The 55970-nt window shown below is 58.0% G+C and carries 57 protein-coding genes, 1 tRNA gene and 1 pseudogene (1 of these 59 running past the window's edge); 34 read left to right on the top strand and 25 right to left on the bottom strand.

Annotated features, from left to right (window positions below):
- Both AEQ63_RS02970 and AEQ63_RS02965 read left to right on the top strand, forming a co-directional pair.
- Positions 1-369 carry the 3' portion of a hypothetical protein gene (locus AEQ63_RS02970; RefSeq protein WP_052512493.1) on the top strand. It extends 63 nt beyond the left edge of the window, so 369 of the gene's 432 nt are visible here — the last part of the coding sequence; its start codon lies off the left edge, out of view; its stop codon occupies positions 367-369.
- Positions 370-484: 115 nt separating this feature from the next.
- Complete coding sequence (locus tag AEQ63_RS02965; RefSeq protein WP_064361718.1) at positions 485-2113, top strand: methyl-accepting chemotaxis protein; 1629 nt, start codon at positions 485-487, stop codon at positions 2111-2113.
- A 37-nt stretch (positions 2114-2150) separates the two neighbouring features.
- Here AEQ63_RS02965 and AEQ63_RS02960 read toward each other — a convergent pair whose 3' ends face one another.
- The gene (locus AEQ63_RS02960; protein WP_064361717.1) at positions 2151-2732 is read right to left on the bottom strand and encodes a hypothetical protein; all 582 of its coding nucleotides are present in this window, start codon (positions 2730-2732) and stop codon (positions 2151-2153) included.
- Positions 2733-3057: 325 nt separating this feature from the next.
- Between AEQ63_RS02960 and AEQ63_RS02955 the strand changes: the two genes are divergently transcribed.
- A complete protein-coding gene (locus AEQ63_RS02955; RefSeq protein ID WP_064361716.1) occupies positions 3058-4014 on the top strand; it encodes a fimbrial protein in 957 nt (318 codons plus the stop codon).
- Here the strand turns inward: AEQ63_RS02955 and AEQ63_RS02950 are convergent.
- The 3 genes from AEQ63_RS02950 to ppk2 form a co-directional block, all read right to left on the bottom strand.
- Positions 4009-4368 (bottom strand): response regulator, encoded by a 360-nt coding sequence (locus AEQ63_RS02950; protein ID WP_064361715.1) that lies wholly within the window; start codon positions 4366-4368, stop codon positions 4009-4011. The two genes, AEQ63_RS02955 and AEQ63_RS02950, sit on opposite strands and share 6 nt — an antisense overlap.
- Before the next feature lie 23 nt (positions 4369-4391).
- On the bottom strand, positions 4392-5831 hold the full coding sequence (locus tag AEQ63_RS02945) for an ATPase domain-containing protein (protein WP_064361714.1): 1440 nt from the start codon (positions 5829-5831) through the stop codon (positions 4392-4394).
- A 249-nt stretch (positions 5832-6080) separates the two neighbouring features.
- Positions 6081-6998, bottom strand: coding sequence for a polyphosphate kinase 2 (gene ppk2, locus AEQ63_RS02940; RefSeq protein WP_042609805.1), 918 nt, complete (start codon positions 6996-6998; stop codon positions 6081-6083).
- 177 nt (positions 6999-7175) lie between these two features.
- Between ppk2 and pstS the strand changes: the two genes are divergently transcribed.
- The 6 genes from pstS (at position 7176) to AEQ63_RS02910 (ending at position 12428) form a co-directional block, all read left to right on the top strand.
- On the top strand, positions 7176-8207 hold the full coding sequence (pstS, locus tag AEQ63_RS02935; protein WP_064361713.1) for a phosphate ABC transporter substrate-binding protein PstS: 1032 nt from the start codon (positions 7176-7178) through the stop codon (positions 8205-8207).
- 74 nt (positions 8208-8281) lie between these two features.
- On the top strand, positions 8282-9247 hold the full coding sequence (pstC, locus tag AEQ63_RS02930; protein WP_064361712.1) for a phosphate ABC transporter permease subunit PstC: 966 nt from the start codon (positions 8282-8284) through the stop codon (positions 9245-9247).
- A complete protein-coding gene (gene pstA / locus AEQ63_RS02925; protein WP_064361711.1) occupies positions 9247-10158 on the top strand; it encodes a phosphate ABC transporter permease PstA in 912 nt (303 codons plus the stop codon). The genes pstC and pstA overlap by 1 nt, the downstream gene beginning before the upstream one ends.
- 75 nt (positions 10159-10233) lie before the next feature.
- Positions 10234-10995 carry a phosphate ABC transporter ATP-binding protein PstB gene (gene pstB, locus AEQ63_RS02920; protein ID WP_016774591.1) on the top strand — a complete coding sequence of 254 codons (762 nt, stop codon included), beginning with the start codon at positions 10234-10236 and terminating at the stop codon, positions 10993-10995.
- 93 nt (positions 10996-11088) lie between these two features.
- Positions 11089-11787, top strand: a complete 699-nt coding sequence (locus AEQ63_RS02915) for a hypothetical protein (protein WP_064361710.1) — start codon at positions 11089-11091, stop codon at positions 11785-11787.
- The gene (locus tag AEQ63_RS02910; protein WP_064361709.1) at positions 11787-12428 is read left to right on the top strand and encodes a hypothetical protein; all 642 of its coding nucleotides are present in this window, start codon (positions 11787-11789) and stop codon (positions 12426-12428) included. Before AEQ63_RS02915 ends, AEQ63_RS02910 begins: the two co-directional genes overlap by 1 nt.
- Positions 12429-12464: 36 nt before the next feature.
- Here AEQ63_RS02910 and AEQ63_RS27040 read toward each other — a convergent pair whose 3' ends face one another.
- The 4 genes from AEQ63_RS27040 to AEQ63_RS02895 form a co-directional block, all read right to left on the bottom strand.
- A complete protein-coding gene (locus tag AEQ63_RS27040) occupies positions 12465-12857 on the bottom strand; it encodes a RidA family protein (RefSeq protein WP_082367688.1) in 393 nt (130 codons plus the stop codon).
- 233 nt (positions 12858-13090) lie between these two features.
- Positions 13091-13744, bottom strand: coding sequence for a hypothetical protein (locus AEQ63_RS02905; RefSeq protein ID WP_064361708.1), 654 nt, complete (start codon positions 13742-13744; stop codon positions 13091-13093).
- 46 nt (positions 13745-13790) lie between these two features.
- Positions 13791-14123: a chorismate mutase gene (locus tag AEQ63_RS02900; protein ID WP_064361707.1), complete on the bottom strand. Its 333-nt coding sequence runs from the start codon at positions 14121-14123 to the stop codon at positions 13791-13793.
- Positions 14124-14157: 34 nt separating this feature from the next.
- Positions 14158-15009, bottom strand: coding sequence for an NAD(P)-dependent oxidoreductase (locus tag AEQ63_RS02895; RefSeq protein WP_064361706.1), 852 nt, complete (start codon positions 15007-15009; stop codon positions 14158-14160).
- 118 nt (positions 15010-15127) lie between these two features.
- On the opposite strand from AEQ63_RS02895, the gene AEQ63_RS02890 reads away from it, so the two are divergent.
- Positions 15128-15988, top strand: a complete 861-nt coding sequence (locus tag AEQ63_RS02890) for a LysR family transcriptional regulator (RefSeq protein WP_042609812.1) — start codon at positions 15128-15130, stop codon at positions 15986-15988.
- A 1-nt stretch (position 15989) separates the two neighbouring features.
- On the opposite strand, the gene AEQ63_RS02885 is transcribed toward AEQ63_RS02890, so the two are convergent.
- Complete coding sequence (locus AEQ63_RS02885; RefSeq protein WP_064361705.1) at positions 15990-17447, bottom strand: MFS transporter; 1458 nt, start codon at positions 17445-17447, stop codon at positions 15990-15992.
- Between the two features lie 222 nt (positions 17448-17669).
- Here AEQ63_RS02885 and AEQ63_RS02880 point away from each other — a divergent pair, with 222 nt between their 5' ends.
- Both AEQ63_RS02880 and AEQ63_RS02875 read left to right on the top strand, forming a co-directional pair.
- A complete protein-coding gene (locus AEQ63_RS02880) occupies positions 17670-18428 on the top strand; it encodes an SDR family oxidoreductase (RefSeq protein WP_064361704.1) in 759 nt (252 codons plus the stop codon).
- Positions 18429-18507: 79 nt separating this feature from the next.
- Positions 18508-19014: a nuclear transport factor 2 family protein gene (locus AEQ63_RS02875; protein WP_064361703.1), complete on the top strand. Its 507-nt coding sequence runs from the start codon at positions 18508-18510 to the stop codon at positions 19012-19014.
- Here the strand turns inward: AEQ63_RS02875 and AEQ63_RS02870 are convergent.
- Both AEQ63_RS02870 and AEQ63_RS02865 read right to left on the bottom strand, forming a co-directional pair.
- Positions 18986-20374 carry a heavy metal sensor histidine kinase gene (locus AEQ63_RS02870; RefSeq protein WP_064361702.1) on the bottom strand — a complete coding sequence of 463 codons (1389 nt, stop codon included), beginning with the start codon at positions 20372-20374 and terminating at the stop codon, positions 18986-18988. The genes AEQ63_RS02875 and AEQ63_RS02870 overlap by 29 nt on opposite strands.
- Positions 20347-21042, bottom strand: a complete 696-nt coding sequence (locus AEQ63_RS02865; RefSeq protein ID WP_064362038.1) for a heavy metal response regulator transcription factor — start codon at positions 21040-21042, stop codon at positions 20347-20349. The genes AEQ63_RS02870 and AEQ63_RS02865 overlap by 28 nt, the downstream gene beginning before the upstream one ends.
- A 215-nt stretch (positions 21043-21257) precedes the next feature.
- On the opposite strand from AEQ63_RS02865, the gene AEQ63_RS02860 reads away from it, so the two are divergent.
- The 3 genes from AEQ63_RS02860 (at position 21258) to AEQ63_RS02850 (ending at position 23325) form a co-directional block, all read left to right on the top strand.
- Positions 21258-21866: a hypothetical protein gene (locus AEQ63_RS02860; protein WP_064361701.1), complete on the top strand. Its 609-nt coding sequence runs from the start codon at positions 21258-21260 to the stop codon at positions 21864-21866.
- Positions 21867-21937: 71 nt separating this feature from the next.
- On the top strand, positions 21938-22558 hold the full coding sequence (locus AEQ63_RS02855) for a cytochrome b/b6 domain-containing protein (RefSeq protein WP_064361700.1): 621 nt from the start codon (positions 21938-21940) through the stop codon (positions 22556-22558).
- A complete protein-coding gene (locus tag AEQ63_RS02850) occupies positions 22555-23325 on the top strand; it encodes a molybdopterin-dependent oxidoreductase (RefSeq protein ID WP_064361699.1) in 771 nt (256 codons plus the stop codon). The genes AEQ63_RS02855 and AEQ63_RS02850 overlap by 4 nt, the downstream gene beginning before the upstream one ends.
- 919 nt (positions 23326-24244) lie before the next feature.
- Here the strand turns inward: AEQ63_RS02850 and AEQ63_RS02845 are convergent.
- Positions 24245-24637, bottom strand: coding sequence for a helix-turn-helix domain-containing protein (locus AEQ63_RS02845; RefSeq protein ID WP_042609818.1), 393 nt, complete (start codon positions 24635-24637; stop codon positions 24245-24247).
- A 215-nt stretch (positions 24638-24852) separates the two neighbouring features.
- Between AEQ63_RS02845 and AEQ63_RS02840 the strand changes: the two genes are divergently transcribed.
- Positions 24853-25314 (top strand): Rid family hydrolase, encoded by a 462-nt coding sequence (locus AEQ63_RS02840; protein ID WP_042609819.1) that lies wholly within the window; start codon positions 24853-24855, stop codon positions 25312-25314.
- Here the strand turns inward: AEQ63_RS02840 and AEQ63_RS02835 are convergent.
- Together AEQ63_RS02835 and AEQ63_RS02830 are read right to left on the bottom strand one after the other, a co-directional pair.
- Complete coding sequence (locus tag AEQ63_RS02835; protein ID WP_082367686.1) at positions 25311-26318, bottom strand: LysR family transcriptional regulator; 1008 nt, start codon at positions 26316-26318, stop codon at positions 25311-25313. The genes AEQ63_RS02840 and AEQ63_RS02835 overlap by 4 nt on opposite strands.
- Before the next feature lie 529 nt (positions 26319-26847).
- Positions 26848-27591 carry an SDR family NAD(P)-dependent oxidoreductase gene (locus tag AEQ63_RS02830; protein ID WP_064361698.1) on the bottom strand — a complete coding sequence of 248 codons (744 nt, stop codon included), beginning with the start codon at positions 27589-27591 and terminating at the stop codon, positions 26848-26850.
- 612 nt (positions 27592-28203) lie between these two features.
- Between AEQ63_RS02830 and AEQ63_RS02825 the strand changes: the two genes are divergently transcribed.
- Positions 28204-28683 (top strand): carboxymuconolactone decarboxylase family protein, encoded by a 480-nt coding sequence (locus tag AEQ63_RS02825; RefSeq protein WP_064361697.1) that lies wholly within the window; start codon positions 28204-28206, stop codon positions 28681-28683.
- On the opposite strand, the gene pdxR is transcribed toward AEQ63_RS02825, so the two are convergent.
- On the bottom strand, positions 28676-30112 hold the full coding sequence (gene pdxR, locus AEQ63_RS02820) for a MocR-like pyridoxine biosynthesis transcription factor PdxR (RefSeq protein WP_064361696.1): 1437 nt from the start codon (positions 30110-30112) through the stop codon (positions 28676-28678). The two genes, AEQ63_RS02825 and pdxR, sit on opposite strands and share 8 nt — an antisense overlap.
- Positions 30113-30201: 89 nt before the next feature.
- On the opposite strand from pdxR, the gene AEQ63_RS02815 reads away from it, so the two are divergent.
- From AEQ63_RS02815 to AEQ63_RS02805, 5 genes and pseudogenes are all read left to right on the top strand, one after another.
- Positions 30202-30684, top strand: coding sequence for a GNAT family N-acetyltransferase (locus AEQ63_RS02815; RefSeq protein WP_042609823.1), 483 nt, complete (start codon positions 30202-30204; stop codon positions 30682-30684).
- A 28-nt stretch (positions 30685-30712) separates the two neighbouring features.
- The gene (locus AEQ63_RS02810) at positions 30713-31387 is read left to right on the top strand and encodes an FMN-dependent NADH-azoreductase (RefSeq protein WP_042609824.1); all 675 of its coding nucleotides are present in this window, start codon (positions 30713-30715) and stop codon (positions 31385-31387) included.
- A 152-nt stretch (positions 31388-31539) separates the two neighbouring features.
- Positions 31540-31707, top strand: a complete 168-nt coding sequence (locus AEQ63_RS28895) for a hypothetical protein (RefSeq protein WP_155400930.1) — start codon at positions 31540-31542, stop codon at positions 31705-31707.
- Positions 31708-31718: 11 nt separating this feature from the next.
- Positions 31719-31892, top strand: a pseudogene (locus AEQ63_RS28890) (DUF2625 family protein); the annotation flags it as partial.
- 1139 nt (positions 31893-33031) lie between these two features.
- Positions 33032-33952: a LysR substrate-binding domain-containing protein gene (locus AEQ63_RS02805; protein WP_042609825.1), complete on the top strand. Its 921-nt coding sequence runs from the start codon at positions 33032-33034 to the stop codon at positions 33950-33952.
- Here AEQ63_RS02805 and AEQ63_RS02800 read toward each other — a convergent pair.
- Positions 33873-34466: a DinB family protein gene (locus AEQ63_RS02800; protein ID WP_064361695.1), complete on the bottom strand. Its 594-nt coding sequence runs from the start codon at positions 34464-34466 to the stop codon at positions 33873-33875. The two genes, AEQ63_RS02805 and AEQ63_RS02800, sit on opposite strands and share 80 nt — an antisense overlap.
- Before the next feature lie 485 nt (positions 34467-34951).
- Positions 34952-35039, bottom strand: a tRNA-Ser gene (locus AEQ63_RS02795).
- A 123-nt stretch (positions 35040-35162) separates the two neighbouring features.
- Between AEQ63_RS02795 and AEQ63_RS02790 the strand changes: the two genes are divergently transcribed.
- Positions 35163-35834, top strand: a complete 672-nt coding sequence (locus AEQ63_RS02790) for a Bax inhibitor-1/YccA family protein (protein ID WP_042609827.1) — start codon at positions 35163-35165, stop codon at positions 35832-35834.
- Between the two features lie 65 nt (positions 35835-35899).
- Here AEQ63_RS02790 and AEQ63_RS02785 read toward each other — a convergent pair whose 3' ends face one another.
- Both AEQ63_RS02785 and AEQ63_RS02780 read right to left on the bottom strand, forming a co-directional pair.
- Positions 35900-36229 (bottom strand): YceK/YidQ family lipoprotein, encoded by a 330-nt coding sequence (locus tag AEQ63_RS02785; RefSeq protein ID WP_042609828.1) that lies wholly within the window; start codon positions 36227-36229, stop codon positions 35900-35902.
- A gap of 58 nt (positions 36230-36287) precedes the next feature.
- On the bottom strand, positions 36288-36725 hold the full coding sequence (locus AEQ63_RS02780) for an Lrp/AsnC family transcriptional regulator (protein WP_042609829.1): 438 nt from the start codon (positions 36723-36725) through the stop codon (positions 36288-36290).
- 148 nt (positions 36726-36873) lie between these two features.
- Between AEQ63_RS02780 and AEQ63_RS02775 the strand changes: the two genes are divergently transcribed.
- Positions 36874-37767, top strand: a complete 894-nt coding sequence (locus tag AEQ63_RS02775) for a DMT family transporter (RefSeq protein ID WP_064361694.1) — start codon at positions 36874-36876, stop codon at positions 37765-37767.
- Between the two features lie 3 nt (positions 37768-37770).
- Here AEQ63_RS02775 and AEQ63_RS02770 read toward each other — a convergent pair whose 3' ends face one another.
- The 4 genes from AEQ63_RS02770 to AEQ63_RS02755 form a co-directional block, all read right to left on the bottom strand.
- Positions 37771-38811 carry an FUSC family protein gene (locus tag AEQ63_RS02770; RefSeq protein ID WP_177330587.1) on the bottom strand — a complete coding sequence of 347 codons (1041 nt, stop codon included), beginning with the start codon at positions 38809-38811 and terminating at the stop codon, positions 37771-37773.
- A 57-nt stretch (positions 38812-38868) separates the two neighbouring features.
- A complete protein-coding gene (locus AEQ63_RS02765; RefSeq protein WP_064361693.1) occupies positions 38869-39828 on the bottom strand; it encodes an HlyD family secretion protein in 960 nt (319 codons plus the stop codon).
- 2 nt (positions 39829-39830) lie between these two features.
- A complete protein-coding gene (locus AEQ63_RS02760; protein WP_064361692.1) occupies positions 39831-40187 on the bottom strand; it encodes a DUF3302 domain-containing protein in 357 nt (118 codons plus the stop codon).
- 106 nt (positions 40188-40293) lie between these two features.
- A complete protein-coding gene (locus AEQ63_RS02755) occupies positions 40294-41919 on the bottom strand; it encodes an NADP-dependent glyceraldehyde-3-phosphate dehydrogenase (RefSeq protein WP_064361691.1) in 1626 nt (541 codons plus the stop codon).
- A gap of 393 nt (positions 41920-42312) precedes the next feature.
- On the opposite strand from AEQ63_RS02755, the gene AEQ63_RS29220 reads away from it, so the two are divergent.
- From AEQ63_RS29220 to AEQ63_RS02705, 10 genes are all read left to right on the top strand, one after another.
- Positions 42313-42924, top strand: a complete 612-nt coding sequence (locus AEQ63_RS29220) for a transposase (protein ID WP_080902524.1) — start codon at positions 42313-42315, stop codon at positions 42922-42924.
- Positions 42925-42978: 54 nt separating this feature from the next.
- Positions 42979-44577 (top strand): ShlB/FhaC/HecB family hemolysin secretion/activation protein, encoded by a 1599-nt coding sequence (locus tag AEQ63_RS02745; protein ID WP_064361690.1) that lies wholly within the window; start codon positions 42979-42981, stop codon positions 44575-44577.
- Between the two features lie 12 nt (positions 44578-44589).
- Positions 44590-46389 carry a DUF2341 domain-containing protein gene (locus tag AEQ63_RS02740; RefSeq protein ID WP_064361689.1) on the top strand — a complete coding sequence of 600 codons (1800 nt, stop codon included), beginning with the start codon at positions 44590-44592 and terminating at the stop codon, positions 46387-46389.
- A gap of 11 nt (positions 46390-46400) precedes the next feature.
- Positions 46401-46826 (top strand): ExbD/TolR family protein, encoded by a 426-nt coding sequence (locus AEQ63_RS02735; protein ID WP_007915482.1) that lies wholly within the window; start codon positions 46401-46403, stop codon positions 46824-46826.
- Positions 46827-46829: 3 nt separating this feature from the next.
- Positions 46830-47534: an energy transducer TonB family protein gene (locus AEQ63_RS02730; RefSeq protein ID WP_064361688.1), complete on the top strand. Its 705-nt coding sequence runs from the start codon at positions 46830-46832 to the stop codon at positions 47532-47534.
- A 37-nt stretch (positions 47535-47571) separates the two neighbouring features.
- Positions 47572-49269, top strand: a complete 1698-nt coding sequence (locus AEQ63_RS02725; protein WP_064361687.1) for a putative porin — start codon at positions 47572-47574, stop codon at positions 49267-49269.
- Positions 49270-49286: 17 nt separating this feature from the next.
- Positions 49287-49916: a hypothetical protein gene (locus tag AEQ63_RS02720; RefSeq protein WP_064361686.1), complete on the top strand. Its 630-nt coding sequence runs from the start codon at positions 49287-49289 to the stop codon at positions 49914-49916.
- A 30-nt stretch (positions 49917-49946) separates the two neighbouring features.
- Positions 49947-50417 carry a YbjN domain-containing protein gene (locus tag AEQ63_RS02715; RefSeq protein ID WP_064361685.1) on the top strand — a complete coding sequence of 157 codons (471 nt, stop codon included), beginning with the start codon at positions 49947-49949 and terminating at the stop codon, positions 50415-50417.
- Complete coding sequence (locus AEQ63_RS02710) at positions 50414-51361, top strand: peptidylprolyl isomerase (RefSeq protein ID WP_064361684.1); 948 nt, start codon at positions 50414-50416, stop codon at positions 51359-51361. Before AEQ63_RS02715 ends, AEQ63_RS02710 begins: the two co-directional genes overlap by 4 nt.
- A 141-nt stretch (positions 51362-51502) precedes the next feature.
- The gene (locus AEQ63_RS02705; RefSeq protein ID WP_064361683.1) at positions 51503-52483 is read left to right on the top strand and encodes a LysR family transcriptional regulator; all 981 of its coding nucleotides are present in this window, start codon (positions 51503-51505) and stop codon (positions 52481-52483) included.
- Between the two features lie 170 nt (positions 52484-52653).
- Here the strand turns inward: AEQ63_RS02705 and AEQ63_RS02700 are convergent, their stop codons facing one another.
- Both AEQ63_RS02700 and AEQ63_RS02695 read right to left on the bottom strand, forming a co-directional pair.
- Positions 52654-53013, bottom strand: a complete 360-nt coding sequence (locus AEQ63_RS02700) for a DUF6124 family protein (RefSeq protein WP_042610027.1) — start codon at positions 53011-53013, stop codon at positions 52654-52656.
- A 741-nt stretch (positions 53014-53754) separates the two neighbouring features.
- Positions 53755-55970 (bottom strand): Ig-like domain-containing protein (locus AEQ63_RS02695; protein ID WP_177330584.1); only part of this gene is annotated, 2216 nt, incomplete at its 5' end.

Genomic DNA, 55970 nt, shown 5'->3' with positions numbered 1-55970 from the left:
AAGCTGGGCTGTCTCAGCGTGTTGAACGTGTGTACTTATCGCGACCTGAGAATACTGACGTATTACTGCCCCCAACGGTTGAGCCTGGTCGTCGTCAATGCTGAGCTGCTCAGCGAGATGGCAATGGATCCGCTGGATTTTTTCGGGGAAAACCCGCTGATTCGTCATCTGCTGATTTTCAACCCCAGTGATGATCATCAGTGGTCGAAGACCTTCTTCAACCCGCATCCGCAACGCTGGATGCGCCTGGTCTCGAAAATCAACCTGCCGCGCCTGGCGGATTTTCTGATGCTGGCCGATCCGGCGCTCAAGGAACTTGCGGAGCCGGCCTCGCCCGACTCCACGCTCTCTTCGTGCGCGAACCGCTAGCTGCTGCACCTTCCCGCGATGATCCATGTTCGCGCTGAGGCGCTATTGCCCAGCGCCTGCTGCGCTGCCCACTCGTTTGCCCCATTGTCTTGAATACACTCTAAGGTAAGGCATCATGCTGCTTCGTAAACTCAATCTCGCGCCGCGTTCGGCGCTGTGTTTCGGCTTGTTCTGTCTCATGATTATCGCGATCGGACTGATCGCCCTGCAGCAAGTCGACTTGCTCAACAAGGCCGAAACGTACGTTGAGACCACGATCGTGCCGAGCATCAAACTGCTCGGCCAGCTGGATCGTGAGTTCATCGAAATCAAGGGCAATAACGCCCGCTTGCGCAATCCCATCGAAACCCCCGAGCGCAAGGCCCAGGCGCTGATGGACATTCAGCAGTCCCGTCAGCTGATCAAGAAACATCAGCGAGCGCTCATTGATCTGCTGGCCACCGACGCTGGGCGCGAGGCGTTCGAGGAGTTTGCCAAAGCGCAAAAGGTCAATGATCTTGCGCAGGACCAGTACCTTGAAACAGTGGCGAGCGGGCAGCTCGAGGCGGCCATCGCGCTGTCCAAGAATCAGATGCGTGTTGCCTCGGACGGTGTACAGGTCGCGCTCAAGAAGCTGATCGCGCTGAACGAGATCCAAGCCTATGAGGCGGGCAAGCAGGCCGACAATGTCTACGAACACACGCTGTTGATCGTCAGTGTGTTCATCATCATTGCCATCGGTGCTTCGTTGGCCCTGGCCGTGTTGTATACCCGCAGCCTGACGGTGCCGATTGCAGGCTCGCTGAGGGTGGCGGAATGCATCGCCGCCAACGATCTGAGCGAAACCATTGCGCTCGATGGATCCGATGAGGCGGCGCAGATGCTGTCGTCGCTGGCGGCGATGCAGGCCAGTCTGCGCGATGCGCTGATCATGATCCGCGATTCGTCCACCCAACTGGCTGAAACCTCGGAGGTCATGCACGGCGTTACGGAAGATATCTCGCGTATCACTCAGCGTCAGAGCCATGAAATCGAAATGGCTGCCACCGCCGTGACTGAAATGAGCGCAGCGGTGGAGCAGGTGGCGGACAACGCCGCATCGACCTCGCAGTTGACCTCGGAATCAAGTGCGGCAGCCATTGCCGGTCGAAGCCAGGTCAGCGACACGGTAGCCGCCATCAATCTGATGGTGTCCAGCGTGCATAGCACTTCTGCTGAAGTCCAGGCGCTTTCCACCATGGCGAGTGATATCAGCAGCGTGCTGGACGTTATCCGAGAGGTTGCCGAACAAACCAACCTGCTCGCCTTGAACGCGGCCATCGAAGCGGCGCGGGCGGGGGAAGCGGGCCGCGGTTTTGCCGTGGTTGCTGATGAGGTGAGAGGCCTGGCGCAGCGTACTCAGAAATCGACCGAGGACATCGAGTCCATGGTCAGCTCCATTCAGTCGGGCACCAGCCGCGCAGTTACGTCCATGAGCCACACCCGCGCTCAGGCTGAGAGAACGCTCGAAATGGCCAATATCGCCGGAGAAGTGCTGACCGATATCACTGGCTCGCTGAATCTCATCAACGAACGAAACCTGCTGATGGCGACCGCTGCCGAAGAGCAGGCTCAGGTTGCGCGTGAAGTCGACCGCAGCCTGATCAGCATTCGTGACCTGTCCTGTGAAACCGCAGAAGGATCGAAACAGACGGCTGTTGCATCGGCGGAGCTCTCGCAGTTAGCGGCGTCGCTGAACAAATTGACCAAGGAATTCAAGCTCTGACTGTGAGGGTAAAGCCCTGGTTGCCAGGGCTTTTTAATCAGTGCTTGATCGGTGAAGTGAGGTCTTGCGCATCCGGTTCATCATTTTGAGCTGGCGATGCGGTTTGTGCTGTCAGCTGTTCAATGCAGGTGGCGAGTTGTTTTTCATAGCTTTCAAGCACTGCTTCGGCTTCAGCTTCGCGCTCATCCCGCAGACGAAAGAAGTCGTCGCGACTGAGCTGGTCTGCTACGAGTCGGATATTTTGCTCGATGATCGCGCAGAGTGAGTCTTCGTCCTCTAACGCAGCGCTGGTTTGGGCTGCGCGTTGAGTGTTTTCGAGTTCGGTCTTTGCCGCCTCGGCGGCCTTCGCTTGTTCCTTCGCGGTAAGCAAATCGGTTTCCAGAGCCTGCTTCTGTTCCGCCAGACGCTTGAGTTCCACGCTCATTGACTGGATGGTATCGGTGCGCTGCGTGAGCTGGATCTCCTGCTGTTGCACCACGGCCTTCAGTGGAAACAAATTGTTGAGCTCATAACCGGCGACGACGGTCATGGCGATCAGCGCCAGTGCCAGGATCGTCAGGCAGTAGAGGGCGGCGTTGCTCTGGGGTTTCGGGCTATTGAGGGTATCTAGGGCTCTCACGGAATCGGTTCTCCTATCAAGAACAGTCAGTGTAATGGCCGAGTGTCACTGTGCCTTTAAGACGAGTCTTAAATTGGGCTTTAGTTATTTGCGCTGCGAAAGTGTGATACTAAACAGCGTTTCTGTTTGTAGACTTTTCAGGGTTGGCAGGGTGGTTATTAATCTATGAGAATTGTCTTGTTATTGAATAAATAAATTTTTGCTCAAGTGTTCTTTTTTTATTATCTTCTCGTTCCGGTCGTGGTGATATTCCTGCCAATTAAATAGGTGTGGCTACGTCAGCCATTCAGTTGTTTGCACGCTAGGTAGAGTCAGAGAGAGTGTTATGAAGTTATGCCGTGTATTAATTGTCGGGCTCTTGTATATGTTGTCGTCAAACGCAATGGCGGCGATCTGCGAATTTTATCCGGACAATTCCATGGGCAATATGCAGGTTATCCTGCCGGCCACTCTCTCGGTACCACGTGACGCGCCGAATGGCACGGTTATTTATGAAAGCCCTATCGTGACGCTGGGTCCCATTCCCAGTTCTTTCAGGTGCTCCGCAGTGCACAATGAAGGTGTACGCAATAATGTCGGCATTACTCAGCCGGGCGTGGAGATTTTTCCTATCGGGAATACCGGAATCGGCTGGCAATGGGTCCGACCGCCATCGGGGAAAGCGTGGAAGGGCTTTCCAGGAACTACCGACACTGCTGGCGGTTGGGGTTGGAATGGTTCTGAGCACATCTTGCGTTTTGTAAAGACGGGCACTATTTCCGGCAGTGCGACGATACCTTCAGGCCAACTGGGGACATTTGTCGCTGCTGAAATCGAGCCTTTGGCAATGAATACCAGCGGCACACGAATCGTCTCGCAGTCTTGTGAAACACCTGATGTGAAAGTGGATATGGGTAGCTACACCATGAGCGATTTTTTGCAGAACGGTGACTATGCCAAGGAGAAATACTTCTTTCTTGATATGAAAAACTGTCCTCCTGGAATCAATAACTTCAGGTACTCCTTTTCGCCCACTGCGGGCAGCCCTGCATGGAGTGCTGATACCGGCGTGGTAAACCTCAACAGTAACTCGACTGCCAAAGGGCTGGCGTTGCAAATGCGCTTCAGTGACAGAAAGATACTCAAACTGAACCAGAATTACATAATGAAAGCGCCAACATCGAGCGGCGGTAATGCATCCGTTTCCTTGCAAGCTCGTTTCGTGCGCATTGAACCTTCCAATGCGCAAATGAGAGCGGGCGATGCCAATGCCGAAATTGCCTTCGTCGTCGAGTATCTATGAGCCCAACAACTTCTTCACCTCAGCCACAATCACCGCAATGTCGAACGGCTTGGGCACCACCACATCGAACAGGTCCGAGCGCTGCATGCCGATGTGCGCCTGGGCGCCACTCATCAGGATGATCGGCAGGTGTTTGACGGAGGGCTGGGCACGCACGGCTTCGGCGAATTCGAGGCCGTCCATGACCGGCATCATGAAGTCCGTGATGACCAGGGCTGGACGTTCTCTTTCCAGCACTTCGAGAGCCTTCTTGCCATTGCTCGCGGTCACAGTCATGAAGCCCTCATCCTCAAGCGCAAAGCCAAGAATGTCGGCAATCAGATACTCGTCGTCGACTACCAGGATGGTGGTCATGTTATTTCAACCCGCTTGCAGACTTACGAAATTGAACCAGGCAATGACTCAGCTGTGACTGAAGGTTCATTTTTCAAAGCCTTTTCCAGGAACACATCTTGATCACGGATAACCACCTCGAACCGCGACGGGTTGTAGGAGCTATCACGTATCTTGAGAATGGAAAGCGTCCTGTGAAGTTCAGCGTGATTTTCAAAGAACCGCATGAGCATCAGGTTGTCGACAATACTGGACAGGTCAGAGGTCGGTGCGCTGACTTCGGAACCGAACAAATCGCGCATTTCCCAGGAGGCGAACACCGTGACGCCTCTGGATCGCAGCTCGTTCATCAATGCACTGAAAAAGTCGGTGATGCGTTCCGGGGTGGTAGAAACCCGCGTCATGCCGCTGAGGCTATCGATAAACAGGCGCTTGATGCCTTTTTCATCGACCAGGCTCAGCAGGCGTGCGCCGAGGCCGTCCAGCAAGCCTTCGGTGGTCGGCTGCCAGGCAATGCTCAGCGCACCGCTGTGTTCCATTTGTTCAATATCGATGCCCAGCGAACGGCCTTTGAGGCGCAGCCGCTGCGGGCTTTCATAGAAACCGAAATGCAGGCCCGGCGCTTCCGGCGTCGACTGCGCGATGAACTTCAGACCCAGGGTGGTCTTGCCGATCCCCGAAGGACCCATGACCAGCGTCACGCTGGAGCTGTGCAAGCCGCCTCCGAGGATGTCGTCCAGCGAGGCAATGCCGCTTGGGATGCGCGTCATGTCCGCGCTGTCCGGGGCGGACGGGCGTTTGTACAGCGTTTCCAGGCGAGGGTAGATCACCAGGCCGTTATCGGTGATTTCACATTCGTGGACACCGGTCAACGCGCCGCTGCCGCGGGTCTTGCGCAAATGAATGCGGCGCACCGAGCGGGTACCGAACAGCTCTTCGCCCATTTCGATGACGCCGTCGACCATGGTGTGCTCGGGGCTGCCGTCGTCAAGGCGCGAGCTGGTGAGAAACAGCACGGTGCATCCGGCAAACGCCGCATGGCCTTGCAGTTCGGAGATGAATTTTTTCGTGTCGATCGGCGAATCGGCTTTGGACCGTGCATTGAGCAGGCCGTCAACGACCATGACGGTCGCTTTCTGCCGGGTGATTTCGCGGCGAAGCAGCTTCACTACCTCATCGAGGCCTTCGTTTTCCAGCGTGTCGAATGCGCTGACAAACTGTATTTCGGCGCCAACACGCGAGGCGTCAAAGAAGCTCATGGTCGACAGGAACTGAAACAGCCGGTCGTGGGATTCGGCCAGCAACGTGGCGACCAGAACACGACCGCCGTTGCGGGCATGATGAAACCCGAGCTGATTGGCAAGGATGGTCTTGCCGGAACCCGGGCGCCCTTGAATGATGTACGAAGCACCCGCGACAAGGCCTCCCTGAAGCAGCGCGTCGAGTCCTTCGATCCCGCTTTGAAGGCGTTTTAGCTTTTCCACAATGCGACCCTGATCTGAATAAACAGGCTTGTTCAGCCGAATGGTTTAAATGCTAACGCCATTTCCGGTTGAGGGCCATTAAGGTTGAGGGAAAGTAGCGTTTTTGCAACGTGAGCCTGACGAGCGACTGCTCGCGATCAGGGAGTAGGGACACCGGCGGCACGGGAAGATTCGCTTTTCCGATCCAGGAAACGACAAAGCCCCGAATAACCGGGGCTTTGTCGTTCCAAGTGCTCGTTTGGGCCAGGCCTAATAGACCTGAGGCACGATGAGTTCCGGGGGTGTGGGAATGCGCGAATAGTCTTCCTGCCTGACGCGTTGCGGCAGTTCGATTACCGGCATCTCCACCTCTTCGTACGGCATCTGCCCGAGCAGGTGATGGATGCAGTTGAGTCGGGCTTTCTTTTTATCGTCAGCTTGTACCACCCACCACGGTGCTTCGGCGATGTGCGTGCGTTCAAGCATGATTTCCTTGGCCTTGGTATAGGCTTCCCAACGCCTGCGGGACTCCAGATCCATGGGGCTGAGTTTCCACTGCTTGAGCGGGTCATGAATACGGCTGAGAAAACGCAGGTGCTGTTCCTGGTCGGAAATGGAGAACCAGTATTTGATCAGCTGGATGCCGGAGCGGGCGAGCATGCGTTCGAATTCCGGTACCGTACGAAAGAATTCCTCGTACTGGTATTCATTGCAGAACCCCATCACTTGTTCCACACCCGCGCGGTTGTACCAGCTACGATCGAACAACACGATTTCACCCGCCGCCGGCAGGTGCGAGACGTAGCGCTGGAAGTACCACTGAGTGCGTTCGCGGTCGTTGGGGGCGGGTAGGGCGGCGACCCTGCAGACCCTGGGATTCAGGCGTTGGGTGATGCGTTTGATGACACCGCCTTTACCAGCGGCGTCCCGTCCTTCGAACAGGATCACGACTTTGTGGCCCGTCTTGACCACCCAGCTCTGCAGCTTTACCAGTTCGCCTTGCAGGCGGAACAGTTCGCTGAAGTAAGTCCTTCGCGCATCCTTCTCGGGATCCTCTTGCACATGCTCATCGAACAATGCGTTGAGGTCATGGCCGTCTTCGGATAATTCAAGTTCCAGCTCTTCGTCACTGTGATCAAGCAGCTCACGGTGGATGCGCTGTATTAGCGTGTCGTCTGTGGGGAACATGGCAGGGGCTCGCGGCTGAGGATGGCAAAGTGTTAGGCACATTTTGTTACGAACCCATTACATCCATGTGCGCCGCTGCGGTGAGGGCAGGAGGGTACCGTTTGCCACCTCGCTTTCATGAAAACGTCACAAAACTGCTGCAGAGTTCGGGAGCCCGTAATCACTAGGTGTCATTTAATGAAACGTTCGATGAAGTCTGCTGCACTCGCCATTGCGGTATCTCTTTGTGCCACCTCGGCCTCCTTTGCAGCAGAAAATGTTCGCCTGACGGGGTCAGGAGCTAGTTTCCCGGCACCGATCTACCTGACCTGGTTCAAGGATTTCAGCAAGAAATCCGATGGCGTCACTGTGGATTACCAATCCAAGGGCAGCGGCGCGGGCGTACAGGATTTCTTGAACAAAACCGTAGATTTCGCTGCCAGTGACTCGGCAATGAAAGACGAAGATATCGCCAAGGTCGCCGAAGGCGTGCAGTTGCTGCCGATGACTGCCGGGGAAATCGTGCTGGCCTACAACCTGCCGGGCAATCCCAAGGGTCTGAAGCTGCCACGCGAGGTGTATTCCAACATTTTCCTGGGCAAGATCACGCGCTGGAACGATCCGCAGATCGTCGCTGCCAACCCGGACCTGAAACTGTCCGATACGCCGATCACGGTTGTCGTGCGTGCAGATTCCAGCGGTACGACTGCGGTATTCACCAAGCACCTGGCAACCGTCAACGCCGAGTTCAAGCAGGCGCTGGGTGAGGGCAACACTGTCAACTGGCCGGCCAGTGACAAGTTCATCAAATCGCCAAAAAACGATGGCGTAACGGCTACCGTGCGCCAGACCCCAGGCGCGATTGGTTACATCGAATATGGCTTCGCCAAGCTCGCCAAGGTCGACTTTGCCCAGTTGCAGAACAAGGCTGGCAATTACGTAGTGCCAAACGCCGAAAGCGGTGCCGAGGCCCTGGCGGCGGTGAAAATGCCGGAAAACCTGGTGGCCTGGCTGCCTGATCCGGACGGTGCCAAGTCCTATCCGATCACCTCTTATACCTGGATGATTTTCCGCAAGGACAATGGCAACCCGGCCAAGGCCAAGGCTATGCGTGAAATGGTCGAATACAGCCTGACCGAGGGGCAGAAGATTGCCGATTCGATGGGCTACATCCCGTTGCCGCAATCGGTCGTCGAACAGGTTCGCAAAGCGTCCGCCAACATTCAGTAACGCCGTGAGGTCTCTCTCGGCGTGTGCGTCTGCGCCACGCCGGGAGAGTTTCCCCCCTGTTCCGGACTTAGCCCATGAACAAACCTTTTGTCGTACCGGTTAATCCCGACTCTGCCTGCCAGCCACCCTCGACGAAGGACTTCCTGGTGGATCGCACCTTTCGCGCGCTGGCGCGAATCGGCGTGGTGCTGATTCTTGCGCTGGTATTTGCGCTGGTGTTCGAAGTCGGACGCAAGGCACTTCCCGGTATGGAGAAGCACGGCTTCGATGTGCTGCTGGGCAGCGTGTGGGACGTCAACCAAGGCAAATACGGCATCCTGCCGGCCATCTGGGGCACGCTTTACAGCGCCTTCATCGCGCTGCTGATCGCCGGTTTCTTCGGCGTGAGCATGGCGATTTTCCTGACCCAGGATTTCCTGCCGACCAAGCTCGCTGCGCTGTTTCGGACCATCGTCGAACTGCTGGCAGCCATTCCCAGCGTGGTCTATGGCCTGTGGGGGATCTACGTGGTGATCCCAGCGATTCGGCCGCTGACGACCTGGTTGAACAGCGAACTGGGCTGGATTCCCTTTTTCGGCACATCCCTGAGCGGTCCGGGTCTGCTGCCCGCAGCGCTGGTGCTCGCCATCATGATTCTGCCGACCATTGCCGCCGTGTCGCAGGACGCGCTAACGGCTGTGCCGATGAAAACCAAGCAGGCCGCGTACGGCATGGGCACTACCCATTGGGAAGCGATTCTCAAAGTGATGGTGCCTTCGGCGGCCACCGGCATATTCGGTTCTCTGGTGCTGGGCCTGGGGCGCGCGCTGGGTGAGACGATGGCGCTGGCCATGCTCGTCGGCAACGCCAACAACATTTCCCTCTCGCTGTTTGCCCCCGCCAACACGCTTGCCGCTTTGCTGGCGCTGAACTTCCCTGAAGCCGGCCCGAACGAGATCGAGGTGTTGATGTACGCCGCGCTGGTGCTGATGCTGATTACGCTGATCGTGAACATCATCGGTTCGATGATCATGATGTACGCCCAACGGGGTAACAAGTGATGACTGACCTGACCGCAGCAACCGACCTGACTGCGCCGACAGGCGCGATGCCCAGCTTGCAACGCAAGTTCGAAGGCCGCGCGCTGCGCAGCCTGATCCTGACCACCCTGGTCTGGGCAGGTGCTCTGCTGGCCAGCGTGCCGCTGATTTCCGTGCTCTACATGCTGATCACTCGTGGTGGCGCGCGCCTGAACCTGGGAGTCTTCACCGAACTGCCACCGACTGGCTTCGAGATGGGCGGCGGTTTTGGCAACGCGATGGCAGGTACCTTTGTAATGGTCGGTATCGCGGCAGCGATCGCGGTGCCGGTCGGGATCATGGCGGCGATCTTCCTGGCTGAGCTGGGGCCGGACAGCAAACTGGGCAACGCCGCGCGTTTCGCCGCGAAGATGCTCACGGGCCTGCCGTCGATCCTGGCGGGGGTGTTTGCCTATGCCCTGGTGGTGATGACAACCGGCACCTATTCAGCACCGGCGGGTGGCGTGGCACTGGCGGTCCTGATGCTGCCGATCGTCGTGCTGACCGCGGAAGAATCGATGCGGATGGTGCCCAAGATCATGAAGGATGCCGCTTATGGCATGGGCTGCACTCGCTCGCAGGTGATCTGGAAAATCATCTTGCCGACCGGCATGCCGGCGATCCTGACTGGCGTGATGCTCGCCGTGGCGCGTGCCGCAGGCGAGACGGCACCGCTGTTGTTTACCGCGCTGTTCAGCAATTACTGGATCTACCACCAAGGCAATCTCGACGTCATGAACCCGACTGCCTCGCTGGCGGTGCTGATCTACAACTTCTCCGGCATGCCTTTCGATAACCAGCTCGAGCTCGCATGGGCGGCCTCGTTGGTGCTGGTGATGATCGTGCTGTTCGTGAACATCATCAGCCGTATTTTCGGCAAGCCCAAGTATTAAGAACGGGAGCAACTGATTTTGAACGTATCCACTGCGCAAATAGGCGCTCCGTTTGTCACCCAGGCGCCTGTAGTCATGGACTGCAAACTGGACAAGATTTTCTACGGGAATTTCATGGCGGTACGTGACAGTCACGTGCCGATCGAGAAAAACAAGATCACTGGATTCATCGGGCCCTCAGGCTGCGGCAAGAGCACCGTGCTGCGTAGCCTCAACCGGATGAACGACCTGGTGAAGGGGTTTCGTTTCGAGGGCCATGTGCATTTCCTCGGGCAGGACGTCTACGGCAAGGGTGTCGACCCGGTGGTCGTGCGCCGCTACATCGGCATGGTGTTTCAACAGCCAAACCCGTTTTCGATGAGCATCTTCGACAACGTTGCGTTTGGTCTGCGCCTCAATCGCTACAAGGGCGATATTGGCGATCGCGTCAAGCATGCGCTGCAAGGCGCCGCGCTGTGGGATGAAGTCAAGGACAAGCTCAAGGTCAGCGGCCTGTCGCTCTCCGGTGGCCAGCAGCAACGCCTGTGTATTGCCCGGGCAATCGCCACCGAGCCGGAAGTCCTGCTGCTGGATGAGCCTTGTTCGGCACTCGACCCGATCGCTACCCGACGCGTCGAAGAATTGATGGTCGAGTTGAAGAAGGACTACACCATCGCACTGGTCACTCACAACATGCAGCAAGCCATCCGTGTCGCTGACACCACGGCGTTTTTCTCGGTGGATATTTCCCAGGGCACGCGCACGGGCTATCTGGTCGAGATGGGCCCGACGGCGCAGATCTTCGACAATCCGCGGGAACAGATGACCGGCGATTACATCAGCGGCAAGTTCAGCTAAGTCACAGCACCGGTCACGGCCGCCTACCTGCACAAGCCAAATGGATTTGGCGGGCACCGGCGGACATTCACCAAGCGTTTCCAAGGAGCTCCAATGCCTGCCAAGCACCGTCTTGATTTGCCTGCGATTGAACGCGCACTGCGTAACGTGCAGAGCCGTTTCGCCGAGCTCAGCCGGCACTTCACCGAGCCCCGAGACCCGTTCACTGACGAAGTCCTGAACAATGTGCTTGAAGGTTATGCGTTGGTTGACGAATATGTTGCCCGCGGCGTCGACCTGTTCGATCTGCAGCAACTGAACCTGATGCTGGAGATCAATGCCACGGTGCTGTGTGGCCGGGATCCGGCGCGCCGGCTCGAATACGCCCAGCATCTGGCAGCCACTGAGGCGCACTTCTTCAACAATGTTGAGGGCGGCATCAAGGACTTGTACAACTGGTATTGCGCGTATCGCAGTGAATCGGTCTGGAAGCGTGCAGCGGGGGTCTATGTGCGCATTCTGAGCAAGCCGCAGCTGTTTATCGAAGGCAATAACCGCAGTGGCTCGCTCATTGTCAGCTACCTGCTCATGCGCGCAGGACTGCCGCCGTTCGTGCTGACGCTTGAAAACGCCGAGGGCTATTTCAACCCGTCCTCGGTCATCCGCAACTCCGCCAAGCATGGCGTCAAGGCGTTGTACGAATTGCCCAAGATCAAGAAAAAATACGCAGCATTTTTAGAAGAACAGGCGCCCGAACCAATGAAGTTCTTTCTCAAAGACAAGCCTCTGCCTGTCTCCCAGGGTGGCCATTGATGAGCGGGGCTCCAGCATTGGCCAAATGCAGAACCTTCGCCAGCCGGGCAGGGCAGGTCATCCGCTGCGCTCTGCCGCAGTTGTTCGAACGTCAGCGTATACGGATTTCGTTCGATATCGATGACACGCTCGCTTGCCAGCTCCACCACTGCGCAGTCGAGAAAAGCCGACTTCCCGCCTGTATTCATCGTTGGCTGGGTGAGCCGTTGCGCATGGGCACGCGATCGCTGATCCGCGAGCTGCGCCGCCAGGACTGCAGCATCTGGGTCTACACCTCATCCGGGCGCACGCCGTCCTATATCAGGCGCTGGTTGGCGCTGTACGGCATCCGCGTCGACGGCGTGGTCAACAGCGTGCTGCACAACCGTGCCCTGACGGCGCACGGGATGTCGAATGCGCCTTCAAAATATCCGCCAGCGTTCGATATTGACTTGCATGTCGATGATTCGGAGGGCGTCCAGCTTGAAGGCAAGGATCATGGCTTCCGGGTGGTCGTGGTGCATCCCGAGGATGATCGCTGGGCGCAGAAAGTGCTGGATTCGGTGGCCAAGGTCCAGGCGCAGCTCGCTTGGCAGCAGATGTTCAGACATAAAAAGCCGGTGCCACAACGGGCGGAGACGTTCTTTGAGCCGCTTGGCTGAGCGAGTACGCGTTGGCTATCTGGACAGCAGCGCTTTTTATCGCTCTACGGCGACGCATTTGATCTCCACGAGAAGGCCAGGTCGAGCCAACTCACTGACACCAATGCAGGTCCACGTGCAAGTGCTTCTCGGAAAGACTTTATCCTTTACGCGTCTGAAAATTGGCATGTGACGGTGCATGTTGACGTGGTAAGTTGTCATTTCTACGACATCTTCAAATTTACAGCCACCTGCCTCCAAGACGACCCGGAGATTGTCCCATGCAGCCAAGAACTGCTGCTCAGGGTCTTCGATAACGGATAATTCCGGCGTCCTGCCTACCTGACCCGCGCAGTAGAGAGTTTTTCCTACCTTTACTGCTGGTGCATAACCAGCACGCTCGCAGATCAATCTCATGCCATCTGGAACAATGATCTGACGATCAGTCATGATTGCGGAGCCCCAAAGTTAGAACGGTTACGAAAGCTAACTCAGGGGCCAGAGCCGCGTCCACTCAGTTCACTTCTCATCTATTAATCAACCCCACAGGTGCTTTTAGCCGCTGCTGAGTCTTTTTGAACTCATTACCTAATGTGGCTACCTCGATCGATGCAAAAGGCGCGAGCCGGGAGCGTTACTGATCAGAAGCATTTCGATGGTTGGTTCGCTACTAGGCTGGCTCGTCAGTTCGTGTCGTCATCACCTTGAAATATATCTGCGTAAAGTCGCGCGACTGTAGGGGTAAGGTTATGACCGGCAGGAATGAGAAAGTCGGCGTGTGGTGCGAGCCGTTTTACATAGATGACTTCGTAAATCCTGCGCACGACTCCAGGTGCTGTTTCTTCCCGGTCGAGACCTGGCATTATTCCTACCGCTTTGTAACCGGCTTGCTCCAGTGCTTGTTGCATATACGGCGTGCGGGTTGTTGCCATGCCATAGATCAGCCCCGCGCCCATGAACGTGCCGATTTTTTCTCCCAGGTCCTGGGCCGCAACGGCCAGTCTGGCTTGTCTGTGCGGTTTGGCTACCGCGCCCACCCGCCCGAAAATAACGTCAGCACCGTCAATTTTTTCCCACGTGGCGATAGCGACAATCTCATCGTTCTGGCGGACGACGGTAGCGAATATCCCTCGCTCCGGATCGTCTTCGAGCACCACGTTGTCTGCGTAGAACTGCTGGTCCAGAAACGGGCTTGCCAACCCCACCGAAATGGAGGGAAACCATGTCCGGAAAAAATCTGTCGCGACATTGATCTCCTCACGTTTCAGGTAATCCCAACTGTAGCCAGAGGGTAAATCGGTAAAGCTTCGAATTTGCTCGATCGTTGGCCATTTCATGCGGTTCTGCTCGTTTGTCTGATTGCTTCGATAAGTGGCGCCGGGGTCAGGCCCGAGGGGTAAGGTTATTGGCGGGTGTCGGGGCATGCCTGGCGGCGATCTGCCTGTGGCGCTCGACCACTTCGCCAATGACCAACTGCATCAGCCTCTGCACGATGGCCGTATCCAGCTCAGCCTCCTGAGCAAGTGCTGCCAGACGCTGGTTTTGCTGCTGCTCTCTGGCCTCGTCTACCGCAGGCAACTGATATCGGGCTTTGAGCAATCCGACCTCATCGGTACAGCGAAACCGTTCCGCGAGCAGATGGATGAGCGCGGCGTCGATATTGTCGATGGTTTTCCTGAATGTTGAGAGTTGACGCGCGATGTCGGAGTTTTCCATGAATGACCTCGTGACAGGTGTTCGAAAGAGCTTCTCAATGATTCGTCTGCTGAGCAAAAACCGACCAGTCCTTGTCGCCATCTCCCCTGGCTACCGCCGACGTCATTTTCAATCGCACGGCATCCGCCGCTGGCAACTCCAGCCCTTTGAGACGACCCGCATCGATCGCCAGATTCATATCCTTGAGGCCAAGCGACAGTTTGAATCCCGGTTCAAAATTACTGCTGACGATGTTCTGCCCATAACGTTGATAACTGGGGCAGGCGAACAGGGTCTGGGTCATGAGCTTGATGAAAATCGAAGGGCTCAGTCCGTGGCGTTGAACGAGTCCGCTGGCTTCGCCCAGAGACTGGATGGCTTGGGTGATCATCATGTTGCCGGCGATTTTCGCGATACAGGCCTGTTCAGGTTGATCGCCCAGATACCAGGTTTTTTTCCCGAGCAGGTCGAGCAGCGGTTGGACGGTCGAGACAGCGGCCTGCGATCCGGCCGCCAGGATATTCAACTCGCCCTTGGCCGCCACGGCGGGCACGCCGAAAACCGGCGCCGCGATCAATGGCATGCCGACGGCTTCATGTTCTCGCTGCAACTCCAACATCAGCGAAGGCGACAAGGTCGACATCACGACATGCACGCAAGCTTCGTCTGCAGTTTCCAGAACAGCGCTGGAGAGCAGCACTTGCCTGACGGCGGCGTCATCGGCCAGAAGAGTGATGACTACCTCTTGCTGGAACGCCGAGGCCGGCGTTTCGATAACGCTGATGCCTTCGAGATCCTTGATCGCCGCGTGACTGCGGTTCCATGCCGAGACGTGATGGCCAGCGCGGACGAGCAGTGGAATGATCGCTCTGCCCATGCTTCCCACTCCGATAAAACCAATCTTCATTTGCAGTCTCCGGTTGGTATTCGACGACGGTGAATGCAGACAAGTATGTCGGGCACGGGATTGCTACGGCACTGCCATTGCTGCACTCTCACTGTTCATTTTTGTAAGGGGGCAGAGCATGGACTGGAGTGATGTGCGGGTCTTTCTCGCGATTGCCCGCAGCGGGTCATTGGGGGCTGCCGCCAAGCTGTTGGGGGTCAGCCATCCGACCGTGGGGCGGCGCTTGCAGGTGCTGGAACAGTTCAGTGGCCAACCCGTTTTCCTGCGTACCAACCAAGGTCTCGTGTTGACCGACAGCGGCGAGAAGCTCCTCAGCCTCGCGCAGGAAATGGAGCAAAGTGCGTTGGCCATCGAAAGGCGCCTCGCGGGGGACAGCGCACAGCCTGAAGGTGTGCTGCGCATTTCCTGCGCTGACTGGTTCGCCTGTTATGTCCTGGCCCCGGTGCTGAGTGAACTGCGCCGTCGTTATCCATTGATCGTGCCCGAGGTCATTGCCGGGCATCGATTGTTTGATCTGGCTCGCCGCGACGCCGACATCGCATTTCGAATCGTTCCGTTCACCGAACCCGATATCGTGCACCGCAAGCTGATCTCCCTGACTTACGGGTTATACGCAGCCGTTGGATCTGCTGACCCTGAGCCACAGGGCGCCGGGCTGGGTCTGATCACCATGAGTGTTGCCCAATCTCATTATCCCGATGTGCAGTGGCTGCAGCAGCGTTACCCTCTGGCGCGTACCGTGTTTACCAGTAGCAGCCGCACAGTCCAGGCGCAAATGTGTGTGCAGGGGCAGGGCGTCGCGGTATTGCCCCGCGCTTTGGGCGACCAGTTGACGGCGCTGCGTCTGATCGATTCAGATGAACCGCCACCAGGCCGCGACATTTGGATGGGCTACCACCAGGACATGCGCCAGATGGACAGCCTGCGCGCGCTTGCCGACCTGGCCTCCGTCATGATTGGCACTCAGGCAGGCGGTTGATTCACTCTGCCGGGTGCATGGCCGCCGTTTGCAGCTCTGCAGCAGGTTGGCGCGCCAGGCTCAGGCTCAGTCCTGCGCCTACCACCAGACACGCAGCGATGCACAGTATGGCGACGGTGAAGGCGTGGGTGATGGCCGCCGCGTCCGTGTCCTTGCCCAGAAGCGTGTAAAAAATGCCACCGATGATCGCTACGCTCAGTGCTGTGCTGATTTGCAGGGTGGAACTGGTGATGCCCGCAATCATGCCGGAATACGCCGGTGCCACGCGTCCAGTGATCATGCGCATCAATGTCGGAAGGGCCAGTCCTTGTCCGAAGCCGATCAGAAAGAGAATCACGGCAAGGGACAGCGCAGAGGGCGTGACGGCCGTCGGTGTGTGCGCCACGAGCCAGGCCAACAGTACGAACCCCAGCACTTCGAGTGCCATTCCGAAGGGATTCACATAAGACCCCAGCAAACGCCGAAACAGATGGGTGGCGAGCGGCCCCAGCAAGAAACCAGCGCCGAATGGCAGAAAGACCAGACCTGCACTGAGCGGGCTCGTATGCAGCGCTCCCTGTAAATAGATGGAAAACAGCAGGAAGAACACGCCGATCGCGTAAAAAGTCAGCGCCACCAGCAATGCCCGGCCCAGCCCGGGCGCACGCAGTGCAGCAGGGTTCAGCAACGGCGCGCCTTGCGCTTGATACAAGCGGGCTTCGTAGCGCCAGAACAGCCAGGCCAGCAGTGGCACCGCCGCCAGCGACAGCCAGGCCCACCACGGCCAGCCCGCTTCACGTCCCTCGATCAGTGGAACGATCAGCGCCGCAAGCGTCACCATCGACAACAGCGTTCCACCCAGATCCAGCTTGCTGGTCTGGGGTGCGCGGGTTTCCTTGACCACGGGGATGGCGATCAGAATGACCAGCAACGCAATCGGTAGATTCACCAGAAATATCGTCCGCCAGCCCAGGTTCATCAGGTTGAGCGAGATCAGAATCCCGCCAAGTGCCTGGCCGACTACCGACGCCAAGCCAAACACCGCACCGTACAGGCTCAACGCCAAGGGTTTTTCCGACTCAGGGAATATCGCCTGCACTGAAGCGAGTGCCTGCGGCGCCATTACAGCGGCCGTCACGCCTTGCAGCGAGCGTCCGGCGATCAACACCCAGGGTGACTCGGCGACACCGCAGATCAGTGAGGCGACGGCAAAGCCAATCAGGCCAACGAAGAACATTCTCATGCGGCCAAAGATGTCACCAAGCCGTCCGCCGGTGATCAGTGTCACGGCATACAGCGCCGCGTAAGAAGAGATGATCAACTGTTCGGCAGAGGAGGCCGTGCCTAGCGATTGCTGAATCGAAGGCAGCGCTACGTTCACGATGAAGAAATCCAGCGGCGGCAAGAATGCACCGACCAACAGGATGGCGAACATCAGCCAGCGCCGCTGTTCCGGAAGGGCTACTATTTTCTCAGGCATAAGGTCTCCTTTCTGAAACCCTTCGGCTCCAGAATATTTTCGATTGCGGGTCATGCTTTGAATCAGCTGACTTCAATCTAAACGATCAAACCCTGGCTGACGCCTCACATAAATGAACGGCCAATGTTCATTTATGGCAGTGCCGCTACGCCCCTGCCTCCTCGCACAATGGCCGCACTGTGGTTCCAGTCGAGCCACACAACCGAAATCGAGGAGTCAGTTATGTCGGGTAAATTCGCTGATCAGGTCGCAGTCGTCACCGGCGCGTCCACCGGGATCGGATTTGCGATTGCACAGGGTTTGATTGCCGAGGGCGCCAGGCGCGTTTACATCACCGGGCGTTCTGCAGCCACGCTGGAGGCGGCGGTGGCCAAGCTTGGCGACAGGGCGGTCGCGGTCATTTCCGATGTCGCGCGCCAGGTTGATCTGGACGAGCTCAAGGCGACGATTGAGGCGCACGACGATCAACTGGACTCAGTGTTTGCCAATGCGGGTATTTGTGAAAAGAACCCGCTGGGCGAGACCACCGAGGCCGCCTATTTCAACATGTTCGACATCAACGTAAAGGGAGTCTTTTTTACTGTACAGACGTTGATGCCATTGTTGAAAAATGGCGCTTCGATCGTACTGACGGCCTCTATCTGTTCCAGCAATGGCATGGAAGGACTGAGCCTCTACAACGCGTCCAAAGCCGCGGTACGTTCCTTTGCCAGGACGTGGGCCAACGAACTCAAAGGTCGCAAGATCAGAGCGAATGTCCTGAGCCCTGGCTTCACCCGCACACCGCTGATGGATAACGGCTTGAAGATGAGCGAAAGCGACGTCGCCGCGCTGCGTCAGCACGTCGAGCAGATCACGCCATTGGGGTACATGGCCGAGCCTGAGGAAATCGCCTCGTCGGCGCTGTTTCTTGCGTCTGCCGATGCGAAATATGTCAACGGTGTGGAGTTGATGGTCGACGGCGGCCTGTCGCAGATCTGACCACGTGCTCAACCGTAGCGCAGCCCTCGCGCAGGGCTGCCTTCCTCGCTTATGCGCAGCCCCTGCAGGAAACCTCATCATGAACAATGAACAACTGACAGCCCGACTGGACGCCCTGGAAAGTCGCGCCGCCATCGAGTCGCTGATCAGCGCCTACGCCAATGCTTTCGACCGCATCGACGCCTCGCTTCTTAGCTCAATCTGGCACGAAGAGTCGACACTGGATCTACCGGGTTTTGGCCAGGCTGGAAACCGTGACGAAATCCTGGCGATGGCGCAAAACAGCTGGCGCCAGATGCCCCATATGCACCACTGGATGGCCAACCCGCTGATTGAAATCGAGGGTGACAGCGCAGTGGGCACGGTAGCTGCGGATTGCCTGTTTCATGACATTGAAAAAGGCCCGGTGCAAGTCAGCGGTCTTTACCACGACAGGTTTGAACGTCGGTACGGAAAGTGGGCGTTCCTGTCACGTCGTTTTGAACTGCACTTCCTGACGCCGTTAAAAGATTGGGTACCCGCAGCGGGCGAAGAACAGTTTGCAGCGGTCGAGCAGCTCAAGGGAACGACAGCGAAAAACGAATAGTCCCGGCCCTTGGCTGTTCGACACCCACGTGGCCGCCATGCAGTTGCATGATGGCCACGACAATGGCGAGGCCAAGCCCGTAGGAGTCGGAATTCTGGTGCCGAGACGCATCGCCACGGTAAAAGCGGTCGAAGAGTTTGCCCAGGGTTTCGTCGCCCAGCACCGGCCCTTGGTTCTCCACTTCAATCCGGGTACCTCCGTGGGTTTCCAATACCCGTATCAGAATCTCGGTGCCCTCGTAAGCGTAGCGAACAGCGTTCGCCACCAGGTTGCTCAACGCTCTGCGCAGCAGCAAGGGGTCAGCGAGCACGATACCATCGCCCGTTATTTGGAAGCTCATTCGCCGCTCTTCAGCCAAGCCCTCAAAATACTCAGCGATGCGCTGTGATTCGTCATGCAGCGACAGTTGCTGGCGCTCCACTACGGCTTGCGCTTCATCGGCGCGCGCCAGAAACAGAATGCTTTCGACGATGCGCGAGATCCGTTCGAGTTCTTCAAGGTTCGAAGCGATCAGCGCCTGATATTCGTCCTCGCTACGGCGTTGGCGAAGGGCAACCTGACAATGTCCCATCAACGACCCGACCGGCGTGCGGATTTCATGGGCAAGGTCGGCGGAAAATTGCGTCAGTCGCTGATAACCCTGAGCAAGACGATCAAGCATCGCGTTATAGGCGTCACTCAGCTGTTGCAATTCAACCGGCGTATCGGCGCTGTCCATACGGCTGTGCAAACGCTCAGGCGTTATGGCTGCGGCATGGGCGGCCATTTTGCGCAGCGGACGCAGCCCGCGACGCAATAACAGATAACCCAGCAACGCGGTTGCCAGAAACGCAAGGGCCACGGCCAGGTAGATGCGCTCGCGATACGCTGCAAGCATCGCCATTTCCTTGCCCATAAGGTGGGCGGCCGTCAATCGGACTACACGGCCACCCGACGTCGTGACTACGGAGGCGGCGCGCAGCCTTGTTCCCGAGTCGGTCACGCCGCTGCGCAGATCACTGACGCTCAGCTTTGTGTCCTGGCCGATCACCGGCAGTTCAGGCAACGTGACGTTGAGTGGATTGACCTGGATGACCGGTGGTTGCCCCGGCTCTTCAATGATGAAGATGTCGTCTTCGCTGTCGAGCATGTTCTTGAAAATCTGCGGGCTGTCGCGCAGCTTTTCGATGGCGAGTTCGTAATGCAGGAGCTTGCGAAAATGCTCCAGACGGCCCATCACCGCGTGATCGCTGTAGATCAATACCGAGGCTTTCATCGTCTGATACAGATAGAAGCCCGCGCCGGCCACGGCCAGCATCGCGACCATGGCAAACGCCACGGTCGATCGCAGCGTCAGCGAGGGTTGGCGTCGGAACCGCATGGCCTCACCTCGCAGACATAGCCGATACCGCGAATGGTATGGATCAGCTTGATCGGGTAGGGCTGGTCGACCTTGTTGCGCAGGCGCTTGACAGCGACGTCCACCACGTTGGTATCGCTGTCGAAATTCATGTCCCAGACTTCCGAAGCGATTTGTGTCCTGGACAACACATCGCCGGCTCGACGCAGAAACAGATGCAGCAGGGCGAACTCCTTGTTGGTCAGCACGATCACCTGTTGTTGGCGGGTCACGCGGCGCCGGACCAGATCCAGTTCGAGATCGGCAAGGTGGAAATGGTCGGCTTCGCGCACGACACCGCGGCGCAGAATAGTGCGGATGCGCAACAGCAGTTCGGTAAACGAAAAAGGTTTGATCAGGTAATCATCGGCGCCCAGTTCCAGACCGCGAATGCGGTCTTGCAACTGGTCGCGCGCGGTGAGGAACAGCACGGGGACATCTTGTCTGGCGCGCAACAGCTCGATGATCTGAAAGCCGTCAATCCCGGGCAACATGACGTCCAGCACGATCAGGTCATAGGTCGTATGCAAGGCCATGTGCAGACCGTCGGCGCCGTGCTGGGTCCAGTCGACGTTGTAACCGGACTCGCCGAGCCCCTTTTTCAGGTACTCACCTGTTTTGGTGTCATCTTCGATCAGCAGGATATGCATCGTCAGGCGCGCTCGGGTTTCTTCATGACGGGATTCAGTCCGCGACATCGGTATCTCGGCTGTGCAGTGTAGCGGGATGAACGGGCGCAGTCGGTTACATTTCTGTCATTCATGGTCAGGGTTGGCGAATGACAAAAATGTCATTCGGCGGTCATCGTGACGTCCCGGTCTGCGGTCGAGGATGGCGACACATCAACCCATGAGGAATCGTCGCCATGCAACTCAAAAACGCCCTGTCTACTACGTTCGGTTTGGTGATGCTCAGCGCTGCCGTCATTGCCACCGCCGCTGACATGCCGGTCATCAAACCACTGCGCGGTACGGTGGAAAGCGTCAGCAACAACACGCTGACCTTCACTGTCCGCTCTGGCGCCCAGCAGACGATCGGACTGACTGACAAGACCGGTATCAACCGGGTATCGAAAGCCAGTCTCGACTCAATCAAGTCCGACAGTTTCATCGGCTCGGCGGCCATCCCGCAGGCCAATGGAACACTGAAGGCGCTGGAGGTCACGGTATTCGATGCCAGCCTCAAGGGCAGCGGCGAAGGTCATTACGGTTGGCAGAACGCAGACGGCAGCACTGGCACCATGACCAACGGCACCGTGGGCAAACTGTCCAAAACCGACGGCCGCACGTTGACCGTCAACTACCAGGGCGGTGAGAAACAAATCGTCGTGCCGGATGACGTGCCTATCGCCTACGTCGAGCCAGGCAACGCCGATGAGCTGGTCAAAGGAACGAAAATCGTCCTGTTCCCCGCTGCAGATGGCACCGCACGCGGCATTGCAGTCGGCAAGGATGGCTTCCAGCCACCGATGTAATCATCTGAGAAAGCTTGAGCGTTGCCGTGTGGCAACGCTCCGCTACACGGAAGGCTTGCAAGGGGAACCACGTGAGACAGAAGAAACTGCATCCCTGGCCGGTTCGCCTCACCCATTGGCTCAATGCGGCCTGCATGGTCTGCATGTTCATGAGCGGTTGGGCTATCTACAACGCCTCGCCACTGTTCAGTTTCAGGTTTCCGGTGTCATTGACCGTGGGCGGTTGGCTGGGCGGGGCACTTGCCTGGCATTTTGCGTTCATGTGGCTGCTGCTGATCAACGGCGCAATCTATGTGCTGTACGGGTTGGCCAGTCGTCATTTCAAACGTGAGCTGCTGCCCATCGGCATTGCCGCATTGAAGCATGATCTGACCGATGCCTTGCGCTTTCGGCTGGTGCATGAAAAGGGTGTCTATAACGCAGTACAGCGCCTGATGTACTGGATCGTGCTGGCGGCAGGTGTACTGATCGTGATCTCGGGTGTAGCGATCTGGAAACCGGTTCAACTTCAAGAGCTGGTCGCGTTACTGGGCGGCTATGACGTTGCTCGTTACGTACATTTCGCGGCCATGACGATGATTGCAGCGTTTGTGGTGATTCATCTGGTCTTGGTGATTCTGGTACCGAAAACCCTGTTGCCAATGATCACGGGTGGAGTGCGCACGCCTGACAACGGGAAAAACGGGTCATGACTGAATCCACAAAAACAACGCGTCAGCGCGTCAGGATTGAACCTGCGCAACAGCTTGAACTGGAAAACATTCAGCGCCGGCATTTTCTTCGGGCCGGCCTGACGGTGGGCGCGATGTCGATGCTGACCGGTTGCAACCTGCAGGACGGCGATCAGGTCGACAAAGTGCTTTGGGCCATGTCGCGTTGGAACGACCGGGTCCAGGCGTGGCTGTTCAGTGGACGGAAACTGGCGCCGACCTTCGCCCGCGCGCAGATCACCAAGCCGTTTCCGTTCAACGCTTTCTATGGTGAGGACGATATCCCTGAAGTAGACCTGACCAGTTACTCGCTCGCTGTCTCCGGCCGGATCAGGGACAAGGCGCCGTGGACACTCGAAAGCTTGCGCAAGCTGCCGCAACGCAGCGATATCACTCGGCTGATCTGTGTTGAGGGCTGGAGCGCGATCGGGCAATGGGGAGGTGTACCGCTGAAAACCTTCCTGGAACACATCGGCGCCGACACCACAGCGAAATTTGTCGGTTTCAAATGTGCCGATCGTTACTACTCCAGTCTGGACATGCCGACTGCCTTGCACCCGCAGACGCTGTTGGCACTGGATTACGCTGACGTGGCGCTGCCGCCCGAGTACGGCTATCCGCTGAGGGTTCGGGTCCCCACCAAACTGGGCTTCAAAAACCCCAAGCATGTTGTCGAGATTTTCGTCAGCAACGACAACCCGGGCGGGTATTGGGAAGACCAGGGCTACAACTGGTTCAGCGGGATCTGATGAAGCAAAGAACGGAACTGTCACGCCAGGAACACTGGCGAGATTCATGACACCAAGCGTGATATGAGGCATGCCGATGACCGGTATTTCTGCAGTACCGCCAGCACCATCCGTCTTGCCGACATCAGAACCCAGGATGCGGGCAACGAGTGATGGAGCAGATTTCCAATCTCTCTTGCAGGCTCAGTCCAGGCCACCTTTACAACAGTCGGATAAAGCTCGCACTCGGATGCTCTTTGATAATCTTGCCGCATGTACCTTCAATGGCGAAAAAAGAGCTATCTGCTCTGATGTTATCGGCACAGGGGGACTGAATGCGTTCGCCATTGCAGTGGCTCTCTCGCCGCTAACCGTCACCTGGGTACCGACCGAGATTGTTCGAGCGCCACTGCGTTCGCCTGGAATACGGACTTTTCGCCGTCGCAATCCCTCTTCAGCCGAGAGCTCCTTCCTCAACCGGTCAAATTCGGAGGATAGGGGTTACGATTAGACAGGTCTCGAAAGCTTGCTCGCCGTAGGCCAGTATTATTAAGGGAGAAGCAGATACCGCCAATTCTCACCTGTGGCGTTGAATGGTCTTTCGTTCGCCTGAAGTAGAAGGCCCGATGGCTTCTCTATCGTGGGTGGTGTTATGAGGCAGCGTCGACTTACAGCCTATTTTTCTACCCCGCTGTCATCCCCCGTTTATTCTGAGCATCAGAGAGTTATAGCCCTCCATCAGGGCTACTTTTGGCCGAAGGTAGTCGTTCGTGAACGGCTGCTTTCGGCCAAAAGCAGACGCTCGCACTCGACCGTTAACGGCCACTAGCGGGCGATGATTGTGTGTTTACCGTAATGCGACCGAGGCGCCGTTCCCATGCGTCGCCTCCTAGGGTTAAGCCTCCAGGTACGACTCAGCTCCGCTATCCAGCTCATCAAGTCACAGCGCAGGCGATTGATTGTTCTGTTTCCAAGCCCGCGGAGTTACACCTTCGGTTCGCACGAATGTTCGACAGAAGTGTGACTGGTCAGAGAAGCCACACTCCAGTGCAATGTCCGCAATTAGCAATCTCGACGTCTGAAGTAGCTGCTTGCCCCTCAAAATCCGCTGCTCTCGCATCCATTCTTTGGGTGAGACGAGAGTGCTTCTTTTAAACTGACGGGTGAAATGGCTGCGCGATAGCGCACACGCTTGTGAGATAGCTGCCACGGAGATACCTGCGTCCAAGTTATCGAGCATCACCTGCTTGGCGCGCTGGATCTGCCAAGGTTTCAAATGTCCGGTTTGTTTAGTCAAATCCTTAAGTGAGGACGCGCATGTTTCCTTTTTCATCCTGATTCCTTTTTCCCAGTAGCCGGTTGATTAGCTCAATCCAGCGGTCAGTCGATTGGGAAAAATTTAACGGAAGTCGCGTCGAGATGGGGGCGCATTTTTGCGCTGCTGGAGGCGCAAAAATGCGCATTTTCAATAGTGTTTCCAGTGCTAGCCTCTGCTTCCCGACAACTCGAATCGACGTCATTCGATCCGTCATCTGCAAGGAGAAAGCAATGGCTGCTTCACAACCGCACGGCAAAAACACCGCTTACTGGGGAGTCTCATGGGAGGAGGGCTACGGCTACCCCCAGGCCAGAAAAGTTGGAAACGAGATCTATATCTCGGGTCAGTTCAACCACGATGAGGCGGGTAATCTCGTTGCTCCCGCGCCCCTGAATAGCGAGGGCAAACCGAGCGATTTCTCATCGATAGGAGAGCAGATGCGCGTCTCCTACGACAACATCGCCAAGTTGCTCGCGCTCTATGGAGCAACCCTTAATGATGTCGTCGAAGAAACGCTCTACGTCTTGGATATGGACGCGGCATTCGCCGTGGTAGGTGATGTGCGCAAAGCCGCATATCGCACTGAGCGGCCCCAGTGCGCGAGCAATATCATCGGTGTATCCAGGTTGGCTCAACGTTCACAGCTGATTGAAATTGTCTGCAAGGCTGTCATCGGATCTAGCGCCGACTAAGAGACGCTCCCGGTTTCGCCCTGCGCAACCGGGAGATTCAGCTGCCCTTCGATCAAAGGCTTTTGATGCGCTACGGCTGCTGCACAAAAAGTCATGAATGCTTTGACTCTCCATGACTTTCGAATGTCCTGATGCGTAAGCAGCCAGAGCTCGTCCTGTAGCTCGCGCACAACTGGCCCTACGCGTGTTAACCCAGGCGTAATGTCACCCAGCATGCACGGAAGAAACCCATAACCAAGTCCTGCCGCAATGGCGACGCTCGCGGCCGCGACTGAGTCCGTACGATAAGAAATACAGTCGGCGCTGACTCTGTCTTCGACGTAGCTTTTGGCCTTCAGTCCACATAATCCTGCGGAATAGGACACCCACGGTTGGCCTTCTGCGAACGGGGCACTAGTCGCTTGTCTTATGCTGCCATAAGGCGCCCATGCGATCGAAGCGAGCTTGCGCCCGACTAGACTTTCGGCAGGTTTTTTGGTCGCTCTCACCGCTACGTCAGATTCATCGCGAGCCAGACTTAACGTCTCGTTGCCAACCAGAACCTCGATGGCAATTCCTTCATTAAGTGCCTTGAAGTCGGCGATGATCGGCGTGAGAAAATACAGCAGCAGCGAGTCGCTGGTAGTGATCCTAAGCTTTCCAAGCAGCCCTTGACCTGCCCGAGAAACCCGACGTGTAACGCTGACGATATCAAGCTCGACGCGTTCGGCGAGCGCTCTTAATTCAATACCTTCGGGCGTCAGCATGTACCCAGAGCGGCGGTGGTCAAATAAAGCGACCCCAAGTGTCTTTTCCACTTGAGCCACACGACGCGATACGGTGGATACATTAATCCCCAACCTCTTTGCAGTCGTTGCTCTATTACCGCATTCGCTTAGCGTTTTGATGATTCGCAAGTCGTCCCAAGAAAGCTGACTTACAGCATCGCTTAAATTCTGGGTGACGCCGATTGGTACGGGCGGATTGATTGAAGCTTTTTTTGATGTTGGTTTCACGCCAAGCATCCCAAACTAAGGTTGCTCATCATACGAAATGGCTGGAGGCGAACCAAGGAGTCAAGTGCACAAGCGGACTCGACCCGAGCAACCGGCCAGGATGTTCGGGTTAGATAGGGTGGCGTCAGTCGTTCGGGCGAGTATTAAGCCTTTACCATTTCCCCTGACCAACTTAGTCGTGCAGCTTTAATCACTTCATTCTAATCAGTCGAACGTCCGCTTTTGGCCGGAAGCAGACGCTTATGAATGACCGCTTTCGGCCAAAAGCGGACATAAATGAGGCATGCATATAGCAAAGGTGGTCACCGCTGCGGGCTTGCCCATGTGGGTCTTTCGTTCAAGGCGTGCTGGGCGTGTCGGCACCGGCCAGCTGAGGATTCATAGATACAAGGTGGGCAACCATGGGGGGAATGTACGTAATCAAGGGCCCGAGTTGATCGCGTCAATCGAGGTAAAGTTAGCGCAAGAAAAAATAAGAGGCCGAGCGCACGATCCGCACCGAATACATGTCTACACGACCTCTTCGCGTTTCTATGCCCTACCGCAAGGTATACCCACCATCTACCACAATATCTTGGCCGTAAATGCCACGTGCTCGCTCTGATAGAAGGAACAGAATCACATCTGCCACCGCTTCCGGCTCAAGGAACTTACCCTCTAGTAAGCGCTGATTGACCGTTTCCGCGACTGAGGACAACGTCGCATTATCCAACCCTAGTGATCGCCAGATCGGCGTAGCTGTTGGCCCTGGCGATACGACGTTCACTCTAATTCCGGCCTCAGCCTGTTCGACGGCTAAGGTTCGAGCATGCGCTGTCAGTGCTGTTTTCGACGCAATGTAGCCAGCCAAGCCTGGGAAGGCCAAAGCGGAAAGAAAAGTCCCCACAAATACTACCGAAGCGGGTCTCGCCAATTGGGCTCGCAAAGCTGAAAGCGTGTTAAGCGCACCTGCTCCGTTGATGGCCCAATTTCGCTCGAATCCCTTACTCGCCAAGCTGTCTTCAAGTACAGCGACTCCTGCATTCGGTACTAGAAAATCTACAGGCCCGATTCTGGAGACGCAGTGTGCAAGCTTCTCAAGATCCGAACTTACCGTAACATCGCCACTGACAATATGGAGGCGATCACCATGAACGTCTTTGAGTGCAGCCAGGCCGCCCCGGCCACGGGACATCGCCACTACCGTCGCTTCATAGCTTAGTAATCGTTGAACGACTGCCAGTCCGATGCCTGAACTTGCTCCGGTTACCACAGCGACACGATTGTCGAACTCACTTTTCATGTTTCAGCTCCTTGGGTATTAAACCATTTACCCATCACTGACACATTTCATGCCAACCTAAAACGTCATAAAAATCAGGGTGCAGAAGCTATACCGAGTCAATTTGACCATTATTCGTTTTAGTCGAAATGACGACAAATAGGTTTTTTTGACACGCACCAATGGCTGTGTTCTCAAGTGCGTTATAGGACTGAAAATCCGGTCGCATCGAATTTCTTTGAGAGGAAAATACCACTCCACTCTTCGTAAACACGCCCGAGTTGCTCCGCGAACTGCGGATTGACCGCCCACCGCCCCACTCTCTTGCGATCTGTTTCGGCTTTGTCGACCGGCGAGAGGAATCAGTCTTCACAAAGGCGCTGCACCTGTTATCCACCCCAGAACTATCGCGCATCGCAACTCAGTTGCCGCTTACTGTGCCAGTTTATACACCGGCTTTGGGTCGCCTTCCGCCGGGTTCACGGACAACCGGCTTGGCAACATCGGCGAACGGCAAATCGCGAATCAGAACAGCATGGCTTAGTTGAAAGGTCTTTTCTTGGCCCTGTCTGACTAGACCACGCGTGGCTACAGTGGGCTCCAACAACCCTAAACCCGCTGCGAGTGACCGCCATGAACAACCGTATTGATTACTTCAAACAGTCGCCTCAGGCTTCCAATAAGCTGGTGGAGCTGACGATGCAACTGAGTAAGAAGCCGCTACTGGCTGACCTGGCCCACCTCATAATGCTGCGGGCGTCTCAATTGAATGGCTGCGCGTTCTGCGTGGATATGCACGTGAAGGAAGCCAAGATCCATGGCGAGCGCGAATTGCGCCTCCATCACATTGCGGTCTGGCGTGAATCGCAACTGTTCTCGCCAATAGAGCGCGCGGCGCTCGCCTGGACAGAAGCCCTGACCCAACTGCCATCCCATGGTGTACCTGAAAGCCTCTACGCGGATGTGCGTGAGCAGTTTTCCGAACAGGATCTGTCGGATTTGTCGTTCCTGATTGTCGCCATCAACGGTTGGAATCGCCTCAATGTGGCCTTTCAGGCAGTCCCTGGTTCGTCGGATGAGGTGTTCGGCCTGACCAAAGCCAACCTCAACTGAGCGCACGGTTTATCAACGCGCCAAGCTGCTCGCCCTGAGCAGCGCAGGCGCAGTTGGTGAAGCTCAGCAGCAGCCCAGATTGACGCCGCGACGAAACACTCCATCGCGACAAGGGTTGCACGGCGATGCCTTTGGCCAGCAGTTGCTCAGTCAGGGCAGTGTCGACTACTCCCTCCGGCAAACGGAGTACCAAGTGCATCCCCCCTGGCGAGCGCTCCACCAGCAGTCCATTGGGTAAACTCCGCTCCAACGCTTCAATAGTCAAAGCGCGTCGTTCGCTGTAGAGCCTTCGCATGCGCTGAATGTGCCGAGTGAAATGCCCCTCGACAATGAACTCTGCGACCAGCGCTTGAGTAATCGCTGGCGAGCCTGCGGAGAATAACGCCCGACTTACACGCTCAAACGCTGCCACTTGCCCCTGAGGCACCACTAGGTAGGCAAGGCGGATACCGGGGAAAAGCACCTTGCTGAAAGTCCCGGCGTACAGCACGCGCCCGTTGCGATCCAGGCTCGCCAACGCCGGGAAGGGGCGACTGACATAGCGATACTCGCCGTCGTAATCATCCTCGACAACCCAGGCATCGCTCCGGGCCACCCAATCGAGTAACAACTGTCTCCGAGGCAAAGACAGCGCCATACACAGTGGGCTTTGATGCCCCGGCGTCACCATGACGACCTGTGCAGCCTGATGCCTGGCAATGGCCTGCTCCACATCCATACCTTCGGCATCAACTGGCACTGCCTCAAGCTCAATACCGAATTGACGAAGCACTTGGCGCGTGGTTGGGTAGCCAGGATCTTCGACCCAGGCTCGCTCCCCTGCGCGCAGCAAAGTATGTGCGATCAGCGACAGGCTACTGCGCCAGCCGCTGGTGATAAACACCTGATGGGCGCCGCAATCGATACCTCGAGACACCTGCAGATATGAGGCGATGGCGCTGCGTAAGGCAGGCAGGCCGTGCGGCGGCGGATAGTCCAGATCGCCTGAACGCATGCCTCGCAGATAACGGGCACCCAAGCGCGCCCAGATCTTGCGTGGGAACTCATCCATTGCAGGCACTCCCATCTGAAACGGCAAAAGTTGCGGTGGACGCCATAGTGCGTCTGGGGAGTTTTCAATCACCTCGCGGCTGACGGATAAAGCGGGGGCAGACAGTAGCGGCTTCTGCAATTCGGGATTGACCACGGTGCCCTTCTGCCCCAGGGCCAAGAGGTAGCCCTCGCTCGTGAGCAGCGAATAGGCCAGTTCGATGGTGCCACGAGCAACGCCGAGATCCTTGGCGAGAGCTCGCACCGAAGGCAATCGGTCACCAGGGGAAAGCGTGCCAGCGGCGATGGCGGCGAGTACTCGGTCATATAACTGACGGTACAGAGGCGAACCGGGTTGCCCATCCAAGGAGGCGAAAGGGTGCGAACAGGAAGTCATCATGGCCTAGTTCATATCTCACTTCTTGGTTCAATAAATTGAGGCAATGTTAGTTCAAGATTTGACCATCACAACCCACTAAGGCCTCTCCCATGACGTTCAATCTTCAAGACTACGTGCCCAGCGTGCTCGACTTGGCCGACACTGCCCTGCGTCCTCTAGACAGCCGCCATGACTTGAAAATCGCTTTCCCGGTAATGCAGCAATTGCGCCCCCACCTAACAAGCGAGGCCGATTTTATGAGTCGTATCGAACGAATGCGAGCCGGCGGCTATCGCCTGGTTGGAGCCTTCGAGTCATCGGCTCTCGTGGCGCTTGCAGGTTACCGCCTTCAGGAGAATCTGATTTATGGCCCATTCTTGTATGTCGATGACCTCATCACCGATGAAGCCCAGCGCGGCGGCCAGTGGGGCTCCCGGTTATTGCGAGCTCTGGAACGACTGGCTCGTGCCAGCGGTTGTGCTCGCCTTGTGCTTGACACGGGTTTGGCCAACGCGCGCGCCCAACGCTTCTACTTCCGCGAAGGCCTTTATACCGGCGCGCTGCGTTTTCAAAAACAGTTCGATACCCCATGACCGCATCACCCGTACAGGAGGCAATATCATGAACCCGTCTCAGAAGCCCCTCGCTCCTTTGCGAATCCTTCGCCTGATTGCCAGTCCCAACGGTAATGCATCTGAAAGCTTGAAACTGTCTGAGCGGATTCTGCACGCTCTGACAGTACGCGCTGGCATACGCGGGATTGAACTGACGGATATAGACCTGAACACGTTATCGCCAGTCGATGCGACTTATGCCCATGCCTTGGCCCATCCGAGCGAAATAGCTACCGAGGATCAGAAAGGTACATTGAGTCGCTCCGACCAAATGATCATCCTGTTGAATGCCTGCGATGTGCTGCTTATCGCTACTCCCATGCACAACTACAGCGTGCCCTCGCCGCTCAAGGCCTGGATTGACCACGTCGTACGCGTCGGAAAAACTTTCCTCAGCACATCAAAAGGTAAGGTTGGAACGTTATTGGATCGCCCCGTCTACGTTGCCGTAGCCACCGGCGGCTACATTAGCGGTGAGAGGGCACGGCAACCCGACTTTCTTCGTCCCTACCTATCCGCAGTGCTGAAAACCATCGGTCTCAATCAGGTGCATTACTTCACCGTTGAAGGCACAGCAAAAGGGACGGACGCGCTAAAAACGGCGCAGAAAATAGGGTACGACGATGTGCATACGTTCTTTCATGAGGAAATCGAAACTAGGACTCATGAAACAGTTGCCTGAAGCCGGTGCCCCAGACGGCCGAAGTACAAAGGTCGGCAGCGATGCCTGAAGCTGAGCCTAGCTTTTTGATTTTCGGGAGAGCTGTTCGCCCGGGTCGGCAGCCATGGGCCGCATGTCCCCCTCTTAATACCGCCTACAGAGAGGAATTGATCATGAGTCGCCTCAGTTGGTTTCAAACTTCACATGGTGCAGCCAAGTCGCTTGAAATTAATGACCCCGCCATGATCTACATACGGGAGATGCTGGAGCATGCCGACCGCCCCTACGACTTGCTTCCACCTCACCTCAAAACACCAGCGTTCTTCTACAGCTACAGGTAACAACCAAGTCTACTTTGGGGGCTATAGCATTTGAGACTGGCGGGATACTGATTGATCGGGGCCTGGCGGGATGGAGCGAGGGACGGGCGTAAGGGCAGCTGCTGGTGGCAGATGACGAAGCAGGTGGATGCTTTTCCATCAACGGCGGCGGCTTGGGTGATGATGTGGGAGCGGTGTACTACTAGGCGCCCGATATTCTGCAGTGGGAGCCATTGGGCATCGATTATACCGCCTTCTTGGAATGAGCTGTGAGCAATCGTACGGCGGCCTACTAAGAGGGCCTACGTTGGTAATCCTGGCGCAACGACATTCAGTGAGTGGGCGGAGATCAATGCGTGTCTTTCTACCCATTCCTATGGACACGAGGGGCTGAGTGGCAATAAGCGCGCAGGTTGTCAGCATGGCTGAATAGTATGATTTGAATTGCACATTAGCCGGCCAGTTGTACGCCCCGCCATCACTCCTAATTAAATTAAGCAGGCCGGCAGCGAGTCAAAGTGCGCTGGTTACGCACAGACATTTCAAAGTTGAAGCATTCACTGGACTCTTACTGAGACACTGACCACCTGCTTACGTCAGACTGACACTCCGGATAGTACGTTTGAACAATACAACACCGAGCCTTCGTTCGAGGTTTCTCTCTACCTAGCTTACAGCAGGGGGAGCCCCCCCCAATGGTGGGATGCCCAAGTGCAGCTGCGCTGCTTTGCTACCTCTAAGAATTTAACCAAGACCATCAAGCTGATCTTGGCGCATAAGTCCTCCGACCTTTTGTAATTTTGTTGGCAGCAATTGTTACGAAATTGCTCTACCTGCCTAGGAACACCGCAACGCAGATCATGGGTTGATTAGTACAAAGATCCACTCGGGAGAGAAGGCGGACAAGCGAGGAAAAGGACCACTGGATTTCGTTTTTATCAATAAAGTCGCGAGCACTGGTCTAACACAGACTGCCCCTCGGATTTTGCTGCAAAATTGAAACAAAAAATTTTGGTTCGCGGGCACGGGAATCGCACTTAGCTCGTTTTGCTGATGACTTCAGCCTGTCATTAGATGCGAAGGTTAAAGAGCGACAAGAAGTGGCGTGCCGCTTTGCACATCGGACATAGCTTGGAGGGGAGAGCTCTCTGAGTCCTAATGCTTCGCTAAGGGAAATACGTGACGTACTCCCCACGCCAATTTGAGCTACACGCACCCGATCCATTTCCGGTCAAATGTAAAGAGATTGAATAAGGCGTATTCAAAGTCTAGTTGCAGCAGAAACACGGTGTTCTGCCGCGTAGCTGCTTTACTTGAAAATTATGCTGCCTGCGAGGGCCTAGGAATGAATCGAAACGACTTGCGTCGCGTGGACATGAATCTTCTGGTTATTTTCGAAACCTTAATGTTCGAAAGGAACTTGACTCGGGCTGGGGAGAAACTGTTCTTAGGCCAACCCGCCGTCAGTGCCGCTTTAGCGCGGTTGCGCGACTTGTTCGACGATCCCTTGCTAGTACGCAACGGTCGTACCTTAGAGCCGACCCAGCGAGCGCTGGCAATTCTTAAAGAGTTGCAACCAGCCATGGACACCATCTCCGGAGCTGTCAGCCGAGCTAAGGATTTTGACCCATCCACCAGCCGGGACGTATTCCGAATCGGCCTTTCCGACGATGCCGAATTCGGCCTATTTCCACCATTGATCAATCAACTTCGCGAAGAGGCGCAAAAGGTTATCGTAGTGGTACGGCGGGTTAACTTTCTGCTGATGTCGACCATGCTTGCCTCCGGAGAGATTTCCGTCGGAGTCAGTTACACCACCGAGTTGCCGGCCAACGCCAAGCGCAAGAAGCTGCGGGATCTGCGCGTCAAGATACTGCGCGGCGATAATCGTCCTGGCCCCCTGACCTTGGATGAGTATTGCGAACGACCTCACGCCCTGGTGTCGTTTTCCGGGGATTTGACCGGTGCCATCGATACCGACCTGGCACGCATCGGCCGCTCGCGGCGAGTGATGCTGGCGGTACCCCAGTTCTCAGGACTGCGTGCCTTATTAGCGGGCACGGAAATGCTAGCCGCAGTGCCGGACTACGCGGCGTGCGCGCTGATCGATGGCAGCAGCCAGTTGCGTGCTGATGACCCGCCCTTTGACATCGTGCCGTCGGAGTTGTCGATGGTCTGGAGCGGGGTCAACGATAACGATCCGGCAGAGCGTTGGTTGCGCTCATTAATTGCCCAACACATGGCGACCCCTCTGCCGGTGTATTGAGCGAATTGAAATTTGGATCGGTCTCGCGCAGGAATATCGGCATGTCTGTCATTGGCGGAATGGCCGGAATGTCGAAATACATCTGGATAACCCACCCACGGTGATAGCTGGCGTGGTTGACCACATGCATCAGCATTGCTCCGGCACTCATGGTGCCGCGTTCCCCAGACACAAACGTGAACTCGACGAGTCTATCCAGCGATGCCTCGCTCTGCCGGGCGCTCCAGTCGCTGTACCAGTGATCGATCTCCTTTTGTGCCAAGCGCAAATCAGCGAGTTCGGGATGCAGCAGATCATGTGAAGTTTCGAAGCCGTGCCCCCGGCCTTCGAGGTGAGCCTGCCAAATGCAGTCCACGACGTAAATGTGATTCAAAGTGCCGATTACGTTTTTGAACACCGACACTCGCTCTTTGCTGACTTCGCCAGGAGGCAGTGCGGCCAGGCTGTCAAAGAGGCGCTGATCGGCCCAGCATTTGTAATCGGCAAGCATGCGGGCTGTGCGTACGTTGATCATGAGATTTCCCCAATTTAAATGGGCGTAATGCCAAGCATAGCCCTCACAACGAGCGGCATCGAAGACGCTGATTATCGGTCGGCAAGCGCCAGGGAGCCAATTGGGCTAGGAGACTCGAAGCCGGAAAGCGTAAAGGCGCTGCCTGCCCCCCTCAGTCTTTGCTGATCAGGGAGCCTACCAGAGTTATACGACGAAGCTGGATCAGTTGTGGAGGGTGAGCGCCAGGTAGCGGCGACGGGATGGGCCTCTGCCGCCTGAAAAACGAGCCGTCTTGAACGGCTGCTTATGGCCGAAAGCGGTCTACTGAGCATTCAATGCTGCCGTCGCGCTGTGCTTAGTTTTGTTGAGCACTTAACGGTGTCAGAAGGGTAGGGTTGCGGAAATGCCCGAAAAGATGCGGAAACGATCCGTAGACAGAGGAGCCAATTTCCTGAATGCCAGAAACGACAAAGCCCTGAATAATCAGGGCTTTGTCGTACATAAGATGGCGGAGGCGATGGGATTCGAACTCATGGACCTGTTACAGTCGACGGTTTTCAAGACCGTTGCCTTAAACCACTCGGCCACACCTCCGTTTGCGTTGCGGGCGCCATAATACCTGAATGAAACACACTGTCAAACTCTCTGCATGGCTTGTTACAGAGCGTCTGTTATGATCTTTGCGACTGAACGTTTCAAACCAACAGGAGTGTCGCCATGCGCGAACAGGATTACGCAGTTAATAACAGCGTGCAGGCTGAGCAGCTAGAGGTTAGCCGCGTCCTGCGCAACACTTATGGTCTCTTGGCTCTGACCCTCGCATTCAGCGGTGTGATGGCCTTCGTAGCCCAGCAGATGCGTGTCGGCTACCCGAACATTTTCGTGGTGCTGATCGGCTTCTACGGGCTGTTCTTCCTCACCAACAAACTCCGTGATTCCGCGTGGGGCCTGGTATCTGCCTTCGCGTTGACCGGTTTCATGGGTTTCCTGCTCGGCCCGATCCTCAACCGTTACCTGGGCATGCAGGGCGGCGCTGAAGTGGTCAGCTCGGCATTCGCCATGACCGCGCTGGTGTTCGGTGGTCTGTCGGCCTACGTGCTGATCTCGCGCAAGGACATGAGCTTCCTGAGCGGTTTCATCACCGCCGGTTTCTTCGTGTTGCTGGGCGCGGTGGTCGCCAGCTTCTTCTTCCAGATCAGCGGCCTGCAACTGGCGATCAGCGCCGGCTTCGTGCTGTTCTCGTCGGTCTGCATTCTGTTTCAGACCAGCGCGATCATCCACGGCGGCGAGCGCAACTACATCATGGCGACCATCAGCCTGTATGTATCGATCTACAACCTGTTCGTCAGCCTGCTGCAACTGTTCGGCATCATGAGCCGCGACGACTGATCTTTACGGCTGTAATAAAAAACCCGCTTCGGCGGGTTTTTTATTGTCTGGAGAAAAGTGTCTGCTCAGTTGATGACGATGCTGCCATCCATTTGCTGACGGTAGATCGTGTAGGGCAGCAGCAGGGTGTCGAGTGCGCCGGATACCACGGCGTCCACCAGCACCACGGGAATTGCCGCGTTGCGGTGATCATCGGGATCGATGCCTGAGGCCAGCGGTGCGTTCAGCGTGCAGAAATCATAGGCGAGGCCGCTGTAGATTCTCGGTACCGCGCCGCAATAACTTTTCTGCTCTTTGAGTCCGTCAACGGCAGCCTGATCGTGGCGCGCCACCGTTTGAATCGTGCCGCAACCGCCGAGCAGCAGGGCCGCCAGCAGCATTGCCTGAGTTTTCATACCGCCATTCCTTAGCTGTGAAAAACCACAATTTACGCCGATCAGATGCAAAAGGCACCTAGGCCATCGGTGGCAGTCGCCGCTTGACCGGGGTCTTCTTGACGATCGCCGTATTGGTTTCCGCCAATGTATTGAGGCGGTCGAGCAGGGTGTCGAGCTGTTCCATCGAGCGCACATGCAGGCGGGCGATAAAGCAGTCCTCACCGGTGACCTTGTCGCACTCGGTGAACTCCGGGATCGACATGATCTGCCGCTCCACTTCCTGCAATTGCCCGGGCAGAGGTCGTACCCGGACGATCGCCTGTAGCTGATAGCCAAAACATTTCGGGTCTACCTCCACCGTATAGCCCTTGAGCACGCCGCGCTCTTCCAGGCGCCGCAGCCGCTCGGCCACGCTCGGCGACGACAGGCCGCTGATCTGCGCCAGCGCTTTAAGTGAACGCCGGGAATCTTCCATCAAGGCACCGATGAGAACCTGGTCGATATCGTCAGTCATGTGCGAAATCCCGTATTAGGCAAAAGGTGCAAAACACCCACGATAAAAAAGGCCAAAAGGGAGTTTAGCCTGCTTTATGCACTGGAGCAGCCTGGCGCTCGCTTGGCATACTTTCGCCATGCTTCACCCTAGCCTCAGGAGAACAATGATGGACAACGCAATCCGCCGCGGCTCGCTGGAAATGACCGCCGCCATGCTGATATCCGGGACGATCGGCTGGTTCGTGCTGGTTTCCGGGCAACCGGTGCTCGACGTGGTGTTCTGGCGCTGCGTGTTCGGCGCCGGGACCTTGCTGTTGATCTGCGCCGCGTTAGGCTTCCTGCGCCCAGGGATTCTGACCCGCACAACGTTTCTGCTGGCGGTGCTCAGCGGAATGGCGATTGTCGGTAATTGGGTGTTGCTGTTCGCGTCCTATTCCCGCGCCTCGATTGCGATCGGCACGGCGGTGTATAACGTGCAGCCGTTCATGCTGGTCGGTCTGGCGGCCTTGTTTCTTGGCGAAAAAATCACCTTGCAGAAGCTGTTCTGGCTGGCAGTTTCCTTCATGGGCATGCTGGCAATCGTCAGCGCCCATGGCACTCAAGGGGAGAGCGGTAACGATTATTTGCTGGGGATTGCTCTCGCCTTGGGCGCGGCGTTTCTGTATGCGATTGCCGCACTGATCATCAAGCGCCTGACCGGCACGCCGCCGCACCTGATCGCGCTGATTCAAGTCTGCACCGGTGTGTTGTTGCTCGCGCCGTTCGCGCATTTCGATGCGTTGCCACAAGGCGCCGATGCCTGGGCGAGTCTGGTGACGCTGGGCATTGTGCATACCGGATTGATGTACGTTTTGCTGTACGGCGCGATTCAAAAGCTGCCGACGGCATTAACCGGCGCACTGTCGTTCATTTATCCGATCGCGGCGATTTTCGTTGACTGGTTCGCCTTCGGCCATCGCCTCCAATTGCTGCAATGGATAGGCGTTGCAGCGATTCTGCTGGCCGCCGCCGGCATGCAACAAGGCTGGGGCTGGAAAACCCGGCGGCTGGCGGCGCAGTAAGGATCAGATGTTCCAGCGCGGTGCCGTCGCTGCCAAGCGCTGGCGCATCTGGCTGATATTGGCCGCCAGTTGTCGGGTCAACATCCGGTAGCCGTCGAGCGTATTGGCAACCGGCGCATCAAGGTCCACTGCTGGCAGCTCCATCGGTCGCTCCAGCCGTTGCGAAGCGCCGGTTTTCAACGCGCGGGCCATGCCGATCAGTTGCACGCGAATCTGCCGGTGCTCAGCCTTCAGTGCCGTTTGCAGATGCGCCGTGGCCGCGGGGTCGCTAGCGTTGGGGCGGATATTGCCGAGGATTTCCAGGGTGCTGATGCACATGCGCAGGTTGCGCTGAATGGCGTCGAGTTCGGTCATGGAGATTTTCACTTCCTTGGACACCGACGGCATCAGCGAGCGTAATTGCACCATCACCGCGCCGACTTTGCTCATCAGCCGCACATGTTCGTCGGCGCTGACCGCTTCACCGTTGATGATGCGCCCGTACACCGTAGCGCAATCGCGCAAGGCATCGGCGAGGTTGTAGCGCCACGAGTAGACCGCGTACAGCGGGAGGGCGAAGGAAAAAGCCAGGGCGAGGGCGATGCCGATCAAGATGTCGACACCGCGCCACAGACCATCGGTGATCGGGTTGTCGCCATGTCCGGCGACGATGAACACGGTGATGGCCGAGAGCAGGGCGGTGTAGCCACCCTTGCCGATCGCGTGATACGAGAAAAAGCCACACACCACGGCCATGGAAAAATAGGTCAGCCACGGCAGGCCCAGCCACGCATGTTGCGCCACCAGCGCCAACCCCACCCCTGCACCGATCAAGGTGCCGATGGCGCGCTCGGCGGCTTTCTTGCCGATATTGCCGTGGTGCTGCAAACCACCGATCACCACTAGCATCGTCACCGATGCCCACTCGCCGTGGGGAAGGTTGATGCCGGTGGTCAACAGAATCGTCGCCAGCAACCCCAGCGCGACCCGCACGGAATGGATCAGTCGGGCGTGGCGGTAGCGCCGATACGGGTCCAGCAGCGGGCGCAGGATTCGGCGCAACAGCGGTGGCAGGCCGTGGGAGCTGTAAGTAGTCAGTGCGAACCTCGTGAGTCAGTCAAATCAATGGAAGGGGAAAATGTAATTCATCCAGGCCGACATGCGCAGCAGGATTTTGCGCATCGCGCCGATGTGATGGAAGTGCTGGCTGTACAGCGCCGCTTGTCCGTAAGCGCCGCCAGGCATGAGCGCGCTGTATTCGGCGAAAGCCGGGTCAGTGATTTCAATGATCACCGGCACCCGTCCCGCCGGTCGCGAGCCGGTGTAGCTGATCAGCGTGCCGGAAGGCTGCACCTGCCCCTCGGCGATCACGCCAATCACGCTTTTTACCCGTCCCGCAAAGACCTTGCCGGGAATGCCATCGAAGGCCACTTCGGCCTCATCGCCCACTGTCAGACGGAGCAGGCTGTTCTGACGCATCCACGCGGCAAAATACTGACCTTCCTGGGGAATAAACACCATCGACGGGCGAAGCGGCAGCTTGCTCGCCATCATCCCCGGTCGCAGCGAAACATGGGTCACAAAGCCTTTGCTCGGCGCCCGCACCACGGTGTTGTCCAGCTCGAACTGAGCATTGTCCAGTTGCGCCTGCAGATCGTCAGTGCGGGCGATGGCCGCGTCCAGTTCGCGTTGAGTACCGAAGTTGCGGCGAATCAGTTCGGTGATGCGATAACGGTCGCCCTTGGCGGCTACCAGCTGCGCCTTGAGTGATTTGAGCCGGTTGTGAAAAGGCGTGGGGTCGATGCGAAAAAGCACGTCGCCTTTTTGCAGAGGCTCGTTGCCCTTGACCGGCACGTCGATGACCTGGCCGCTGACGATCGGAATCACCGGCACCGAGACAAAGTAGGAGCGCGCCACCTCGGAATAGGGATGGTTGTAGTTCATGGTGAAAATCAGCGCGCCGATGATCAGCACACCACCCAGAACAGCCGTGGGCACCGTCCACTTGTTCAGCGGAATGCGGAAGATCTTGAAGATGGCGACACAGAGTGCGGCGTAGGTGAGGATGAGCAACAGATCCATGCTCAGATCCCCCGCGTATCGGCAGCAGGGGCAGCAGGAGACTGCGCTTCGAGTCGCTCGATGCGGTCCTGCAGCTCCAGCACTTGCTGCTCCAGCCGGATGACATGGTTTTGCACGGGTTTGCCATCACCGAAGCCCCAGCCGCGGTCCTCCCGGTAGGCCATCGCCCAAATCCACAAAAACGGCCAGAGCGCATGCAGGGTGAACAGGCTGACCCAGCCCGTGGCATGAATGGCATCCTGGTGCGGGTGCTTGCGGTGGACGGCGATCTCGTACGGGATGTCATGCAGCACGATGATCCCGTAAAACAGCACGAGACCGACAAACACCAACAGGCCCAACGCGAAGTAATCGAGCATGGTCAGCCTCCCGGGCATCCAGTAATGCTGGGCTCAGTGTAGACACTGAAACGCCGGGAGGCGGCCGCTATCGGGCAGGATTAACCGACTCTGCCCGATAGCCGACTCAGAAGATGTAATCGGTGGTCAGGAAGCTCGAATCACGCCCGCGAATGATCTCGCTGATCAAATCCTTGTTGCTCTCTTGGAATTTGGTCGCCACCAGCGTGCGGATCGAGAACACCCGCAAAGCATCGTGAACCGAGAGCGTGCCTTCGGCGGAGTTCTTGCGGCCGTTGAACGGGTAAGTGTCCGGACCGCGCTGGCACTGGGCGTTGAGGTTGATTCGGCCGACCTGATTGGCGAAGGTGTCGACCAGTCGGCCGACCGCCACCGGGTTGGTGCCGAAGATGCTCAGCTGTTGGCCGAAATCCGACTCCAGCACATAGTCGATCACGGTATCGAGATGACGGTACGGCACAATCGGCACGACCGGGCCGAATTGCTCTTCCTGATACACGCGCATCTGCGGGTTCACCGGGTACAGCACCGCCGGATAGAAGAACGACGCGCGGGATTCGCCGCCAATCGGGTTGACCACTTGCGCACCCTTGCTCTGCGCATCTGCCACCAGACCGTGCAGATAATCCACCTTGCCGGACTCCGGCAGCGGCGTCAGCGAAACACCGCTGTCCCACGGCATGCCCGGTTTCAACGTGGCCAGTTTGGCGTTGAATTTCTCGATGAAGCTGTCGACCACGTCTTCATGCACAAAGAGGATTTTCAGCGCGGTGCAGCGCTGGCCGTTGAACGACAGTGAGCCGGTGACTGCTTCGCTGACAGCATTGTCGAGATCGACTTCGGGCAAGACGATGCCAGGGTTCTTCGCATCCAGACCAAGAGCGGCGCGCAAACGGTGTGGTTTCGGGTGCAGCTTCTTCAGGTCGCTGGCGGCCTTATTGGTGCCGATGAAAGCGAAAATGTCGATCTTGCCGCTGGCCATCAGTGCGCTGACAGTCTCGCGGCCGCTGCCGTAGATCACGTTGATCACACCGCTCGGGAAGCTGTCGCGGAAGGCTTCGAGCAATGGCCGAATCAAAAGCACGCCGAGCTTGGCCGGTTTGAACACCACGGTGTTACCCATGATCAGCGCCGGGATCAGCGTGGTGAAGGTTTCGTTCAGCGGATAGTTGTAAGGGCCCATGCACAGTGCGACGCCGAGTGGCACGCGGCGGATCTGGCCGAGGGTGTCCTGCTCCAGCTCGAAGCGGCTTGAGCGGCGATCAAGTTCTTTCAGGGCGTTGATGGTGTCGACGATGTAATCGCAGGTGCGATCGAACTCTTTTTCCGAGTCCTTGAGATTTTTGCCGATCTCCCACATCAGTAGCTTGACCACGGCTTCGCGCTGCTCACGCATGCGGCCGAGGAACGCTTCGACATGCTGGATGCGCTCGGCCACGCGCATGGTTGGCCACAAGCCCTGGCCGCGGTCGTAGGCGCGGACGGCGGCATCAAGGGCGGTGAGGGCGGTGTCGGCATCCAGCAGCGGCGTGCTGCCGAGAATGACCTGTTCTTCACCGTTTGCGCCTTTCAGGTAAACCGGGCTACGCACCTGCGCGAGCGGGCCGTCCCAGCGGCGCAACTGGCCGTCGACCAGATATTCGCGTTGCTCGACCTGAGCCTCAAGGCGGTATTTGTCCGGGATGTCGCTGACAGAAGGGAACAGATTGCCAAGGATGTTTGCTGTGGTCATGTCGCTACCCCGTGTTGATGTCCGCATGCAGATCAAAAAGTCTCTACAGGTTATACGCCTGAATGCCCGTTGATTTAACCCCGTGAATGTCACGCGAATGTCACGCAACGGTGCTCCCACAGGTTCATGTGCACAACCACTAATCCCCTGTAGGAGTGAGCCTGCTCGCGATTGCGGTGTGTCAGTCACAGAAGAGTTGGCTGACCTGACGCCATCGCGAGCAGGCTCACTCCTACAGGGGGGGGCGGCGCAACCGCTATGGCCTCCGGTAATGAAGCTTTTATGACAAAAGTTCGGTAGCCCTTTGCCAGTCCGGTCATGCCTGTGTAACGCGCTTGAGGGGCCTTTAGAGGCGCACTTTGCAAGCCGAGGCGGGACGCCGGGAGTGAGGCAATGGGGACTATGGAACGCTATTCGAAAGTGGGCATGCAGGAGCTCGATCAACGCCTGTCGAAGATCGTCGAAGCCGCGCGCAAGAAGCCGGTTTCGGTGTATCGCTACGGCGCGCCGTGGGTCTGGATCGTCTCGCAGGAGGACTGGCAGGGCGCTTTGAAAGAAGTGTCCAGCTACATTCCGCCGGGCCATTCGCTGGTGTTGTTGCGCCCGCAGATCGACGATCTGCTCGACGCTCACCAGGATCTGCTGCGCGACCTGAACGCCGCGCCCGGCATGCTCATTCCCGCGCAAACGGTCATGCACATCCTGCTCCTGCAACTGCTGTATTCGGTGCCCAGCGAACAGCAACTCTATGAACAGCTCAACTACAACCTGCTGTTCCGCTGGTTCGTCGGCCTCGGCCTGAACCAGAAAGTCTGGAGTTTCACTGCCCTCAGTCGCGACATCGCCACGTTGCTCAACGAGCCGCGCGCGGTGCTGCTGATTCAGAAAATCATCGGCGAAGTGTTCTGCGGCGCGTTGCTGCAAATGCCCGAGTTCTCGCTGAACTTCGCGCTGTTGCACACCTGGCTGGGCAAGCACGCGTGCGCCACAACGATCAGCAATTGACGCATCACACCGGGCGCTAACGCCCACAGGTCATCGCGAATTTCAGGGGGTAGTGTGGAACGGATTTTCACGTCACGGCTGGCGCTGTGGGGCTGGCTGCTGGTGACGGCGGGCGCGCAGCCGGCGCTGGCCGAGGAGGGTACAGACGCGCCCGGCGCGCAGCGTCTGGTCGACGTCAACGAGTACTTCGTGCGCGGCAACACCGTGATCGATGCGCGGGCGATCGAAGAAGCGGTGTACCCGTTTCTCGGCCCGCAGAAAGCCTTGAGCGACATCGAAGGCGCCCGCGATGCGTTGCAGAAGGCCTATCAGGAACGCGGCTATCAATCGGTGTTCGTCGAGCTGCCCGAGCAGGCCGTGGCCGATGGCATCGTCTATCTGCAAGTCAGCGAAACCAAGGTCGGCCGGGTACGTGTGGTCGGCGCCAAACACTATTCGCCGCTGGACATTCGCGACAACGTCCCGGCGCTGAAGGAAGGCGAGGTGCCGGACTTCGCCAAGGTCCAGGGCGAACTGGCGCAGCTCAACAAGACCCCGGGCCGTCAGGTCATGCCATTGGTGCGCGAAGGTCAGCGGCCCGGCACCATGGACGTCGATCTGCAGGTCGAAGACCAGAATCCGTGGACGGCCAGCGTCGGCCTCAATAACGACTACAGCGCCGACACCGAGAAGCTGCGCAGCGTCACTAGCCTCGGCTACAACAACCTTTGGCAGCTCGGCCACAGCGTCAACCTGACGTTCTTCACCGCACCCCAGGAAACCGACAACGCCAAGGTCTGGTCCGGTTCCTACACCGCGCCGCTGAGCGAACGCTGGAGCGTGCAATTCTCCGGTTACCAGTCCGACAGCAACGTCGCCACCATCGGCGGCAGCAACGTCCTCGGCAAAGGGCATTCCTACGGTGTCGCGGCGATTTACACGCTGCCCTCAAGCGGCAACTGGTCGAACTCGCTGTCGGCCGGCATCGATTTCAAGGACTTCGACGAGCGCCTGAGCCTGTCCGGCGAAAGCGACAAGGTGCCGCTCAAATACGCGCCGTTCACCTTCGCCTACAACGGTTATCGCTACAGCGAAAAGAGCCAGCTCGGCCTCGGTCTGAGCCTGGTTGCCGCTACACGCAGCGTATTCGGCTACGGCAGCGACGACGATGATTTCGACTACAAACGCTACCGTGCCAAGCCGAGTTTCGCCGTGCTCAAGGGCGACACCAATTACACCTGGACCTTCGACAACGACTGGCAGAGCGCGAGCAAAGCGGCGTTCCAACTGGCCTCGGGGCCGCTGGTTTCCAACGAGCAATTCTCCGCCGGCGGCGCCACCTCGGTGCGCGGCTATCTGGCCGCCGAACGCACGGCAGACGACGGCTACCTGCTCAGCCAGGAATTGCGCACACCGTCGCTGGCGAAATTCGCTGGCACGTGGATGCAGGACTGGCGCTTCTACGCCTTCGCCGAAGGTGCGCAGCTTTACCTGCGCGACGAACTGCCGGACCAGGACGCCAATTACGCCCTGGCCAGCGTCGGCCTCGGCACCCGCGCCAGCCTGAGCAAATGGCTGTCCGGCAGCCTCGACTGGGGCTACCCGCTACTAGAAGGGCCGAACACCTCGAAACAGGAATCGCGCCTGCACTTCAACCTTCAAGCCACTTTCTAACGGAGCACGTCCATGCAACGCCTTCTCCTTTCGTTGTTGATCTGCCTGGGCTTCGTGCTCCCGGCCACGGCCCAGGCCTGGTGGCAGGACGACTGGCATTACCGCAAACAGATTGCCGTCGACACCACCCCGCAAGGCGCGGCGATCAATCAGGCCCTCGGCCGCACCGCGCTGCTGGTGCGCCTGCACACCGGCAACTTCACTTTTGACGGCGTCAAAGAGGACGGCTCCGACCTGCGCTTCGTCGCTGCCGATGACAAAACCGTGCTCAACCACCAGATCGAAAGCTTCGATGCGTTGATGGGCATGGCGCTGATCTGGGTCGATGTGCCGAATGTCGAGGGCGGTCAGCGTCAGGACATCTGGATGTATTACGGCAACCAGAAAGCCCCGGCCACCGGCAACGGCCAGTTGACCTTCGATCCGAGTTACACCGCGCTCTATCACTTCGACGGCGCCACCGGCACGCCGGCGAAAGACACCACGGCGTACGGCAACGCTGCGCAGAGCGCGACTGGCGCAGCGATTGATGGCGTGGTCGGGCGCGCCTTGCAGTTCAGCGGTCAGCCGTTGTTGCTGCCGGCCAGTCCGTCGCTGCAACATAATCCTGGCAGCGCATTCACCTTCAGTGCCTGGCTGCGACTGGATCAGGCCAGTGGCGAGCAACTGATTCTCGCTCGGCGCGAAGGCACGCAAAGTCTGCTGATCGGCGTCAGCCAGGGCCTGCCATTCGTGGAGATCGACGGCCAGCGCGCCGCTGCCACCCAAGCGCTGACACCGGCGCAATGGCAACACGTTGCGCTCACCGCCGAAGGTTCGAAAGTCACCCTGTACATCAACGGTCGCGAGAGCGCGGTGCTGGCTCAAGCGATGCCGGCGTTCAACTCGGTCATGGCCATCGGCGCCGATCTGCACGAAGGTGCGTTCCAGCCATTCGCTGGCGCTATCGACGAACTGCGCCTGTCGAAAGTCGCCCGTCCGGCCGCGCTATTGCTGGCCGATGCGACCTCGCAAGGCGCCGAGTCGAAACTGGTGGCTTACGGCGTCGATGAAGAACAGTCCGGGTTCGGTTTCGGCAGCCTTGGTTTCCTGCTTAATGCGGTGCCAATTGACGCCTGGGTGATCATCGCCGTGCTCGTGCTGATGATGTTCCAGTCGTGGATCATCATGCTGCGCAAGAACCGCAGCCTTAGCCGCGTCACCGCTGCCAACGAAGACTTCCGCGTGCAGTTCGCCAAGGTCGGCACGCGCCTGGAGATGTTCGCCGACGACGCGCAACTGGCCCAGCGCCTGCAGCACTCGTCGCTGTGGCGCTTGTATCTGGTAGCAGTCAAAGAGATCCGCACCCGCCGCGAGCAGGGCGCGGATACCTCGTCGGTTTCCGCCGCGACCATCGAAGCCATTCGCTGCTCGATGGATGGCGTGCGCACCCGCGAAAACCAGCAGTTGAGTTCGAAACTCTCGACCCTGTCCAACGCCATCGCCGGTGGCCCGTACATCGGCCTGCTCGGCACGGTGTTGGGGATCATGGTGGTGTTCCTCGGCACGGCGATGGCCGGCGACGTCAACATCAATGCCATTGCGCCGGGCATGGCGGCCGCGTTGCTCGCGACCGCGATGGGCCTGTTCGTCGCGATTCCGGCGCTGTTTGGCTACAACCGCCTGATCACCCGCAACAAGGAAGTCAGCGCCGACATGCGCGTGTTCGTCGACGAGTTCATTACCCGTCTGGCGGAGATGCACGGCGAGAGCCAGTTCAGTGAGTCGTCGCACCAGCGCGGCCATCACGCCAACCACTCTGTACCGGCCTGAGGAGCACTGCCATGGCGTCCGTAAATGCCTCCCACGACGATGACGAAGATGCCGCGGTGGACAGCATCAACATCACCCCGCTGGTCGATGTGCTGATGGTGGTGCTGGTGATGTTCATCCTCACCGCCACCGCGCAGGTCTCCGGGATCCAGATCAACCTGCCCAAGGCCAGCGCTTCGGTGTCGCTGTCGGAGGCCAAGACCAAGGCGATCTCGGTCAACGACGGCGGCCAGGTGTTCCTCGATGCCTATCCGGTGACGCTGGCCGAACTGGAAGAGCGCCTGCGCATCGAGAAAGCGCAAAGCCCGGATTTCCCGGTGATCGTGCGCGGCGATGCGACGGTGCAGTACCAGAAAGTTATCGAAGTGCTCGATCTGCTGCGTCGGCTCGAACTGTCCCAGGTCGGTCTCGTCACCGGCAAACCGAGTCAGGGCTGAGTCATGACCGCACAACTCCCGATCGAGCCGCCGCCCGTGAAAAAGTCGCCGTTGCGCTATGTGAAGTGGGGCGCCGGATTGCTGGTCGGCGCGCTCGCCGCGTGGTTCCTCTGGCAGTGGGCCAACGACATGGCCGGCGTGCGCCGTGAAGCGCCAAAGGTGCCGACGATCATTCCGTTGCCGCCACCGCCACCTCCGCCCCCGGAGAAACCACCGGAGCCGGAAACCCCGGTGGAAGAAAAAGTCGTCGAGCCTGAGCCAACGCCGGAGCCGGAAGAGGTCAAGCCTGAGGAAGAGGCGCCGCCATCGCCGGCGGACGATCTGGCCAACCCGATGCAGATGGACGGCGATGCTCAGGCCGGCAGCGATGCTTTCAACATCGGCGCGGGCAAGGGCGGCGGCATGGCCGGCGCGGGTGGCGGGCGGCTGGGCACGGGCACGTACAGCCAGTTTCTGGCGTTCACCTTCCAGCGTCTGCTGCGCGAGAACCCCGACCTGCGCAACCTCGCGTTCTCGCTGCAGGCCGACGTCTGGCTGAGCAGCGTCGGCGAGATCACCCGTGTCGAGCTGATCAAGTCCAGCGGCAACCCGCAAATCGATACCCAGGTGCTGGCCGCTTTACGCGGTGCGCCGGCGCTCAGCGAACGGCCTCCGGCCTCCATCACTTTACCTGTGCGCCTGTCCCTGCAAGGGCGGCGTCCGGGCTAACCCATTTTCAAGCTTCGGCAAAAGGAGTTGTGTGCAGATGATTTCCAACGTGAATCGATTGTCCCTGGCGGTCGGCATGGTCATTGCGACCCTGGTCGGTCAGGCCGTGGCAGCGCCCGCGCCTTCGGAGAACGCCACGATCAATCTGATCCGCTTGCTGGTCGAGCAGGGCATTCTGAAACAGGACAAGGCCGACGCGCTGATCGCCCAGGCGCAGAATGAAGCCGCGCAGGCCAAACAAGCGGCGGCTTCAACTGCGGTAGCGGCCGGGCCGGTCGCCGCGCCGGGTGATGTCCGCGTGCAATACGTGCCGGCAGCGGTGCGCGACCAGATCCGCGATCAGGTCAAAGCCGAGGTCATGGCCACCGCCAAACAGGAAAACTGGGCAGCGCCGAATACCTTCCCGGACTGGGCCTCGCGCATCAGTTTCGATGGCGACATTCGTCTGCGTGACGAATCGCGTTACTACTCGGGCAACAACAGCAACGAAATCGTCGACTTCGCCAAGCTCAACAACAACGGCCCGTACGACGTGAACCCCAACAGCAGCACCAGCCTGCCGCCGTTGCTCAACACCCGCGAGGACCGCGAAAACCTCTTCCGCCTGCGCGCACGGCTGGGCATGAAAGCGGTGATCTCGGAGGAATGGACCGCCGGCATTCGCATCGGCACCGGTTCGGACAACAACCCGGTTTCGACCACGCAGAACCTCGGCGGTGGCTTCGCCAAGAAAGACATCTGGCTCGATCAGGGCTATCTGAGCTGGAAGCCAATGGACGAACTGACCCTGACCGGCGGGCGCTTCGCCAACCCGTTCATGTCCACCGACATGCTCTATTCCAACGACCTGAATTTCGACGGTGTGGCGGCGATTTTCGACCACAAGCTCAACCGCGATTGGGGCGTGTTCGGCACCGTCGGCGCGTTCCCGGTGGACTACACCAACGACACCTCCAGCAGCAACGGTTTCGACAAGGAAGAGAGCGACAACAAGTGGCTGTACGGCGCGCAACTCGGGGCGAAGTGGGCGATCAACAGCAACAACCGCCTGAAGGGTGCGCTGGCCTACTACCGTTTCGACGACATTCAGGGTCAGCGCTCCAGCCCTTGCGAACCATGGGCCGGCGCGCCGGGCTGCGACAGCGACGGCACTCGCGCAGCGTTCATGCAGAAGGGCAACAGCGTGTTCCTGCTGCGTGACATCACGCCAAACCCGCTCAACCCGAGCGCCACGCCGCAGCCGCAATTTGTCGGGCTTGCGTCCGAGTTCAACCTGCTCGATCTCAACGTCGTCTGGGACGCCGACCTGCCGCAGGACTTCAAACTGCGCAGCCAGGGCAACTACATCCACAACCTCAGCTACGACGAAGGCGACATGCGCAAGCGTTCGGCCGGGCAGATCGTCAACAACCTCGACAGCAACGGCGAGATCGAAAGCGGCGCCAACGCATGGATGGTGCAGTTCACCCTCGGCAACGCGCTGGATCTCAAGCGCAAGGGCGACTGGAACCTGTTCGCCGGCTACAAGTACATCCAGCCTGACGCTTTGCCCGATGGCTTCAACGACTCGTCGTTCCACCTCGGCGGAACCAACGCCAAGGGCTATTTCATGGGCGGCAACTACGGCCTGGCGAAGAACGTTTCCGCAACGGGCCGCTGGATGAGCACCGAAGCGGTGTACGGCGCGCCGTTCGACATCGACGTCTTGCAGCTTGAGATCAACACGCGCTTCTAGGGCGCCGGGAGAGCTTTATGAACACGCGTTTTCTGGCGTTGGGCCTGGGTTTGTTGATTGCCAGCGGGGCGAGCGCCGAAGGCATGGAGGAACGCTTGCGCACGCAATTGCGCAGCACCACCCAGCAATTGCAGGCCCTGCAAAGTCAGCAGGCCCAGGCCAGCGCCGCGCAACTGGCGGCGCAGAATGAAGCCAAGGCTGCTCAGGCGCAGATCAAGCAATTGACTGCCGAACTGGCTAAAGCCAAAGGCCTCGCCGAGCAATTGGCCGGGCAGCAACAAAGCCTGCACAGCCAGGCCCAGGCGCAAGTGGCGGCCAGCGCTGAGCAGACCGGTAAGTTCAAGAAGGCCTATGACGATTTGCTGGTTCTTGCCCGCGGCAAAGAAGCCGAACGGGCGAAGCTGCAAGCGCAACTGGCGGAACGTGACACACAAGTGCAGCAATGTTCAGTCAAGAATCAGCAAATGTACGGCGTCGCCAAACAGATCCTGACGGCCTACGAAAACATCGACGTCGCCGAAGTGATGAAGATCCGCCAGCCCTTCGCCGGCAGTGCCCGGGTCAAGTTCGATGAACTGGCCCAGGGCTTTGGCGACGAGCTCTACAAAACCCAATTCGACGCGCCGCAAGCCGCGATCGCGCACTGATTCATAAGACTCACGAGCAAGGAAGAAGCCATGACTCAATTGATCACCCACGTTTCCCCGCAATCGCTGACCGAGGTATTGCAAGCCGCTGGTTATCGCGTCAACCCGAGCGAACAGAACGGCATCGTCCAGTTGCTCAGCGCCAGCCAGGGCATCGGCTACGCCGTGCGTTTTGGCAATCCGGCGCTGGAGCAGGGCAGCTTTGTCGATTTCACCTTCAGCTGCGCCCTGCGCGTGCAGGGTGACTTGCCCCAGGGCGTCGCGGAGCAGTGGAACGCGACACGGCGGTTTGCGCGGTTGTCGTTGCAGGGCGAATTTCTGGTCATGGAAATGGACGTGGTCGTGGCCGCTGGCGTGAGCAATGAGCACCTGCGTGGCAACCTGGAATTGTGGGATCGCCTGTTGCAGGAGTTCATCGTTTACCTGCGCGATTTCAGCCAGAGCGCGGGTGCGCAAACCGCCAAAGTCGCCGTCGACGAAGCAGAGGAAGTCGCGCTGTGAAAAAGCCAGCCGTGGTAATCGGCGCCGGTGCGGTCGCGTTGTTGGTGGTGGCCGTGGCGCTAGTGCTGCGACCGGGGAGTGATCCGGTTGCCGCTCAGCAGCCGTCGCCGGTAATGACGGTTGCAGCCGGGCCAGCCGTGGCGCGATTGGGCAATCAACAGGTTTCGCCAGAGGAATTGCAGGCGCTGCTCGAGACTGTCCCGGCGCAAACCCGTGAACAACTGCGCGGCAACCGTGAGGCACTGGAGCGCTGGATCCGTTCGCGACTGGCGGAGAAAGCCGTGCTGGAGCAGGCCGATGCGCAGGGTTGGGCACAGCGTCCCGACGTCGCGCGGCAGACCCGGGCGGCGACAGAACAGATCGTGTTTCGTGATTATTTGCGCTCGGTGAGCCAGGTGCCGGCGGAGTATCCAAGTGCGGCTGAGTTGCAGCAGGCGTACGACGCCGGCAAGGCCAATTGGCAGACGCCGGCGCTGTATCGGGTCAGTCAGATTTTCCTGGGTGTCGGCGATGCGGCGAATGTCGAAACGGTGCGCAAACAAGCCGCCGAGTTGAGCAAGAAAGCTCAGGCCGCTCCGGGGGATTTTACCGCGCTGGCCACGCAGTATTCGCAGGATCGCGTCACGGCCGAGCGGGGCGGTGATACCGGGTTGCAGCCGTTGCAGCAACTGGTGCCGGAAGTGCGTGGCGCCGTGGCGCGGCTCAAGGTTGGCGCGGTGTCCGATCCTGTTCAGAGTGCCGCCGGATTTCACGTGATCAAGCTCACAGAACAACAACCGGCCCGCACCGCCACCCTCGATGAACTGCGCGATCAACTGACCCAGGCCCTGCGTGCGCAACGCCAGGAACAGATCGCCCAAGCCTACCTGGACGGCATGCTCAACACCGCCACCCTGAGCATCGACGGCGCTGAACTGAACAAAATCCTCGAGGACCACCGCTAGCCCCCTGTAGGAGTGAGCCTGCTCGCGATAGCGGTATGTCAGGTTAAGAAATGTCGGCTGACACACCGCTATCGCGAGCAGGCTCACTCCTACAAAGGAATTGCGTAACGACAACCACATTAGATCGACAGGGAGTCATCAATGTCATTCACCGAACCCGCAGGACGCCCGGGCGCCGCTGATTACCAATCGCCTCAATCCAGACCCGAATCCTGGCTCGACCAGGCCGCCACCATCGATAGCGAAGTCGCCCGATACTTTCTGGTCAGCGCCCGCTGCGGCTGCTTCATGCAGGCCGCGCGCAGCCTCAACGTGCGCTCGACCCTGCTGCGCAAACAACTCGCGCAACTCGAACAGCAACTGCAACACAGCCTGTTCAGTTTTCAGGGCAGCAACCTCAGCCTCACCCGCGAAGGCCAGCAACTGCAGGCCCGACTCATCACCCTGGCCCACGAACGCAAACTTCCGGTCATCGAGCAACCGCTGATCCGCCTCGCCATCGCCGAATCCATCCTCCACGACATCCTCGGCCGCGACCTCATCGCACTGCTGCGGCGCAACGCCAGCCTGCGCCTGGAAATCATCGCCCTCGACAGTGAGCTGGCGTTACGTGCCGTCAGCGCCGACATAGTCCTCTGGCTCGCGCCCGGTGAAAGCCCAACTCCCGGCCCGACGTTCACCACCAGCGAGCCGCAACACCTGGCGCGGATCGAGTATCTGCCGCACATTGCCAAGCGCTATTCACGGGTGACGGCGCGCCCGGAAACGCCGGAAGATCTGGCGGATTTCATGCTGGTGCAATGGCAGCATGATCGACAGGTGGAGAGTTTCAGACCATGGAATGAGCTGGTGGAGCAGAGATTGGCCGGAGTCGTGCAGATGCAGTCCTATGAGTTGATGCTGGAGATGATCCGCTGCAGCGCCTGCATCGGTTTGCTTCCGGCATATATGAGCCGCTTTGACCGGGGCCTTACCGCCCTGCCAGGATTATTCGCCGAGACGATGCAGCTCCACGTATGGCTCGCGATCAACGCCGATTCACAAAACGCACCCGAAACCAACACCCTCACCGAGCTCATCCAGCAAACCTTCAACGAACGCCACGAATGGTTCCAGCCTTGACCCGATCCCCTGTAGGAGTGAGCCTGCTCGCGAACGCAATCTGCCAGTCGAAGCTTCAGTGACTGACAAACCGCCTTCGCGAGCAGGCTCGCTCCCACAAATTCGGCGCTGTAACCGCAGCCGTGAGAGCGACACGAATCCCCTGTGGGAACGATCATCGTGACGCAGCGCTACTGCGGCAACTCCAGATTATCCAGCACCCGATTCACCGCCAATTCGCCGAGCATGATCAGCTGCGCGATGCCCATCAGCGTCCGGCGCTGCGACGGTTTCACCAATCCGGCGAATTCCTGGGCGATGGTTTTGGCCGAGGCGAGGGTTTCGCAGGCGTTGGCCAGCAGGTCTTCGTTTTTGGTGTCGGCGGTGACGGCGTACATGGCGCGAGGGCTGAAGGGTGGTGGCGTGGAGCCGGGTGGGCAGAGGTAGTGATCGAGGGCGCGGTCGGCGGCTTGGTGGAGTTTTTTAGAATCGAGGGATTCGTAGGGGGAGGTGGGGTCTGTTTCGGGTGGGTTGGGTGTTGGTTTGATCATGGGGAAGCTCCGTGGTTGATTTAGCCGCCACGGCTCATCGCTAAACAAGTAAAGGTGGCGGCTGTACGCAGGTTAGCGATCCGGGTCACAGAAACCCCGGGTAGACCCGAAGGTCTCCCACGCACAGCCACCATGACGCCAAGTGCAGATAGACAATGCTGCAATTGAGAATGGGGATTGAGCGTCTGTAAGGTATCGGATCGCTAAACCCGATCGCTGATTCGTCAGCGACCGCACCACAATAGAACCCGTCCCCAAGGCGCACAAGCCGGCGGATTCTGGCGTAGCTGTAGGCAATGGCGCAAGAATTTGTAGCCTGAAAGGCGTGTCTGAAGGTGTCTTTTAAACACCTGAGTTTAAAAGGCGGTTTGCGCTGACTTCACTAGCCCCCTTCGCGAGCAAGCTCGCTCCTACAGTTGGAATGCGTTTCCCTGTGGGAGCGAGCTTGCTCGCGAAAGGGCAATACCGGTCAGCAGTAAATCTCGATCAAGTCTCGCTGTTTAAATCACTGGTTAAATTCCCCTTTGTGCGTCCCTGTAGGCAATGGCGCAAGGAGGTGTAGCCTCGAAGGCGTGTCTGGATGTCTTTTGAATATATGAGTTTAAGAGATAAAGACTAGGATGAAACATGGTCTGCTCCTGTTAAACCAACGTAATCTGCCTTATTGAAGAACATCACTGAATACAGGTCAGTAATCGTTATCTGTTCCCATAACGTCCCCGACATCGCCAAGAGGCACAATTAAACAGGAATCATGGCCACCACACTGTTACGAGACACATCCCCACCACTATCAATACCCATTAGATAGGCTTGAGACGAGTGAGATTCGACGGCATAAAACCTCGTAGTCGATCCAGTGTACTGAGTTCCTAGTTCGCCATCATTCGAGCACAAGCGTTGCAGTGTGTTCATTACATATTCTCCGCCGTTGATACCACCAACAGAGGCAATCCAAGCATTTCCTTGTGCGGACGTTACGGTGCCACGGCGGATTGTGATGCGATGAACATTGGTCACGTTCACTTCGTAGGTTCCTGAATTCAATCTCGCGTCAGTTACAGTGATTATTGATTTGCCTTTGTTTACGCTGGTTACTTTTCCAGAGGAGTCGACTGATGCGATCGATGGATTGGATGACACGTAACTAACCGGTTCTGCTGCTACTGTCGGACGGCGAGTTTGCGTGGTACCTGGTTCTACAGCGCCCGATTTTTTCCACCTGGGTGAGTTGGATGGATCCAGAATCAAACATAAACCATTGAGATTCATGGGCGACCGATCCAGCGTGAATGCTTGCACGGTGACCTTCCACGCGGTCGAGACAGCTCCAGAACCGTAAACTGCTTTAGCGGTGAATGTGTGCGAGGTAAGGCTCAGACCTGTAATCAGCTTTTCCCAAATACCCAATGTCGCGGTGACTTCACCTATGGAAGTCGTACCGTCGAATATTTCGACTTTCTGACCGATGCTGGCGCTGCCTTTGAGTGTCAGAGACGTACTGAGAGTGTTTGTATTCTTTGGCACTACCACCCCTTTGTCGTCCAATACATTGTCCAGTGTCGGAGCGGTGGCTTCCGTTACGGTCAGTGTGCGCACATTTGACCATTGCGGGGACGATGTATACAGCGATCCTGCGTATAACCTCCGGGCACCCACTGCAACAGTAATAGGCAACTCCCACATGCCTGTTGCTGTCGAGGCGGTGGCCACCCCCTTGGAGGTGTGGCTCGGGCCGTTTCCTTCAAAAATTTCGACTCTCTGGCCCTTGCTCGCGGTGCCTATGAGCTTCAGGGCGGTGCTGACGGTAATTTGTCCCTCAGGGATTTCAACGTTCTTGTCGTCAAGCACGTTGCTCAGCGTAGGGACGACAACCGCCGTCACGGTCAGTGTTCTGGCTGCCGACACGGCGCCGGAGCCGTACAAAGCCTTGACGGTAAAGCTGTGCGCTGCCACAGCCAGGGCACTGACGAGCAGCGTCCAGACACCGGTTGTGGCATGTGCCGTTGCCTGATCTTTGGAGACCGTGCCGTCATAGATTTCGACCTTCTGGCCTTTGGCGGCAACGCCGCTTAGGGTCACGGCAGTTTCCACCGTAAGGCCGCCGTGAGGGATTTCATCCCCGCTGGGTGAGCCTGTTACCGAGCCGAGGGTCGGTACAACGTTTTCGTAGGCCTTGATCCTGTAAGTCCGTAAGGCAAACGTCACGGCCTCTGTCTCGACTTGAGTGCCGCCAAAGCCTGCCTTGAACTCCAATTCCAGGTCACTGCCATCTTCCAGGCTTTGCAAGTCCGGCAGCGGAAAGCCGTTCTGGGCGTAAAAACCCTGATTAATCCATGTCGCGCTGACATGCGAACCCGGCGGTTGCCAGAAGGTTTTCAAGTAGTCGCCCCCGCCTTTCAATGTCCCTTTCGCTTTCAGCCAGACATATTGTCTCAACGCAATATGCGGGTAACTGTTCGCGCGAAGGGTGGCGTTGGTGGTCAATTGACTGACGTCCAGCTCCGGCCCTTCGCCTTGTTCGGAGGCCTGCGTGATCAGCGGCCCGGGCAAATCGCTTTGCGCAATGGGCGACACCGCCAGCGCACGAATCCGCGACTCTTTCGGATCCTGGGTGCCGCGCGTTACCGTGTAATCCAGCGTGATGGACTTGGCGAGGTTGAAGGCGATCACCGAGACAGCCAGCGGTATTTCCTGCGGGCCGACGGTGGTGACGGGCCATGGCTCGGTGGTGTGCGAACCGGCAGCCGGCGTTCCGGGGGCGCCGGTCAAGCGGACGATAATCCTGTCGCCGACCAGCATGCCGTCATAGTTGATCACTGAGGTCAGGGCGTTCTGGGCCTCCAGCGGGTCGAGGCTGGTGTCGTTCGGGGCTTGCTTGATTTTCGGCTCTTTCAGATCCAGCGCCACGCCGACACGAAACTCCAGCGGCTCGGCATAACTGGTCCTCCCATCCG

Source organism: Pseudomonas sp. RIT-PI-o (assembly GCF_001297215.1).
GTDB lineage: Bacteria > Pseudomonadota > Gammaproteobacteria > Pseudomonadales > Pseudomonadaceae > Aquipseudomonas > Aquipseudomonas moraviensis_A.
The sequence above is the reverse complement of the archived record's forward strand: the minus strand, read 5'-3'. Positions and strand labels throughout refer to the sequence as shown.

Bases quoted from the DNA above. Each gene is read 5' to 3' on its own strand.
- AEQ63_RS02830 (WP_064361698.1), bottom strand. From the start codon at position 27,591: ATGAAAAGTGAGTTCGACAATCGTGTCGCTGTGGTAACCGGAGCAAGT.
- AEQ63_RS02815 (WP_042609823.1), top strand. From the start codon at position 30,202: ATGACGTTCAATCTTCAAGACTACGTGCCCAGCGTGCTCGACTTGGCC.
- AEQ63_RS02790 (WP_042609827.1), top strand. From the start codon at position 35,163: ATGCGCGAACAGGATTACGCAGTTAATAACAGCGTGCAGGCTGAGCAG.
- AEQ63_RS02915 (WP_064361710.1), top strand. From the start codon at position 11,089: ATGCCTGCCAAGCACCGTCTTGATTTGCCTGCGATTGAACGCGCACTG.
- AEQ63_RS02825 (WP_064361697.1), top strand. From the start codon at position 28,204: ATGAACAACCGTATTGATTACTTCAAACAGTCGCCTCAGGCTTCCAAT.
- AEQ63_RS02950 (WP_064361715.1), bottom strand. From the start codon at position 4,368: ATGACCACCATCCTGGTAGTCGACGACGAGTATCTGATTGCCGACATT.
- AEQ63_RS02955 (WP_064361716.1), top strand. From the start codon at position 3,058: ATGAAGTTATGCCGTGTATTAATTGTCGGGCTCTTGTATATGTTGTCG.
- AEQ63_RS02715 (WP_064361685.1), top strand. From the start codon at position 49,947: ATGACTCAATTGATCACCCACGTTTCCCCGCAATCGCTGACCGAGGTA.
- AEQ63_RS02900 (WP_064361707.1), bottom strand. From the start codon at position 14,123: ATGGAAAACTCCGACATCGCGCGTCAACTCTCAACATTCAGGAAAACC.
- AEQ63_RS02810 (WP_042609824.1), top strand. From the start codon at position 30,713: ATGAACCCGTCTCAGAAGCCCCTCGCTCCTTTGCGAATCCTTCGCCTG.
- AEQ63_RS02895 (WP_064361706.1), bottom strand. From the start codon at position 15,009: ATGAAGATTGGTTTTATCGGAGTGGGAAGCATGGGCAGAGCGATCATT.
- AEQ63_RS02885 (WP_064361705.1), bottom strand. From the start codon at position 17,447: ATGCCTGAGAAAATAGTAGCCCTTCCGGAACAGCGGCGCTGGCTGATG.
- AEQ63_RS02785 (WP_042609828.1), bottom strand. From the start codon at position 36,229: ATGAAAACTCAGGCAATGCTGCTGGCGGCCCTGCTGCTCGGCGGTTGC.
- AEQ63_RS02730 (WP_064361688.1), top strand. From the start codon at position 46,830: ATGACCGCACAACTCCCGATCGAGCCGCCGCCCGTGAAAAAGTCGCCG.
- pstC (WP_064361712.1), top strand. From the start codon at position 8,282: ATGAACAAACCTTTTGTCGTACCGGTTAATCCCGACTCTGCCTGCCAG.
- AEQ63_RS02850 (WP_064361699.1), top strand. From the start codon at position 22,555: ATGACTGAATCCACAAAAACAACGCGTCAGCGCGTCAGGATTGAACCT.
- AEQ63_RS02880 (WP_064361704.1), top strand. From the start codon at position 17,670: ATGTCGGGTAAATTCGCTGATCAGGTCGCAGTCGTCACCGGCGCGTCC.
- AEQ63_RS02860 (WP_064361701.1), top strand. From the start codon at position 21,258: ATGCAACTCAAAAACGCCCTGTCTACTACGTTCGGTTTGGTGATGCTC.
- AEQ63_RS02890 (WP_042609812.1), top strand. From the start codon at position 15,128: ATGGACTGGAGTGATGTGCGGGTCTTTCTCGCGATTGCCCGCAGCGGG.
- AEQ63_RS02725 (WP_064361687.1), top strand. From the start codon at position 47,572: ATGATTTCCAACGTGAATCGATTGTCCCTGGCGGTCGGCATGGTCATT.
- AEQ63_RS02755 (WP_064361691.1), bottom strand. From the start codon at position 41,919: ATGACCACAGCAAACATCCTTGGCAATCTGTTCCCTTCTGTCAGCGAC.
- AEQ63_RS02910 (WP_064361709.1), top strand. From the start codon at position 11,787: ATGAGCGGGGCTCCAGCATTGGCCAAATGCAGAACCTTCGCCAGCCGG.
- pstA (WP_064361711.1), top strand. From the start codon at position 9,247: ATGACTGACCTGACCGCAGCAACCGACCTGACTGCGCCGACAGGCGCG.
- AEQ63_RS02740 (WP_064361689.1), top strand. From the start codon at position 44,590: ATGCAACGCCTTCTCCTTTCGTTGTTGATCTGCCTGGGCTTCGTGCTC.
- pdxR (WP_064361696.1), bottom strand. From the start codon at position 30,112: ATGATGACTTCCTGTTCGCACCCTTTCGCCTCCTTGGATGGGCAACCC.
- AEQ63_RS02705 (WP_064361683.1), top strand. From the start codon at position 51,503: ATGTCATTCACCGAACCCGCAGGACGCCCGGGCGCCGCTGATTACCAA.
- AEQ63_RS02760 (WP_064361692.1), bottom strand. From the start codon at position 40,187: ATGCTCGATTACTTCGCGTTGGGCCTGTTGGTGTTTGTCGGTCTCGTG.
- AEQ63_RS02805 (WP_042609825.1), top strand. From the start codon at position 33,032: ATGAATCGAAACGACTTGCGTCGCGTGGACATGAATCTTCTGGTTATT.
- AEQ63_RS02775 (WP_064361694.1), top strand. From the start codon at position 36,874: ATGGACAACGCAATCCGCCGCGGCTCGCTGGAAATGACCGCCGCCATG.
- AEQ63_RS28895 (WP_155400930.1), top strand. From the start codon at position 31,540: ATGAGTCGCCTCAGTTGGTTTCAAACTTCACATGGTGCAGCCAAGTCG.
- pstS (WP_064361713.1), top strand. From the start codon at position 7,176: ATGAAACGTTCGATGAAGTCTGCTGCACTCGCCATTGCGGTATCTCTT.
- AEQ63_RS02735 (WP_007915482.1), top strand. From the start codon at position 46,401: ATGGCGTCCGTAAATGCCTCCCACGACGATGACGAAGATGCCGCGGTG.
- AEQ63_RS02965 (WP_064361718.1), top strand. From the start codon at position 485: ATGCTGCTTCGTAAACTCAATCTCGCGCCGCGTTCGGCGCTGTGTTTC.
- AEQ63_RS02720 (WP_064361686.1), top strand. From the start codon at position 49,287: ATGAACACGCGTTTTCTGGCGTTGGGCCTGGGTTTGTTGATTGCCAGC.
- AEQ63_RS02875 (WP_064361703.1), top strand. From the start codon at position 18,508: ATGAACAATGAACAACTGACAGCCCGACTGGACGCCCTGGAAAGTCGC.
- AEQ63_RS02905 (WP_064361708.1), bottom strand. From the start codon at position 13,744: ATGAAATGGCCAACGATCGAGCAAATTCGAAGCTTTACCGATTTACCC.
- AEQ63_RS02780 (WP_042609829.1), bottom strand. From the start codon at position 36,725: ATGACTGACGATATCGACCAGGTTCTCATCGGTGCCTTGATGGAAGAT.
- AEQ63_RS02835 (WP_082367686.1), bottom strand. From the start codon at position 26,318: ATGCTTGGCGTGAAACCAACATCAAAAAAAGCTTCAATCAATCCGCCC.
- AEQ63_RS02800 (WP_064361695.1), bottom strand. From the start codon at position 34,466: ATGATCAACGTACGCACAGCCCGCATGCTTGCCGATTACAAATGCTGG.
- pstB (WP_016774591.1), top strand. From the start codon at position 10,234: ATGGACTGCAAACTGGACAAGATTTTCTACGGGAATTTCATGGCGGTA.
- AEQ63_RS02840 (WP_042609819.1), top strand. From the start codon at position 24,853: ATGGCTGCTTCACAACCGCACGGCAAAAACACCGCTTACTGGGGAGTC.
- AEQ63_RS02845 (WP_042609818.1), bottom strand. From the start codon at position 24,637: ATGAAAAAGGAAACATGCGCGTCCTCACTTAAGGATTTGACTAAACAA.
- AEQ63_RS02700 (WP_042610027.1), bottom strand. From the start codon at position 53,013: ATGATCAAACCAACACCCAACCCACCCGAAACAGACCCCACCTCCCCC.
- AEQ63_RS27040 (WP_082367688.1), bottom strand. From the start codon at position 12,857: ATGACTGATCGTCAGATCATTGTTCCAGATGGCATGAGATTGATCTGC.
- AEQ63_RS02765 (WP_064361693.1), bottom strand. From the start codon at position 39,828: ATGGATCTGTTGCTCATCCTCACCTACGCCGCACTCTGTGTCGCCATC.
- ppk2 (WP_042609805.1), bottom strand. From the start codon at position 6,998: ATGTTCCCCACAGACGACACGCTAATACAGCGCATCCACCGTGAGCTG.
- AEQ63_RS29220 (WP_080902524.1), top strand. From the start codon at position 42,313: ATGGGGACTATGGAACGCTATTCGAAAGTGGGCATGCAGGAGCTCGAT.
- AEQ63_RS02870 (WP_064361702.1), bottom strand. From the start codon at position 20,374: ATGCGGTTCCGACGCCAACCCTCGCTGACGCTGCGATCGACCGTGGCG.
- AEQ63_RS02865 (WP_064362038.1), bottom strand. From the start codon at position 21,042: ATGCATATCCTGCTGATCGAAGATGACACCAAAACAGGTGAGTACCTG.